The sequence below is a fragment of the Janibacter limosus NBRC 16128 genome, assembly GCF_001570985.1.
Classification (GTDB): domain Bacteria; phylum Actinomycetota; class Actinomycetes; order Actinomycetales; family Dermatophilaceae; genus Janibacter; species Janibacter limosus.
Window position 1 is genome coordinate 114,416 of record NZ_BCSS01000001.1, and the last position, 57,671, is coordinate 172,086.

The 57,671-nt window shown below is 70.9% G+C and carries 52 protein-coding genes (2 of these 52 running past the window's edge); 11 read left to right on the top strand and 41 right to left on the bottom strand.

The window, feature by feature from the left end:
• From JLI01S_RS00505 to pyrR, 16 genes are all read right to left on the bottom strand, one after another.
• A protein-coding gene (locus tag JLI01S_RS00505) for an RsmB/NOP family class I SAM-dependent RNA methyltransferase (RefSeq protein ID WP_068258476.1) crosses the window boundary here: on the bottom strand, positions 1-877 show its 5' portion. The gene continues 608 nt to the left of window position 1, outside the view; only the first 877 of its 1,485 coding nucleotides appear in the window; the start codon lies at positions 875-877; its stop codon lies off the left edge, out of view.
• Positions 874-1,806: a methionyl-tRNA formyltransferase gene (fmt, locus tag JLI01S_RS00510; protein ID WP_068258478.1), complete on the bottom strand. Its 933-nt coding sequence runs from the start codon at positions 1,804-1,806 to the stop codon at positions 874-876. Before fmt ends, JLI01S_RS00505 begins: the two co-directional genes overlap by 4 nt.
• 116 nt (positions 1,807-1,922) lie before the next feature.
• Positions 1,923-3,914, bottom strand: coding sequence for a primosomal protein N' family DNA-binding protein (locus tag JLI01S_RS00515; protein WP_068258480.1), 1,992 nt, complete (start codon positions 3,912-3,914; stop codon positions 1,923-1,925).
• 60 nt (positions 3,915-3,974) lie between these two features.
• The gene (gene metK, locus JLI01S_RS00520) at positions 3,975-5,198 is read right to left on the bottom strand and encodes a methionine adenosyltransferase (protein WP_068258482.1); all 1,224 of its coding nucleotides are present in this window, start codon (positions 5,196-5,198) and stop codon (positions 3,975-3,977) included.
• A gap of 75 nt (positions 5,199-5,273) precedes the next feature.
• Positions 5,274-6,506 carry a bifunctional phosphopantothenoylcysteine decarboxylase/phosphopantothenate--cysteine ligase CoaBC gene (coaBC, locus tag JLI01S_RS00525; protein ID WP_068258488.1) on the bottom strand — a complete coding sequence of 411 codons (1,233 nt, stop codon included), beginning with the start codon at positions 6,504-6,506 and terminating at the stop codon, positions 5,274-5,276.
• Between the two features lie 13 nt (positions 6,507-6,519).
• Positions 6,520-6,825: a DNA-directed RNA polymerase subunit omega gene (gene rpoZ / locus JLI01S_RS00530; protein ID WP_068258490.1), complete on the bottom strand. Its 306-nt coding sequence runs from the start codon at positions 6,823-6,825 to the stop codon at positions 6,520-6,522.
• Positions 6,826-6,850: 25 nt separating this feature from the next.
• Positions 6,851-7,408 carry a guanylate kinase gene (gene gmk / locus JLI01S_RS00535; RefSeq protein WP_068258492.1) on the bottom strand — a complete coding sequence of 186 codons (558 nt, stop codon included), beginning with the start codon at positions 7,406-7,408 and terminating at the stop codon, positions 6,851-6,853.
• On the bottom strand, positions 7,405-7,728 hold the full coding sequence (gene mihF / locus JLI01S_RS00540; RefSeq protein WP_245634473.1) for an integration host factor, actinobacterial type: 324 nt from the start codon (positions 7,726-7,728) through the stop codon (positions 7,405-7,407). The genes gmk and mihF overlap by 4 nt, the downstream gene beginning before the upstream one ends.
• 43 nt (positions 7,729-7,771) lie before the next feature.
• Positions 7,772-8,638: an orotidine-5'-phosphate decarboxylase gene (pyrF, locus tag JLI01S_RS00545; RefSeq protein ID WP_068258501.1), complete on the bottom strand. Its 867-nt coding sequence runs from the start codon at positions 8,636-8,638 to the stop codon at positions 7,772-7,774.
• Positions 8,635-9,615, bottom strand: coding sequence for a dihydroorotate dehydrogenase (locus JLI01S_RS00550; RefSeq protein WP_068258502.1), 981 nt, complete (start codon positions 9,613-9,615; stop codon positions 8,635-8,637). Before JLI01S_RS00550 ends, pyrF begins: the two co-directional genes overlap by 4 nt.
• Positions 9,615-10,514 (bottom strand): dihydroorotate dehydrogenase electron transfer subunit, encoded by a 900-nt coding sequence (locus JLI01S_RS00555; protein ID WP_218005436.1) that lies wholly within the window; start codon positions 10,512-10,514, stop codon positions 9,615-9,617. Before JLI01S_RS00555 ends, JLI01S_RS00550 begins: the two co-directional genes overlap by 1 nt.
• Positions 10,511-13,861, bottom strand: a complete 3,351-nt coding sequence (gene carB / locus JLI01S_RS00560) for a carbamoyl-phosphate synthase large subunit (protein WP_068258504.1) — start codon at positions 13,859-13,861, stop codon at positions 10,511-10,513. Before carB ends, JLI01S_RS00555 begins: the two co-directional genes overlap by 4 nt.
• Positions 13,861-15,018 carry a glutamine-hydrolyzing carbamoyl-phosphate synthase small subunit gene (gene carA, locus JLI01S_RS00565; protein WP_068258505.1) on the bottom strand — a complete coding sequence of 386 codons (1,158 nt, stop codon included), beginning with the start codon at positions 15,016-15,018 and terminating at the stop codon, positions 13,861-13,863. The genes carB and carA overlap by 1 nt, the downstream gene beginning before the upstream one ends.
• A complete protein-coding gene (locus JLI01S_RS00570) occupies positions 15,015-16,316 on the bottom strand; it encodes a dihydroorotase (RefSeq protein WP_068258506.1) in 1,302 nt (433 codons plus the stop codon). Before JLI01S_RS00570 ends, carA begins: the two co-directional genes overlap by 4 nt.
• Positions 16,313-17,287 carry an aspartate carbamoyltransferase catalytic subunit gene (locus tag JLI01S_RS00575; RefSeq protein WP_068258507.1) on the bottom strand — a complete coding sequence of 325 codons (975 nt, stop codon included), beginning with the start codon at positions 17,285-17,287 and terminating at the stop codon, positions 16,313-16,315. Before JLI01S_RS00575 ends, JLI01S_RS00570 begins: the two co-directional genes overlap by 4 nt.
• A complete protein-coding gene (gene pyrR / locus JLI01S_RS00580; protein ID WP_084349074.1) occupies positions 17,284-17,865 on the bottom strand; it encodes a bifunctional pyr operon transcriptional regulator/uracil phosphoribosyltransferase PyrR in 582 nt (193 codons plus the stop codon). Before pyrR ends, JLI01S_RS00575 begins: the two co-directional genes overlap by 4 nt.
• Before the next feature lie 162 nt (positions 17,866-18,027).
• Here pyrR and JLI01S_RS00585 point away from each other — a divergent pair, with 162 nt between their 5' ends.
• Genes JLI01S_RS00585 through JLI01S_RS00595 form a run of 3 tightly spaced genes read left to right on the top strand, consistent with a single transcriptional unit; the run spans position 18,028 to position 20,629 of the window.
• Positions 18,028-19,041, top strand: coding sequence for a methionine ABC transporter ATP-binding protein (locus JLI01S_RS00585; protein WP_084349075.1), 1,014 nt, complete (start codon positions 18,028-18,030; stop codon positions 19,039-19,041).
• A complete protein-coding gene (locus tag JLI01S_RS00590) occupies positions 19,038-19,733 on the top strand; it encodes a methionine ABC transporter permease (RefSeq protein WP_068258511.1) in 696 nt (231 codons plus the stop codon). The genes JLI01S_RS00585 and JLI01S_RS00590 overlap by 4 nt, the downstream gene beginning before the upstream one ends.
• A gap of 47 nt (positions 19,734-19,780) precedes the next feature.
• Complete coding sequence (locus JLI01S_RS00595) at positions 19,781-20,629, top strand: MetQ/NlpA family ABC transporter substrate-binding protein (RefSeq protein WP_068258512.1); 849 nt, start codon at positions 19,781-19,783, stop codon at positions 20,627-20,629.
• A gap of 18 nt (positions 20,630-20,647) precedes the next feature.
• Here the strand turns inward: JLI01S_RS00595 and JLI01S_RS00600 are convergent, their stop codons facing one another.
• The 5 genes from JLI01S_RS00600 to JLI01S_RS00620 all read right to left on the bottom strand — a co-directional run bounded on the left by JLI01S_RS00600 (position 20,648) and on the right by JLI01S_RS00620 (position 24,808).
• Complete coding sequence (locus JLI01S_RS00600) at positions 20,648-21,292, bottom strand: NUDIX hydrolase (protein ID WP_157074767.1); 645 nt, start codon at positions 21,290-21,292, stop codon at positions 20,648-20,650.
• A complete protein-coding gene (locus JLI01S_RS00605; protein ID WP_068258513.1) occupies positions 21,289-22,476 on the bottom strand; it encodes an AI-2E family transporter in 1,188 nt (395 codons plus the stop codon). The genes JLI01S_RS00600 and JLI01S_RS00605 overlap by 4 nt, the downstream gene beginning before the upstream one ends.
• Before the next feature lie 8 nt (positions 22,477-22,484).
• Positions 22,485-22,898, bottom strand: coding sequence for a transcription antitermination factor NusB (gene nusB / locus JLI01S_RS00610; protein WP_068258514.1), 414 nt, complete (start codon positions 22,896-22,898; stop codon positions 22,485-22,487).
• A complete protein-coding gene (efp, locus tag JLI01S_RS00615; RefSeq protein WP_068258518.1) occupies positions 22,899-23,459 on the bottom strand; it encodes an elongation factor P in 561 nt (186 codons plus the stop codon).
• A 77-nt stretch (positions 23,460-23,536) separates the two neighbouring features.
• Positions 23,537-24,808 carry a lipase family protein gene (locus tag JLI01S_RS00620; RefSeq protein ID WP_169797263.1) on the bottom strand — a complete coding sequence of 424 codons (1,272 nt, stop codon included), beginning with the start codon at positions 24,806-24,808 and terminating at the stop codon, positions 23,537-23,539.
• Positions 24,809-24,856: 48 nt separating this feature from the next.
• On the opposite strand from JLI01S_RS00620, the gene JLI01S_RS00625 reads away from it, so the two are divergent.
• Positions 24,857-26,419, top strand: a complete 1,563-nt coding sequence (locus tag JLI01S_RS00625) for an FMN-binding glutamate synthase family protein (RefSeq protein ID WP_068258597.1) — start codon at positions 24,857-24,859, stop codon at positions 26,417-26,419.
• Here the strand turns inward: JLI01S_RS00625 and JLI01S_RS00630 are convergent.
• The gene (locus JLI01S_RS00630; protein WP_068258521.1) at positions 26,412-27,215 is read right to left on the bottom strand and encodes an ABC transporter permease; all 804 of its coding nucleotides are present in this window, start codon (positions 27,213-27,215) and stop codon (positions 26,412-26,414) included. The genes JLI01S_RS00625 and JLI01S_RS00630 overlap by 8 nt on opposite strands.
• Positions 27,212-28,108 carry an ABC transporter ATP-binding protein gene (locus tag JLI01S_RS00635; protein ID WP_084349077.1) on the bottom strand — a complete coding sequence of 299 codons (897 nt, stop codon included), beginning with the start codon at positions 28,106-28,108 and terminating at the stop codon, positions 27,212-27,214. Before JLI01S_RS00635 ends, JLI01S_RS00630 begins: the two co-directional genes overlap by 4 nt.
• Before the next feature lie 142 nt (positions 28,109-28,250).
• Between JLI01S_RS00635 and JLI01S_RS00640 the strand changes: the two genes are divergently transcribed.
• Positions 28,251-29,459, top strand: a complete 1,209-nt coding sequence (locus JLI01S_RS00640) for a sensor histidine kinase (RefSeq protein WP_068258523.1) — start codon at positions 28,251-28,253, stop codon at positions 29,457-29,459.
• On the top strand, positions 29,456-30,145 hold the full coding sequence (locus tag JLI01S_RS00645) for a response regulator (RefSeq protein ID WP_084349084.1): 690 nt from the start codon (positions 29,456-29,458) through the stop codon (positions 30,143-30,145). The genes JLI01S_RS00640 and JLI01S_RS00645 overlap by 4 nt, the downstream gene beginning before the upstream one ends.
• Before the next feature lie 25 nt (positions 30,146-30,170).
• Here JLI01S_RS00645 and aroB read toward each other — a convergent pair whose 3' ends face one another.
• The 8 genes from aroB to JLI01S_RS00685 all read right to left on the bottom strand — a co-directional run bounded on the left by aroB (position 30,171) and on the right by JLI01S_RS00685 (position 39,826).
• Positions 30,171-31,253: a 3-dehydroquinate synthase gene (gene aroB / locus JLI01S_RS00650; RefSeq protein WP_068258525.1), complete on the bottom strand. Its 1,083-nt coding sequence runs from the start codon at positions 31,251-31,253 to the stop codon at positions 30,171-30,173.
• The gene (locus JLI01S_RS00655; RefSeq protein WP_068258527.1) at positions 31,250-31,762 is read right to left on the bottom strand and encodes a shikimate kinase; all 513 of its coding nucleotides are present in this window, start codon (positions 31,760-31,762) and stop codon (positions 31,250-31,252) included. The genes aroB and JLI01S_RS00655 overlap by 4 nt, the downstream gene beginning before the upstream one ends.
• On the bottom strand, positions 31,759-32,988 hold the full coding sequence (gene aroC, locus JLI01S_RS00660; RefSeq protein WP_068258532.1) for a chorismate synthase: 1,230 nt from the start codon (positions 32,986-32,988) through the stop codon (positions 31,759-31,761). The genes JLI01S_RS00655 and aroC overlap by 4 nt, the downstream gene beginning before the upstream one ends.
• 35 nt (positions 32,989-33,023) lie before the next feature.
• On the bottom strand, positions 33,024-33,845 hold the full coding sequence (locus tag JLI01S_RS00665; protein WP_245634474.1) for a shikimate dehydrogenase: 822 nt from the start codon (positions 33,843-33,845) through the stop codon (positions 33,024-33,026).
• Positions 33,846-33,849: 4 nt separating this feature from the next.
• A complete protein-coding gene (gene mltG / locus JLI01S_RS00670) occupies positions 33,850-34,995 on the bottom strand; it encodes an endolytic transglycosylase MltG (RefSeq protein ID WP_068258535.1) in 1,146 nt (381 codons plus the stop codon).
• Positions 34,992-35,504, bottom strand: a complete 513-nt coding sequence (gene ruvX, locus JLI01S_RS00675; protein ID WP_068258601.1) for a Holliday junction resolvase RuvX — start codon at positions 35,502-35,504, stop codon at positions 34,992-34,994. Before ruvX ends, mltG begins: the two co-directional genes overlap by 4 nt.
• Positions 35,505-35,517: 13 nt before the next feature.
• Positions 35,518-38,199 (bottom strand): alanine--tRNA ligase, encoded by a 2,682-nt coding sequence (gene alaS / locus JLI01S_RS00680; protein ID WP_068258536.1) that lies wholly within the window; start codon positions 38,197-38,199, stop codon positions 35,518-35,520.
• A gap of 211 nt (positions 38,200-38,410) precedes the next feature.
• Positions 38,411-39,826, bottom strand: coding sequence for a replication-associated recombination protein A (locus JLI01S_RS00685; protein WP_068258603.1), 1,416 nt, complete (start codon positions 39,824-39,826; stop codon positions 38,411-38,413).
• A gap of 18 nt (positions 39,827-39,844) precedes the next feature.
• Between JLI01S_RS00685 and JLI01S_RS00690 the strand changes: the two genes are divergently transcribed.
• The 4 genes from JLI01S_RS00690 to JLI01S_RS00705 are packed head-to-tail and all read left to right on the top strand — an operon-like array spanning position 39,845 to position 45,006.
• Positions 39,845-42,061 (top strand): MMPL family transporter, encoded by a 2,217-nt coding sequence (locus JLI01S_RS00690; RefSeq protein WP_084349078.1) that lies wholly within the window; start codon positions 39,845-39,847, stop codon positions 42,059-42,061.
• Complete coding sequence (locus JLI01S_RS00695; protein ID WP_068258537.1) at positions 42,058-42,825, top strand: GNAT family N-acetyltransferase; 768 nt, start codon at positions 42,058-42,060, stop codon at positions 42,823-42,825. Before JLI01S_RS00690 ends, JLI01S_RS00695 begins: the two co-directional genes overlap by 4 nt.
• Positions 42,825-44,531 (top strand): FUSC family protein, encoded by a 1,707-nt coding sequence (locus JLI01S_RS00700; protein WP_068258539.1) that lies wholly within the window; start codon positions 42,825-42,827, stop codon positions 44,529-44,531. The genes JLI01S_RS00695 and JLI01S_RS00700 overlap by 1 nt, the downstream gene beginning before the upstream one ends.
• 4 nt (positions 44,532-44,535) lie before the next feature.
• Positions 44,536-45,006, top strand: a complete 471-nt coding sequence (locus JLI01S_RS00705; protein ID WP_068258541.1) for an NUDIX domain-containing protein — start codon at positions 44,536-44,538, stop codon at positions 45,004-45,006.
• Positions 45,007-45,043: 37 nt separating this feature from the next.
• On the opposite strand, the gene JLI01S_RS00710 is transcribed toward JLI01S_RS00705, so the two are convergent.
• From JLI01S_RS00710 to JLI01S_RS00720, 3 genes are all read right to left on the bottom strand, one after another.
• Complete coding sequence (locus JLI01S_RS00710) at positions 45,044-45,679, bottom strand: HAD family hydrolase (protein WP_068258544.1); 636 nt, start codon at positions 45,677-45,679, stop codon at positions 45,044-45,046.
• Positions 45,680-45,683: 4 nt separating this feature from the next.
• Positions 45,684-47,489, bottom strand: a complete 1,806-nt coding sequence (gene aspS / locus JLI01S_RS00715; RefSeq protein WP_068258545.1) for an aspartate--tRNA ligase — start codon at positions 47,487-47,489, stop codon at positions 45,684-45,686.
• Positions 47,490-47,614: 125 nt separating this feature from the next.
• On the bottom strand, positions 47,615-48,262 hold the full coding sequence (locus JLI01S_RS00720) for an NUDIX domain-containing protein (RefSeq protein WP_068258605.1): 648 nt from the start codon (positions 48,260-48,262) through the stop codon (positions 47,615-47,617).
• An 85-nt stretch (positions 48,263-48,347) separates the two neighbouring features.
• Here JLI01S_RS00720 and JLI01S_RS00725 point away from each other — a divergent pair, with 85 nt between their 5' ends.
• Entirely contained in the window at positions 48,348-49,856 is a 1,509-nt protein-coding gene (locus tag JLI01S_RS00725) for a hypothetical protein (protein ID WP_084349085.1), read from the top strand.
• 15 nt (positions 49,857-49,871) lie between these two features.
• Here the strand turns inward: JLI01S_RS00725 and pyrG are convergent, their stop codons facing one another.
• The 7 genes in view from pyrG to recN are tightly spaced (at most 31 nt apart) and all read right to left on the bottom strand, a layout consistent with a single transcriptional unit that may run on beyond the window.
• On the bottom strand, positions 49,872-51,593 hold the full coding sequence (gene pyrG, locus JLI01S_RS00730; RefSeq protein WP_068258547.1) for a CTP synthase: 1,722 nt from the start codon (positions 51,591-51,593) through the stop codon (positions 49,872-49,874).
• Positions 51,594-51,609: 16 nt separating this feature from the next.
• A complete protein-coding gene (locus JLI01S_RS00735) occupies positions 51,610-52,641 on the bottom strand; it encodes a glycosyltransferase family 4 protein (protein WP_068258548.1) in 1,032 nt (343 codons plus the stop codon).
• A 7-nt stretch (positions 52,642-52,648) separates the two neighbouring features.
• Positions 52,649-54,256, bottom strand: a complete 1,608-nt coding sequence (gene murJ, locus JLI01S_RS00740; RefSeq protein ID WP_169797264.1) for a murein biosynthesis integral membrane protein MurJ — start codon at positions 54,254-54,256, stop codon at positions 52,649-52,651.
• Positions 54,253-55,104 (bottom strand): hypothetical protein, encoded by an 852-nt coding sequence (locus tag JLI01S_RS00745; protein ID WP_084349079.1) that lies wholly within the window; start codon positions 55,102-55,104, stop codon positions 54,253-54,255. Before JLI01S_RS00745 ends, murJ begins: the two co-directional genes overlap by 4 nt.
• Positions 55,105-55,109: 5 nt before the next feature.
• Complete coding sequence (locus JLI01S_RS00750; protein ID WP_068258560.1) at positions 55,110-56,087, bottom strand: copper transporter; 978 nt, start codon at positions 56,085-56,087, stop codon at positions 55,110-55,112.
• Complete coding sequence (gene steA, locus JLI01S_RS00755; RefSeq protein ID WP_068258562.1) at positions 56,084-57,268, bottom strand: putative cytokinetic ring protein SteA; 1,185 nt, start codon at positions 57,266-57,268, stop codon at positions 56,084-56,086. The genes JLI01S_RS00750 and steA overlap by 4 nt, the downstream gene beginning before the upstream one ends.
• A gap of 31 nt (positions 57,269-57,299) precedes the next feature.
• On the bottom strand, positions 57,300-57,671 hold the end of the coding sequence (gene recN, locus JLI01S_RS00760) for a DNA repair protein RecN (protein WP_068258564.1). The gene runs 1,362 nt beyond the window's last position; 372 of the gene's 1,734 nt are visible here — the last part of the coding sequence; its start codon lies beyond the right edge, outside the window; the stop codon is at positions 57,300-57,302.

The window sequence follows — 57,671 nt, forward strand, 5'->3', positions numbered from 1 at the left end:
AGCGCTCGGGGGCCCCGTTGGCATGCTCGGCGACCGGAACAGCGGCCAGAGCGAGAGCCAGCAGCTGGCTCCCTTCGTCCTGGACCGCAGCGCGGCCCTCGCGGACCGCGTCGATGCTGCCGGGGTCACCGCTCTCGAGCTCGGCGGCGAAGGGGGACCACCGTCCGGGCTGTGCGCCGGCGGCAAGCAGCTCGTCGACCTCGCACAGGCCGGGACGGGCGATGAGCGAGACCTCGGCCGGGATGTTGTGCGCCTCGAGCACCTGGTCGAGGACGTCGTCCGCGTCGTCCTTGGTCGCGACGCCGTGGCCGATCAGTGCCTGACGCAGCGCCTTGATGACCCACACGGGGTGGGAGCGGGAGACGGCGAGTCGCTCGACGACCGGCTCGGTCGGGGTGACGAGCTCGAGCCACTCCTCCCGGCTGCGCTCGCCGATGCGGCGCATGACGGCGTTGACCAGGCCAGCGGCGCCCTGGCCTGCGGCAGAGCGCGCGAGGGCGACGGACTGGTCGGCGGCTGCGTGCTCGGGGACGCGCATGCCGAGGACCTGGTGGGCACCCATCCGCAGGACGTCGAGGACTCCCCCGTCGAGCTGCCCGACGGGTCGTTGCGAGGCGTGGGCGATGACCGCGTCGTAGAGGCCCTGCATGCGCAGGGTGCCGTAAGTCAGCTCGGTGGCGAAGGCGGCGTCGCGCCCACTCAGGCGTGCCCGGCGTAACGCCTTGGGCAGCTCCAGGTTGGCGTAGGCGCCGTCCGTGGAGACGGCTCGCAGCACCTGCTGGGCGGTCGAGCGAGGCAGGTCTGCCCGGCGCGCTCGCGCGGAGGGCGCCGTCCGCGACTTCTGGCGCGGTCCCCTGTGGTGGTTCTCGGATGTCATGCCGTCTCCTCTCCGAGGTGGTCCCCGGACTCGATGCGCACCCCGCGGGCCCAGTCGGCGGCCGCCATCGGCTTCTTGCCCACGGGGGTCACCTCGCCCAAGCGCACGGCGCGGTCGGCCGTGCCGACGAGGACCTCACGCTTGCGGGCATCGATGGACCCGATGGGCAGCTGCTCGTCGGTGATGGTGACGGGTCCGACCTTGAGGCGCTCCCCGCGGAAGGTCGTCCACGCGCCCGGCTCGGGGGTGCATCCGCGGATGCGCCGGTCGACGGCCAGGGCGGGGTGCGTCAGGTCGATGTGCGCGTCCTCGACGCTCAGCTTGGCCGCGTGGCTGATGCCCTCACTCGGCTGCGCCTGTGGCTCGAGGTCGCCCGTGGCGATCCCGTCCATCGTCGCCAGCAGCAGCGGAGCCCCCGCATCGGCAAGCCGATCGAGCAGGGTGCCCGAGGTGTCGTCGGGACGGATCCGCTCGGTCATCGTGCCGAAGACCGGCCCGGTGTCGAGCCCGGTCTCGATGAGGAAGGTGCTGGCACCGGTGATCTCGTCGCCGGACATCAGGGCGCGTTGGGCCGGGGCGGCTCCGCGCCAGGCAGGCAGCAGGGAGAAGTGCAGGTTGACCCACCCGTGCGCGGGGATGTCCAGGGCCTCGGCGGGCAGCAGGGCTCCGTAGGCGACGACCGGGCAGCAGTCGGGCGCCAGCTCACGCAGGCGCGCGAGGAACTGCGGGTCCCTGGGGCTGCCCGGGGTGAGGACCTCGAGACCGGCCTCCTGCGCGACCACCTTGATCGGCGAGGGCTCGAGCTTGCGGCCGCGGCCCACCCTGGCATCGGGTCGGGTGACGACGGCGACCACCTCGTGGTCGGAGTCGAGCAGGGCACGAAGGGAGGGGACGGCGACCTGAGGGGTCCCGGCAAAGATCAGTCGCACGGGGCCGAGTCTAGGTGGCCCGCCGTGGCGCCGGCATCCGCGGCCGGCCGGGCGCCGACCACTCCTGCGCATGTCGGGCCACAGGTGCCTCGAACCTGAGCCCGACTCCGACGACCTCAGCCCGTCGTGAGGTGTCCGACCTTGACCGAGGTCAGGTCGGAGGTCTTGCGCGCGCTCTCCCCTGCGCGCACGTCCTTGAGGGCGGCGGCGACGAGCGGCCCGTCGGCGAAGGGGGCGGTGACGACCACTCGACGCCGACGGTCGGATCCGGGGACGGGCAGCGGGCCCAGGAGCGCGGCTGCCGACGAGACGCCCCGCACGGACTGCTCGATCGACTCGATCCGCTGACGGTCGGTGACGATCTCGGCGCTCCACGTCGTGGGCGGGAGCGACAGCTCCGCTCGCTCCGCGAGCTCACGGGCTGCGAACCACTCGGGGTCCCACCGCACGAGTGCCTCCACGGCAGGGATCGTCACGTGCGAGGGCGCCCCGCAGAGCACCACCACTCCCCCGTCCACCCATGACCGGGCCAGCCCGGACGCGGCGAACCATCGGCGCACGGCCTCCTCCGAGGCCCTCAGGTCGGGGCGGTCGAGGCTGGCCCAGGCATCCAGGAGCAGGACTGCGGCATAGCCTCCGGTCGCCACCGGCTCGGCCCCCGGCGTCGCGACGACGATCGCCGGCTCTGCGCCGACGACCTCGCGCACCTCGCCGGCGCCCGAGGTGATGACCTTGGTGCCGGGGAATGACCGACCGATCTCCTCCGCGGTGCGGCGAGCCCCGATGATCCCGGCTCGGAGCCGGTCACCGTCGCAGTGGGGACAGAGGAAGCCGCGCGGGGATCGTCCGCACCACCCGCACTCGGGCGGGCGGTCTGGTGCAGGCAGCGCGAGGGGGCCCTGGCACTCCGGGCATCGGGCCGGTGCCCGGCAGGTGGCGCAGGACATCGCGGGCAGGTATCCCCGCCGAGGCACCTGGATCAGGACCGGCCCGCTCGCCAGTCCTGCTGCTGCGGCCCGGTGCGCCGATGACGGGATGTGCGCACGAGCACCCGGCCCATCCCGCTCCTCGTCGACCCCCTCGCCCGCGATGAGGACCCGCGGCGCCTCACGTCGCGGGGTCGATCCTCCGACGAGGTGGACGCGCCCGGCGTCGACGAGCGCCGCGACATCGGTCGACATCGCCAGACCGGCAGCGAGGAGCGCGCAGCCCTCGACATCGGCACGGGTCATCAGCACGTCGCGGACGTGCGTGTAGGGGGATCGGGGTTCCTGGTGCAGGTCGTCGCCGTCGTCCCACCACGCGACGAGCCCGAGGTCCTGCACGGGTGCGTAGGCGGCGGCGCGGGTCCCGACGACGATGCGCACGTGGCCGCGCAGCACCTTGAGCCATGCCGTGTAACGAGCCTGCGGCCCCTGGTCCGCTGTCAGGCGGACGTGCTGACCGGCGCCCAGCAGCTCGGTCAGCGCAGCGTCGACCCGGGCGAGGTCACGCTGGTCAGGGACGACGATGACGCTCCCCCGGTCGGACAGCAGGGCACCGCGAGCGGCCTCGGCCAAGGCCATCGGCCAGTCCGTCTCCGGTGGGCGCGACGGACCGGCGACCCAGGCCGCCCGCGGCGACTCGCCAGCAGCGACCCGCGACCACCACGCCGACCCTGCTCGGTAGCCGGCCCACACCTCTGGTGCCGCAATGGGCTGGGGGGTGTCATCCCCTTCGACCGGCTCCCTCACCGTCGCGGGGCGGGGCTCCGGCGGCTCCAGCGGCAGGGCCTTCTCCGCACGCGCGTGACGCGGAGGGATGGCCAGGCGCAGGACATCCATGACGGTGCCGGCCTGGTGGCGGGAGACGCGACGGGCCAGCTCAAGCACCTGCGGGGTGAGGACCTGCTCCGGGGAGACGACCGTGCGGATCGGGGCGAGACGGCCCGTGTGCTCGGCGACATCGGTGCGCTCGACGACATACCCCGCGAGATCACGTCCGGCGAAGCGCGCCTTGACGCGTACCCCCGGCGCAGCCGCCTCGTCGAGCTCTTCGGGCACCAGGTACTCGAAGGGCCGGTCCAGATGGACCAGCCCTGAGTCGATGAGTACCTGGGCGATGCGCACGGGGACAAACGTATCCGGGCGGGGTGTCAACGACACCCCGCCCGGTCAGTTGGCTGTGGATCAGGCGCGGGCTGCGGCCTGCAGCGCCTCGACCTTGTTGATCTGCTCCCACGGGAAGGCATTGTCGTACCCGGCGGCCTCGGTGCGACCGAAGTGGCCGTACGCGGCGGTCGGCGCGTAGATCGGGCGGAGCAGGTCCAGCTCCTCGACGATGGCCAGGGGCCGCAGGTCGAAGACGGCGTCGACCGCCGCCTGGATCTTGTCGACGGCGACCTTTTCGGTGCCGAAGGTCTCGATGTACAGGCCCACCGGCTGGGCGGCGCCGATCGCGTACGCGACCTGGACCTCGCAGCGCCCGGCGAGGTCGGCGGCGACGACATTCTTGGCGACCCAGCGCATGGCGTAGGCGGCGGAGCGGTCGACCTTGGAGGGGTCCTTGCCGGAGAAGGCACCGCCACCGTGACGGGCCATGCCGCCGTAGGTGTCCACGATGATCTTGCGGCCGGTCAGACCCGCGTCGCCCATGGGGCCCCCGATGACGAACTTGCCGGTGGGATTGATCAGGCTGCGGTAGTCGGAGGTGTCGAGCTCGACGCCGGAGTCCTTGAGCGCAGCCATGACCGGCTCGAAGACGTGCTTCTGGATGTCCTGCGGCAGCTGGCGCTCGTGGTCGATCTCGGCGGCGTGCTGGGTCGAGAGCACGACGGTGTCCAGGCGCACGGCCCGGTCACCGTCGTAGTCGATGGTCACCTGGGTCTTGCCGTCAGGCCGCAGGTAGTCCAGCTCGCCGGACTTGCGCACCTCGGTCAGCCGCTGGGAGAGCCGGTGTGCCAGGAAGATCGGCAACGGCATCAGCTCTGGGGTGTCCTCGCAGGCGTAGCCGAACATCAGGCCCTGGTCGCCGGCGCCCTGCTTGTCCTTGGGGTCGACGCCACCCGTGCGGTTTTCGTACGCGGTGTCGACGCCCTGGGCGATGTCCGGGCTCTGCTGACCGATGGAGATCGAGACGCCGCAGGTGCGTCCGTCGAAGCCCTTGTCGGAGGAGTCGTAGCCGACGCCGTCAGCGATGACCTTGCGCACGAGCTTGGGGATCTCGACATAGGACTCGGTGGTGACCTCGCCGGCGACGTGCACCAGACCGGTCGTCACCATCGTCTCCACGGCGACCCGGCTGCGCGGGTCCTGCTCGAGCATGGCGTCGAGGATCGAGTCGGAGATCTGGTCACAGATCTTGTCGGGGTGACCCTCGGTCACCGACTCGGAGGTGAAGAGACGTCCGGACACGCAGAACTCCCAGGCTCGTGGATGGACGGTCGACGTGACCGTCCGGTAGGGCTGGCCCAGTCTAAGCACCCGCGGTCAGTGCGCGGCCAATGATCCCACGACGACGTCCCAGATTCCCTGCGAGACCTGCGACTTGCTGGCCGGTCCGAGGTCGACGACAGCGTCACTGCCGCGGGTGAGGACGTGCACGCTCGTCTCGTCCTGACCGAAGGTCTTGTCGACGCCCACCTCGTTGACCACGAGCAGGTCGCAGCCCTTGCGGGCGAGCTTGGCCCGGCCCAGGTCGAGCACCGATCCCGTGGCATCACCGGTCTCGGCGGCAAAGCCGACGATCACCGGGCTCGAGGCGGAGCCCCGGTCGGCCACGATCCCGGCCAGGATGTCCGGGTTGCGCACCAGCCGGATCGTCGGGGCCGCGTCGGGATCCGCCGGGTCGTGCGTCTTCTTGATCTTGCTGTCGGTGTACTCGGCCGGCCGGAAGTCAGCGACAGCGGCCACCATCACGACGACGTCGTGCGCAGCGGATCGCGAGCGGACCTCCTCCTGGAGCTCCAGCGCGGTCTGGACGGGGACGACCTCGATGCCCTCGGGCACGGGCAGCTCGAGGTTGGCCGCGACCAGGGTGACGCTCGCACCGCGTGCGGCGGCGGTCTGCGCCAGCGCCAGCCCCTGCTTGCCGGAGGAGCGGTTGCCGAGGTAGCGCACGGGGTCGAGCGGTTCGCGGGTACCACCGGTGCTGATGAGCACTCGTCGGCCCGTCAAGTCAGCCGGCGCGTCCGCGCCCCCGGCAAGGGCAGCCAGAGCGGCCTCATGGATGGCCTCGGGCTCGGGGAGGCGACCGGGGCCGGTGTCGGCGCCCGTCAGGCGCCCGGAGTCGGGCTCGATGACCGTGACGCCGCGCTCGCGCAGGGTCGCGACATTGGCCCGGGTGGCTGCGTGGTCCCACATCTCGGTGTGCATCGCAGGTGCCAGCACGACCGGGCAGCGGGCGGTCAGCAGCACATTGGTCAGGAGGTCACCGGCGAGGCCGTGGGCGGCCTTGGCCAGCAGGTCCGCGGTCGTCGGTGCGACGACGACGAGATCTGCCTCCTGCCCGATGCGCACGTGCGGCACATCGGTGATGTTGCTCCAGACATCGGTCTGGACGGGATGACCCGAGAGGGCCTCCCACGTCGGGGCGCCGACGAACTTCAGCGCAGCCTCGGTCGGGACGACCGTGACCTCGTGACCGCCCTCGGTGAACAGGCGCAGCAGGAGGGCAGCCTTGTAGGCGGCGATGCCGCCACCGACACCGAGGACGATGCGCACGCAGGGGGCTCCGTCAGGCCTGGTCGCCGGTGGCGGCCGGCGCAGTGACGTCGTCCTCGGGGGCGCTGGCTTCCTTGGTCAGCAGGCCCTCGTTGATCTCGCGCAGGGCGATCGACAGCGGCTTGTCGTGGACCTGGGCGTCGACGAGCGGGCCGATGTACTCGAGCAGGCCCTCCTGCAGCTGCGAGTAGTAGGCGTTGATCTGACGAGCGCGCTTGGCGCCGAAGATGACCAGCGCGTACTTGCTGTCGGCCTTGGTCAGGAGGTCATCGATCGGCGGGTTGGTGATGCCGATGGGGTTTGCCTTGGTGCCGGACACGTCGAGGTGGTCCTTGTCGTCGAGGTCAGTGGGATTTCATCAATGATACGAGTTCTTCGGCCGCACGACGAATGTCGTCGTTGACGACCACCCGGTCGAACTCGTTTTGGGCGGCCAGCTCGACCTTGGCGGTCTCGAGCCGCACGGCCCGCTCCTCCGCCGTCTCGGTGCCGCGGCCCACCAGCCGGTCGACCAGCTCGTCCCACGACGGCGGCGCCAGGAAGACGAAGCAGGCCTGTGGCATCGAGGCGCGCACCTGTCGCGCCCCCTGCAGGTCGATCTCGAGCAGCGGCAGCTTGCCGGCGGCCAGTGCCTCCTCGACCGGTCGACGCGGGGTGCCGTAGGAGGCACGGCCGTGGACGACGGCCCACTCGAGCATCTCCCCCGTGGCCACCTTGTCGGCGAACTCGTCGCCGGACATGAAGTGGTAGTGCACGCCGTCCTCCTCACCGGGGCGCGGCGGGCGCGTCGTCGCGGAGACGGAGAGCCAGACCTCCGGATGGTGCTGACGGACCCAGGCGGCCACCGTGCCCTTGCCCACGGCGGTGGGACCGGCCAGCACGGTCAGACGGGGTGAGCTCATACCCGGGTGAACCTCTCGAGGAGTGCGGTGCGTTGGTGCGGACCCAGCCCGCGGATGCGGCGGGACGCCGCGATCCCCAACTCTTGCATGATGCGTACTGCGGTCGCCGGGCCCACGCCCGGCATCGACTCCACCACCGTCGTCACCCGCATGCGGGCGACGACAGGGTCGGTGCGACCAGCCTCCAGGACCTCCGCCAGACCGATGGCGCGGCTCTTGAGCCCCTGGCGCAGCTCGGCCCGTGCCCGGCGCGCCGCGGTCGCCCGAGCCAGCGCGTCGGTCCGCTGCTGCGGGCTGAGCGTCGGAACGGGCGCAACCAAGGAGTCCTCCGGGTGAACGGGTGGCGGGTATCCGCCCACCATCTCACGAGGCGGTGATGCCAGCGACCTCCGTCGCCACCTCACGCGCACGAGCGCGCAGGGCGGCCACGTCCGGACCTGCACGCAGGACATCGCGGCTGCTGCTGGCCAGGACCTGGGGCAGGGCCCCGGCAAAGACCGAGCGCACGTCGGCCGCAGTGGCACCCTGCGCACCCAGACCGGGCGCCAGGACCGGGCCGGCCATGGCGGGCAGGTCGACACCGAGGTCCCGCACCGCCGAGCCCACCGTCGCACCGACCACCAGGCCGACGCTGCCGAGCTCGCCGCGCCCGAGGGCCTCCGCATTGTCGGCAGCGGCGTCATCGGCGATCGCTCCCGCGACGGAGCGGCCGTCGGACAGGCGCGCGTGCTGGACCTGCGCCCCCTCGGGGTTGGAGGTCAGGGCCAGGACGAAGACCCCACGACCGGTCGCGTGCGCCAGGTCGATGGCCGGACGCAGCGAGCCGTACCCGAGATAGGGGCTGAGCGTGATGGCGTCCGCGGCCGCAGGCGCGTCCTTGCCGAGGAAGGCTTCGCCATAGGCCTCGACGGTCGTGCCGATGTCGCCGCGCTTGACGTCGAGCACCGTGAGCGTGCCGGCGTCGCGCAGGTCGGTGAGGGCCCGCTCGAGGAGGGCCACCCCCTTCGCCCCGAAGACCTCGAAGAAGGCCGACTGTGGCTTCACCGCGGCGACGACCCCGCCGAAGGCCTCGACGCAGGTCATCGTGAAGCGCTCGACGCCGGCGAGGTCGTAGGTCAGGCCCCACGACTCGACGAGCCCGCGGTGCGGGTCGATGCCGGCGCAGAGCGGACCGTGCTGCACCATGGCGGTCTGCAGTCGTGCACCGAAGGGAGCGGTGTCGGTGCTCATGGGGTGAACCTCTCGTGGGCGATGCCGACGACATCGGACAGTCGGGTGAAACCGCGCTCGGCGATGAGCTGCTCGAGCTCACGACCGACCCGCTCGGGTGCCGTCGGGTCGTTGAAGGCAGCGGTCCCGACCTGGATCGCGCTCGCTCCGGCAGCGACCAGCTCGAGGGCATCGCGGCCGTGCCGCACTCCCCCGACGCCGACGATGGGCACGGTCTTGATCCGGCCGGCACGCATCGCTCCGGCGACCTGCCACACCGCGCGCACGGCCATCGGACGGATCGCCGGACCGGACAGGCCACCGGTCGCGGCGATGAGGTGCGGACGCAGTCGGTCGATGTCGATCGCCACGCCCAGCGTGGTGTTGATCATCGTCAGCCCGTGGGCTCCGGCCTTGAGGACGGTGTCGGCGATCCCGACGATGTCGGTGACATCAGGGCTGAGCTTGGCGAGCATCGGGATCCCCCGCGGGACCTCTTCGCGCACGAGCGTCATGACCTTGTGCGAGCTCGCCGGGTCGCAGGCGAAGACGAGCCCGCGATTGGCGACATTGGGGCAGGAGATGTTGACCTCGATGGCCGCCACGGCGCTCGCGTACCGGCTGCGCACGATCGCCTTGGCGACATTGGCGAACTCCGACGCGGTGCTGCCCGCGATGGACACGATGACGCGGGCACCGATCGAGTGCAGCCACGCGAGGTCCTCCTCGACGAAGGCCTGGACTCCCGGACTCTGCAGGCCGATCGAGTTGAGCATCCCGGACGGGGTCTCGGCCATGCGCGGCGTGCCCCGGCCGGACACCGGCTGGGACTTCACCGACTTGGTGACGAAGGCTCCCAGCTGGGTGATGTCGATGAATCGGTGCATCTCGCGGCCGTTGGCCGCGCATCCGCTCGCCGTCATCATCGGGTTGGGCAGGCGGACGCCGGCCAGGTCGAGCGACATGTCCACGGCCGAAGGGGGTGACACAGCAGTCATCAGCGCGCCTCCTTGGGGGCACCGACGGCGTCGGCCGGAACCCGGCACAGTCCGTCGTCGAAGGCCTCCCAGCGCACCCGGTCGCCCCGGAAGACCGGGCCTTCCAAGCAGCTGCGGACCATCTTGGTGGTGCCGTGCTGGTCGGTGACCGGCATGACGCAGGTCATGCAGATGCCGACACCGCAGGCCATGGCCTCCTCGACCGCGACCTGGGCGACGATGCCGTGGTCGGCGGCGATCGCGCTCATCGAGCGCAGCATGCCCATCGGTCCGCACCCGTAGAGCACCCCGGCGCCGGTGCGGGCGATGAGGTCGGGCAGGACATCCGAGACCCAGCCTTGGGTGCCGGCGGATCCGTCATCGGTCGTCACGGTGACGCCGTCAGCGACCCGGCGCGCCTCGACGACCCCGAAGAGCCGATCAGCCGAGGCCGCACCGAGCACGATCTCGACGGGGCACCCGCGCTCGCGCAGCTGCTCGGCGAGCCAGAAGAGCGGAGCGGAGCCGTAGCCACCGCCGACGAGGATGCACGGGACCGGCTGCGACGGCAGGGGGAAGCCCTTGCCAAGGGGCCCGATGACGCTGACGCTCTGCCCCGGCTCGAGCCGGGTGATCTCCTGGGTGCCCGGTCCGGCCGCGGCGACGACCACCTCGGTCGTCGCCCCGTAGGTCCCGGCAGGGCTGACCCGGTGGATGGAGAAGCTGCGACGCAGGAGCATCGAGCTCGTGCCGTCGCCGACCGCCAGGGCCACGAACTGACCGGGACGGGCGATCTCCGCGAGCCCGGGCGTCACGAGCGTCAGGTGCCGGTAGGCCCCCACCGCCGTGTTGCCGAGGACCTCGGCGTCGACCTGGACGACTCCCGCACCCTCACGTGCCGCGATGGTGCGTGCCGTCACCGGCCCACCCCGTACAGGTCGAGGTCGCGCGCGTGCTCCTGCAGGGGCTTGACCCGCAGCTCGCCGTTGATGCGTGCCTCGATCGACTGCACCGCTGCACCGAGCTGCTGGACCGTGGTGACGATCGGCTTGTCCATGGCGGTCGTCGCGGCCCGGATGGCGTAACCGTCGGCCCGGGCGTTCTGCCCGGACGGGGTGTTGAAGACGACGTCGATCTCGCCGGCGAGGATCCGGTCGACGACGCTTTCCTCGCCTTCGACCCGCTCCGAGTGCTTGGTGACGACCTCGCACTCGATCGCGTTGCGGCGCAGGACATCGGCGGTGCCTTGCGTGGCGAGGATGGTGAAACCGAGGTCGGCCAGACGCTTGATCGGGAAGATCATCGCGCGCTTGTCCCGGTTGGCGACCGAGACGAAGACCCGCCCCGTCGTCGGCAGGCCGCTCGAGAGGGACCCGAGCTGGCTCTTGGCGAAGGCGGCGCCGAAGTCGGCGTCGATACCCATGACCTCCCCGGTGGAGCGCATCTCGGGACCGAGCAGGGAGTCGACGACATCGCCCTCCTTGGTGCGGAAGCGCTTGAAGGGCAGCACGGCCTCCTTGACGGACATCGGCGCGTGGGCCGGCATCGAACCACCGTCGGCGTGACGCGGCAGCATGCCCTCGTCCTTGAGCTCGGCGATGCTCGTGCCGAGCATGACCCGGGCCGCGGCCTTGGCCAGGGGGACGCCCGTGGCCTTGGCGACGAAGGGGACGGTGCGCGAGGCGCGCGGGTTGGCCTCGAGGACGTAGAGGACGTCCTGGGCGAGTGCGAACTGGACATTCATCAGGCCGCGGACCCCGATGCCCTCGGCGAGGGCGAGCGTCGCCTCGCGCACCCGCTGCAGCTCCGAGGTACCGAGCGTTGCCGGCGGCAGGGTGCAGCTCGAGTCGCCGGAGTGGATCCCGGCCTCCTCGATGTGCTCCATGATCCCGCCGAGGTACATCTCCTTGCCGTCGTACAGCGCGTCGACGTCGATCTCGATGGCGTCGTCGAGGAAGCGGTCGACGAGGATCGGGTGCTCGGGGCTGGCGATGGCCGCACGCGTCACGTACTCGGAGAGGGTGGAGTCGTCGTAGACGATCTCCATGCCCCGCCCACCGAGGACATAGGACGGGCGGACGAGGACCGGGTAGCCGATCTCGCGGGCGATCTCGACGGCCTCCTCCGCGCTGAAGGCGGTGCCGTGCTTGGGCGCGTTGAGCCCGGCCTCGTGGAGCACCCGGCCGAAGTGGCCGCGGTCCTCGGCGAGGTCGATGGCCTCGGGCGAGGTGCCGACGATCGGCACTCCGGCCGCCTTGAGCGCAGCCGCCAGGCCGAGCGGGGTCTGCCCGCCGAGCTGGACGATGACGCCCGCGATCGGGCCGGCCTGAGTCTCGGCGTGGATGACCTCGAGGGTGTCCTCGAGGGTCAGCGGCTCGAAGTACAACCGGCTGCTGGTGTCGTAGTCCGTCGAGACGGTCTCGGGGTTGCAGTTGACCATCACGGTGTCGTACCCGGCGTCGCGCAGGGCGAAGCTGGCGTGGACGCACGAATAGTCGAACTCGACGCCCTGCCCGATCCGGTTGGGCCCGGAGCCGAGGATGATGACGGCCGGACGCTCGCGCGGCGCGACCTCGCTCTCCTCGTCGTAGGAGCTGTAGTGGTAGGGCGTGCGTGCGGCGAACTCCGCTGCGCAGGTGTCGACCGTCTTGTAGACCGGGCGCACACCGAGGGCGTGGCGCACACCGCGCACGACGGCCTCGTCCATCCGCCGCAGACGGGCGATCTGGGCGTCGGAGAAGCCGTGCCGCTTGGCCAGGCGCAGCACCTGCGGGTTGAGCTCGTCGGCGTCGTGCACCTCCTGCGCGACGGAGTTGATGAGCTCCATCTGGTCGAGGTACCAGGGGTCGATCTTGGTGGCCTCGAAGACCTCCTCGACCGAGAGACCGGCACGCATGGCCTGCTGCACCTGCACGATGCGGCCGTCTGTGGGGGTGCGCGCGGCCGCGAGGAGCGCGCGTCCCTCCTCGGGCGTGGGCTGGTCGCCGTCCCAGTGGAAGGTGGCGTCCTTGCGCTCCGCGGAGCGCAGCGCCTTCTGCAGGGCCTCGGTGAAGTTGCGACCGATGGCCATCGCCTCGCCGACGGACTTCATCGTCGTCGTGAGCGTCGGGTCGGCTGCCGGGAACTTCTCGAAGGCGAACCGCGGCACCTTGACGACGACATAGTCCAGGCTCGGCTCGAAGGCGGCCGGCGTCTCCTGGGTGATGTCGTTGGGCACCTCGTCGAGGGTGTACCCGATGGCCATCTTGGCCGCGATCTTGGCGATCGGGAAGCCGGTGGCCTTCGACGCCAGCGCCGACGAGCGCGACACGCGGGGGTTCATCTCGATGACGATCATCCGACCGTCGACGGGGTCGATGGCGAACTGGATGTTGCAGCCGCCGGTCTCGACGCCGACCTCGCGGATGACGGCGATGCCGACATCACGCATCTTCTGGTACTCGCGGTCGGTGAGGGTGAGCGCGGGCGCGACGGTGATGGAGTCACCGGTGTGGACACCGACGGGATCGAAGTTCTCGATCGAGCAGACGACGACGACGTTGTCGGCCGTGTCGCGCATGACCTCGAGCTCGTACTCCTTCCAGCCCAGGATCGACTCCTCGAGGAGCACCTCGGTCGTCGGGCTGGCCTGGAGGCCGGCGCCGGCCATGCGACGCAGGTCGTCCTCGTCGTAGGCGAAGCCGGAGCCGAGGCCACCCATGGTGAAGGAGGGGCGCACGACGACCGGGTAGCCGAGCTCCTGCGCCGCGGCGAGGGTCTTGTCCAACGCAAACCGGACCTGCTCGCCCGGCGTCGACCCGGCGGGGGCCTCGTTGGCATTGCAGATGATCGACTTCGCCGACTTCGCACCACAGCGCTCGACGACGCCCTTGAAGCGCTGACGGTCCTCACCGAGCTCGATGGCCTCGACGCTGGCGCCGATGAGCGGGCAGTTGTACTTCTCGAGGATCCCGGCCTCGTGCAGCGCGATGGCCGCGTTGAGCGCGGTCTGCCCGCCGAGGGTGGCCAGCACCGCGTCGGGGCGCTCGCGCTCGATGATCTTCTCGATCACCTCGGGGGTGATCGGCTCGATGTAGGTGGCGTCCGCGAACTCGGGGTCGGTCATGATCGTCGCGGGGTTGGAGTTGACCAGGATGACCCGGATCCCCTCCTCGCGCAGGACGCGGCAGGCCTGGGTGCCGGAGTAGTCGAACTCGCAGGCCTGTCCGATGACGATCGGCCCGGAGCCGATGACGAGAACGCTCTTGATGTCGTCGCGCTTGGGCATCAGGCCTGGGTCTCCTTGGTGCCGGCAGCCGCCAGCAGATCGATGAAGCGGTCGAAGAGGTAGGCGGCGTCGTGCGGACCGGCCGCCGCCTCCGGGTGGTACTGGACGGAGAAGGCGCGCAGGCGCCCGCTGTCGTCGTGGAGCTCCAGTCCCTCGACGACATCGTCGTTGAGGCAGACGTGGCTCACGCTCGCCGTGCCGAAGGGGGTCTGCGTCGCCTCGTCGAGAGGGGCGTCCACGGCGAAGCCGTGGTTGTGCGCGGTCACCTCGACCTTGTTGGTCGTCCGGTCGAAGACCGGCTGGTTGATGCCACGGTGGCCGTACTTCAGCTTGTAGGTGCCGAAGCCGAGCGCCCGACCGAAGAGCTGGTTGCCGAAGCAGATGCCGAAGTAGGGCAGACCGGCGCGCAGCGCCTCCTGCAGCAGGGCCACCTGGTCCCCGGCCGTCGCCGGGTCCCCGGGTCCGTTGGAGAAGAAGAGACCGTCGGGAGCGACCGCCATGACCTCCTCGAGCGTCGCGGTGGCGGGCAGGACGTGCACCTCGATGCCGCGCTCGGCCAGCCGGGTGGGGGTCATCGTCTTGATCCCCAGGTCGATCGCGGCGACGGTGAAGCGCTTGTCCCCCTGGGCCTCGACGACATAGGCCTCGGTGGTGCTCACCTGGGCCGCGAGCGCGGAGCCGGCCATCTCGGGTGCGGCCTGCACCCGCTGCAGGAGGGTCGCCTCGTCGACGAGGGCGTCCCCGGAGAAGATGCCGACGCGCATCGCGCCGCGCTCGCGCAGGTGGCGGGTGAGGGCCCGGGTGTCGATCCCGGCGATGCTGACGACGCCCTGCGTGGTCAGCTCCTCCTCGAGAGGGCGGCGCGATCGCCAGTTGCTCGGGCGGATCGCGGGGTCGCGCAGGACATATCCGGCGACGTGGATGCGGGAGGACTCGTCGTCCTCGTCGTTCCACCCGGTGTTGCCGACGTGCGGGGCAGTCATGACGACGACCTGGCCGCGGTAGCTGGGGTCGGTGAGCGTCTCCTGGTACCCGGTCATGCCGGTGGAGAAGACCGCCTCGCCGACGGTCTCACCGACGGCGCCGTAGGCCGTGCCGGTGAAGGTCCGGCCGTCCTCGAGGACCAGGACCGCTGGGCTGGTGCTGTGCTGACTCAATTGATGACCTCTCCATCGGTGGCCGTGACGCGGCCGCGCAGGATCGTCGTACGGACAGCCCCGGTGAGGGTGTGCCCGGCGAAGGGGGTGTTGCGGGACAGTGACTGCGAGGCGGACGGATCGACGGTGACCCGGGCGCTGGTGTCGACGAGGACGAGGTTGGCGGGAGTGCCGACCTCGATCGCCCGTCCGTGATCGGTGAGCCCGGCGATGCGGGCCGGGGCGTGGGACATCCGCTCGGCGAGCGTGGCCAGATCGGTGCGCCCCGACGTGACCATGACGTCGTGGACGACGGCAAAGGCCGTCTCCAGCCCGAGCATGCCGAAGGCCGCATCGGGGAAGGCATGCTCCTTGTCGTGACGGGCGTGCGGCGCGTGGTCGGTGGCGACCGCATCGATCGTGCCGTCGGCCAGGGCCTCGCGCAGCGCCTCGACGTCCTCGGCGGGACGCAGCGGCGGGTTGACCTTGTAGACCGGGTCGTAGCCGGTGAGCAGGTCGGTCGTGAGCACGAGGTGGTGCGGGGTGACCTCGGCGGTGATCCGGGCTCCGCGTCGCTTGGCCCAGCGCACGGCCTCGACGCCTTCGGCGGTCGAGACATGGGCGACGTGCACGCGCGAGCCGGTGTGCAGTGCCAGCTCGGCGTCACGGGCGATGATGCTCGACTCGGCCACGGCCGGCCAGCCGGTCAGACCCAGTCGGCCGCTCATCTCACCCTCGTGGCAGCAGGCCGACGGCCCGGCGAGAGCCGGGTCCTGGCTGTGCTGGGAGATGACCCCGTCGAAGGCGCGCACGTACTCCAGCGCCCGTCGCATGACGCGGGCGTCGTGTACGCAGCGCCCGTCGTCGGAGAAGACGCGCACCCGTGCCCGCGAGCGGTGCATCAGGCCGAGCTCGGCGAGCTCGGCACCCTCGAGCGCCTTGGTCACCGAGCCGATCGGCTGGACATCGCAGTGTGCCGCAGCGACCCCGAGGTCGAGGACGCGCTCGGCGGCCTCAGCGGTGTCGGTGACCGGGCTCGTGTTGGCCATGGCGAGCACGGCGGTGAACCCGCCGGCCGCAGCCGCGGCGGACCCGGTGCGCACCGTCTCCGCGTCCTCACGGCCGGGCTCGCGCAGGTGCGTGTGCAGGTCGACGAGGCCCGGGAGCAGGACCAGTCCCTCGGCATCGAGCCGCGCGACATCCGTCGGTGCATCGCCGGCCGCGTCAGCGCCCAGCGCGGCGATGACGCCGTCTCGCACGAGGACGTCGGTGGTCGGGCCACCCAGCGGCGAGGCGCCGGTGATCAACAGGTCGCTCATGCGGCGCCCCCTTCGTCGGTCAGGCCGGAGGCCAGCAGGTGGTACAGGACGCTCATCCGCACGGCGACACCGGCGCTCACCTGGTCCAGGACCAGGCTGCCGGCCGCATCGGCCGCGTCGGCGGCGATCTCGAGGCCGCGGTTCATCGGGCCGGGGTGGCAGATGACCGCCTCGGGGTTGACCGCGGTGAGTGCGGCCAGCCGATCGCGGGTCAGCCCGTAGCCGACCGTGTACTCGCGGGCCGTGGGGAAGAACCCACCGGCCATCCGCTCGCGCTGCACCCGCAGCATCATCAGGGCGTCCACACCGGAGTCGATGACCTCGTCGAGGTCGTCGCTCAGCGTGAAGCCGTCCGTCTCCGCCCAGCGCGTGGAGCCGCTCGGCATGAGGGTCGGCGGCGCGACCACGGTGACCTCGGCCCCCAGGCGCGGCAGCGACAGGACATTGGAGCGGAAGACCCGACTGTGCGTCACGTCCCCGACGATCGCGATCCGCTTGCCCTCGAGGGTTCCGAGCCGACGCTCCAGCGTGTAGGCGTCGAGCAGGGCCTGGGTGGGGTGCTCGTGCGTGCCGTCACCGGCGTTGACCACGGCGGCGCGCACGCCCGACTCGTCGAACCAGCGCGCGACCTGGTGAGCAGCACCGGAGGCCTGGTGACGCATGACGATCGCGTCCACGCCCATGGCCGCGATGGTGCGCACGGTGTCACGGAGGGACTCTCCCTTGGACGTGGAGGATCCCTTGCCGGTGATGTTGATCGTGTCCGCGCTCATCCACTTGCCCGCGATCTCGAAGGAGCTGCGGGTGCGGGTGGAGTCCTCGAAGAAGAGGTTGATGATCGTGCGGCCGCGCAGGGTCGGCAGCTTCTTGACCTCGCGGTGCTGCACCTCGTGCATCTCGGCAGCGGTGTCGAGCACTGCGCGCAGGTCGGCGTCGGTGAGGTCGGCGACGGAGAGCAGGTGACGGTTCATCGAGGGTCACCTCCCGAGATCGTGACGGAGTCAGCGACGTCGTCGTAACCGGTGAGGCGCACGGTGACCCGCTCCGCCTGCGAGGTCGGCAGGTTCTTGCCCACGTGGTCGGCGCGGATCGGCAGCTCGCGGTGGCCGCGGTCGACGAGGACCGCGAGGCGGACGGCGCGGGGGCGGCCGTAGTCGGACAACGCGTCCAGCGCGGCCCGGACGGTGCGACCGGAGTACAGGACGTCGTCGACGAGGACGACGATCCGGTCATCGACGCCAGCGGGCGGGAAGGTCGTCTGGGCGGGCGCACGGGTCGGGCGACCGCGCAGGTCGTCGCGGTACATCGTCACGTCCAGCGAGCCGACGGGCACGGATGCCCCCTCGATCTCGCTGATCAGGGTGGCGAGGCGTTGGGCGAGCTCGACGCCGCGACTGGGGATGCCGAGCAGGACGACGTCCTGGGCTCCCTTGTTGCGCTCGACGATCTCGTGGGCGATGCGGCGCAGTGCGCGCGCGACATCAGAGGCGCTCATGACCTCGCGGGCGGGTGGCTGGGGCGGGCCCTCAGCGGATGTCTCCGGACACATGGGTGTCTCAAGACCTCCTTCTCTGCCTCACAGGACAGCGGTTAAAGGATGTCGGTCGGGGCGACTCTACCGCTGGTCGCCCCGCGACTCGAACCCGTCCCACCGATCTGGACCGCAATAAGCACACAATCGTTTTGCTTATGGGAGACATAACTTCCTATTATCTACCTCGTGACCGAGACACCACCCCTGCTCCGCCTCAGCGGCCTGCGCAAGGAGTTCCCCTCCCCGCGCGGACCCGTCGTCGCCCTCGAGGACATCACCCTGTCCATCGCGCGCGGCTCCATCCACGGCATCGTCGGACGCTCCGGCGCCGGCAAGTCGACGCTCATCCGCTGCCTGACCGGCCTCGAGCAGCCCACGGCCGGCACCGTCGACCTCGACGGGACCGACATCCCGGCGCTCACCGGCGATGCCCTGCGCGCCGTCCGTCGACGCTTCGGCATGGTCTTCCAGCACGCCAACCTGCTGGACTCGCGCTCCGCCGCGGACAACATCGCCCTGCCCCTGGAGATCGCCGGCTGGACCACCGCCGAGCGACGCGCCCGGGTCGCCGAGCTGCTCGACCTCGTCGGCCTCACCGACCGCGCCGACAACCACCCAGGCCAGCTCTCCGGCGGCCAGCAGCAGCGTGTCGGCATCGCCCGCGCCCTGGCGACAGGGCCCGACATCCTGCTGTGCGACGAGCCGACCTCGGCCCTCGACGCCGGCACGACCCGCCAGATCCTCGGCCTCCTGCGCGACCTGCGCGAGCGCCTCGGGATCACCGTCGTGATCATCACCCACGAGCCCTCCGTCGTCCGCGAGGTGTGCGACACCGTGACCCTGCTGGCGGACGGCAAGGTCCTCGAGACCGGCGCCATCAGCGATGTCGTCGCCGACGCCAGCGGTCAGCTCCACCGCGACCTCGTCCCCCTGCCGCCCCTGCCGCTGGAGCACGACGGCGGGTACGTCGAGGTCGCCCTCGGCGACGCCCGCTCCGCAGCCGCGAGCGTGGACGCAGTCCTGGCGCTCCTGCGCGAAGGGGGTGTGCCCGCCGAGGTCGCTGCGGCCACCCTCGAGACCATCGCCGGACGTCGTGTCGGACGCATCCAGCTCGAGGTCGACCCGGCCCGCACCCAGGACGCGGTCCACCTCCTCGAGGCTGCACACCTCTCCCCGGAGGTGGCGGCATGATCGCCCTCGCCACCCTCACGACAGAGGGACGGTGGCTCGACAACCCGATCATCCAGCAGGCGGTGCCGACCGCGATCTGGGAGACCCTCGCGATGACGGCCGTCGCCGGCGTCCTCACGGCGCTCCTCGGGATCCCCCTCGGCGTGCTGCTCTTCACGACCTCCCCCGGAGGGACCGCGCCCAACGCCTTCCTCAACCGCGTCGTCGGGGCCGTGGTCAACATCGGCCGCTCGCTGCCCTTCCTCATCCTGATGATCTCGATCATCCCGTTCACCCGCCTCGTCGTGGGCACCTCCATCGGCTGGCAGGCCGCGGTCGTCCCCCTGACCGTCGGCGCGATCCCCTTCTACGCGCGGCTCGTCGAGACCTCGCTGCGAGAGGTCACCGCCGGCAAGGTCGAGGCCGTGACGATGATGGGCGCCAGCCGGGGAGAGATCACCCGCAAGGTCCTGCTGCCCGAGGCCCGGTCCGGGCTCGTCGCCGGCCTGACCACGACCGTCATCGCCCTCATCGGCTACACGGCCATGGCCGGCGCCGTCGGAGGCGGCGGTCTCGGCGCCGTGGCGATGAGCTATGGCTACAACCGCTTCGAGTCCGACGTGATGATCGTCTGCGTCGTGCTGCTCGTCGTCATCGTCACTGTGGTCCAGGTCGTCGGCGATCTCGTCGCCCGCCGCCTCGACCGCCGCTGATCACCCACCCCTCCCACGCCACCGCACCACGACTCGAAAGGACACCCATGTCCCCCTTCCGCACCACGACCCGCGCTGCCGCGGTCATCATCGTCACCTCCCTCGGCCTCTCGGCCTGCGGGCTGGCCAAGGGTGACTCCGAGGGCCCCGCGGCCGACGACAAGGGCGTCACCACCATCACCGTCGGGGCCTCCCCGACCCCGCACGCCAAGATCCTGGAGTTCGTCGACAAGGAGCTGGCGCCGGAGGCGAAGCTCGACCTCGACATCAAGACCTTCGACGACTACATCCAGCCCAATGTCCAGCTCTCCGAGGGCACGCTCGACGCCAACTACTACCAGCACCTCCCCTACTACGAGGAGCAGGTCACGGACCGCGGGTACGACTTCGCGCACTACTCGGGCATCCACCTCGAGCCCTTCGCGCTCTACTCGGACACCGTCAAGGACGTCAAGGACCTGAAGTCCGGCGCCCAGATCGGGGTCAACAACGACCCGTCCAACCAGGGCCGGGCCCTGCAGCTGCTCGCCGACAACGACGTCATCACGCTCAAGGACGGCAAGGACGCGACCAATGCCACGATCTTCGACGTCGCGGACAACCCGAAGAAGCTGAAGTTCAAGGAGACCGACCCGGCCCAGCTGGCTCGCTCCCTGCAGGACCTGGACGCGGCCGTCATCAACGGCAACTACGCCATCGAGGCGAACCTGTCGACCAAGGACGCGATCCTCGTCGAGGACGGCAAGGACAGCCCCTACGCCAACTTCCTCGCCGTGCAGAAGGCCAACGAGGACAACCCCGGCCTGAAGAAGCTCGACGAGCTGCTCCACTCCCCCGAGGTCAAGGCCTACATCGAGAAGACCTGGCCCGACGGCGAGGTCCAGCCGGCCTTCTGATCCCCACCCGGCGGACGGTCACTGGGTGGCGCGTGGCCGCCCGCCGGCTCGGTCGTCACGCACACCGGTGATCACCGGGCGCAGCGCGAGGACGGTCGCGACATCGCCGAGGGCCTGCAGCTCCTCCAGGAGCACCCGGGTCGGCGTCATCAGTCGCGTCCGCCCCGCCGCGTGATCGGTCAGGAGGGCGGTGATGCCCTCCCAGCGCGAGTCCACGGCTTCGGTGGTCTGGTGGCGCGGCTGCGGCCCATCGGGTCCGATCGCCAGGACGAAGAAGGCCACATCGAAGCGCTTGGGCGAACCCTCGGGCGTCACCCAGCAGTCCCAGGGAAGCAGATCGCCCGGCCCGGCCTCGTAGCCCGTCTCCTCGGCGAGCTCCCGCAGCCCCGTGGCGATCCGGGTGCGGGCCCGGCCCGTCGCGTCCGCCACCGGGCCGTCCAGGTCGGACCACCGCCGCACGTGCTCGCTCTCGAGCTCCTGCGAGAGGGGCAGGTCCGCCCCCTTCGCCTCGTCGCCGGGGTCGCACCGACCGCCGGGGAAGACCGCCACTCCGGCGGCGAAGTCCATCGTGTGCTGGCGGTGCTGGACGAAGACCTCCAGGCCCTCGCGTCCGTCACGCACGGGGATGACGCTGACGGCCGGCCGCACGACGACCGCGGTCACTCCGCGACCGGTGCTTCCTCCTCGACGGCCTCGGCGATCTCCTCGCCCTCGTCGGACTCCGGCTCGACGTCGTCAGCCGTGACGATGCCCGCCTTGAGGTTGACCTGCTCGCTGAGGTAGCGAAGCACGACCGCCGCCACCGCCGCCACAGGCACCGCGAGGAAGGCGCCGACGATGCCGAAGATCGTGCTGCCGACCGCGACGGACAGCAGGACGACGCCCGCGTGCAGCTGCATCGACCGGCCCTGCAGCATCGGCGAGAGCACATTGCCCTCGAGCTGCTGGACCGCGATGATGAGGATCAGGACGAAGAGCGCGGTCATCGGGCCCTGCGCGACGAGTGCCACGAGGACGGACAGGAAGCCGACGGCGAAGGCACCGACGATCGGGATGAAGCCACCGAAGAAGGTGAGGATGGCCAACGCAAAAGCCAGGGGCACTCCGAGGAGGAACAACCCGCTGCCGATGAGGACCGCGTCGACCGCGGAGACGAGCGCCTGGGTGCGGATGAACCCGCCGAGCGTGTTCCACGAGCGGGTGGCGACCTCGGTGAGGTGGGCACCGGCCCGCTCGCCCGAGAGCCGACGGACGAAGGGGAGGAACTGCGGCCCGTCCTTGATGAAGAAGAAGACGAGCACCAGCACCAGGACGAGGGTCACGATGCCCGAGCCGACGGCCGAGGCACCGGCCAGTGCTCCGGAGGCGATCTGACCGCTCTGGTCCTGCAGCCACGTCGTGGCTGACGTCACGGCGTCGTTGATCGTCGAGCTGTCGATGTTGAAGGGCGGCCGGGCAGCGCGATCCTGCAGCTCGGTCAGTCCCTTGCTGGCCTGGCTGGCCAGGTCACCCGACTGGCTGACGAGCGACGGCGTGATCGCACCGAGCACGCCGAAGAAGACCACCAGGGCACCGACGATCACCAGGGCCGCGGCCAACGCCGCGGGCACACCCTTGCTGCGCAGCCACCGGGTCGGGGGCCACAGGACGGTGGCGGCGATCAGCGCGAGCAGGACGGGGAAGACCCCGACCCACAGCGTGGACAGCAGCCACCAGATGATGAAGGCGCCCGCCGCGACGAGCAGCAGCCGCATCGACCACCGCGCCAGCCACGAGATGCCGTCGCCGATGACGGCGCCGCGGTCGGCGGGCTCCGTGCGGATGTCACTCTCGTGCAGCGTGCTCATGTGTCTCCTCAGACGAGGGTGGGCTTGACCTCGACGATGCGGGCCAGCAGGCCGTTGATGAACTTCGGGGACTCGTCGGTGCTCAGCTCGGTCGCCAGGACCACGGCCTCGCTGACCGCGACCTCGTCGGGCACATCGTCGCTGAAGAGGATCTCCCAGGTGCCCAGCCGCAGGATCGCACGGTCGACATCGGGCATCCGGTCCAGGGTCCAGCCCTGGCTGTACGTCGTCAGGGCGTCGTTGATGTCGTTCCAGTGCCCGACCACGCCCTGGACGGCGGTGATCGTGTACTCGTTGAGCGGCGCCGGAGTCACCGGCGTCTGGGCGCGCTCGCTGGCCAGATCACCGGCGTTGAGACCACGCGACTCCGCCTCGAAGAGGAGGTCGACGGCCCGCCGACGCGCCTTGGTGCGTGCTCCCACTCAGCTCACTCGACCGAGGTAGGAGCCGTCACGGGTGTCGACCTTGACCTTGGTGCCCTGCTCGAGGAAGAGCGGCACGGAGATCTCCGCGCCGGTCTCGAGCGTGGCCGGCTTGGTGCCACCGGTGGAGCGGTCACCCTGCAGGCCGGGCTCGGTGTAGGTGATCTCCAGGACGACCGAGGCGGGCAGCTCGACGTACAGGACGGTGCCCTCGTGACGGGCGATGACGGCTTCCTGGTTCTCGAGCATGTACTTGCTCGCGTCGCCGACGACCTCCGGGGGGACCGGGATCTGGTCGTAGGTGTCGCTGTCCATGAAGACGTAGTCGGTGCCGTCGTTGTAGAGGTACTGCATGGTGCGCTTGTCCACATTGGACGTCTCGACCTTGGTGCCGGCGTTGAAGGTCTTGTCGACGGTCTTGCCGCTGGTGACATTCTTGAGCTTGGTCCGCACGAAGGCCGGGCCCTTGCCGGGCTTGACGTGCTGGAACTCCACGACGCTCCAGAGCTGGCCATCGATGTTGAGGACCATGCCGTTCTTGAGGTCATTCGTCGTTGCCACGTGTAGCTCGCCTTCGCGTCGTCGTCTCTGAGGTCTCCCGCTGCTGCGCCATGGGCACGCGCGGGCCGCCAAGCATCCTAACCGGCTTCGACGAAGGCAGCCGACACCCATTCCTGCACCCGGGGCCGCGAGGCCTCGAGCACGGAGATGTGGTCCGCTCCGGACACCCGGACGTACTCGACATCGGCCCCCTGCTGCTCGTACTGCTCCGAGAGCCGGTCGCTGAGGAGCGGCGGCACGGTCGTGTCCTTGGTTCCGTGGACGATCAGGACGGGGGCGTGCGGGTGCAGCTCGGCGGCGTCGTTGGTGCCGACGGTGCGCCGGATCCGGCTCAGGTCGGCGTCCTCGCGCAAGAAGTCCTCCAGGCGCATGCCACCGAAGGAGTCCTCGCGGAAGAGCTCGGCGATGCACCGGTCCTCGAGCTGGGGCAGCAGCCGCTGACCCGCGGGCGTCACGACGTCCTTGACGTCCACGCCCGTGACCCGGGCCGCTGCGACGACCAGCGGGCCGAGGAATCCGGCCCCCGACGCCGAGTCGGTCGCGGCCGCCTGCTCTTCCTCGGTCGTCCCCGCCGGAGCCTGCCCACCAGCCATCTCCACCACCACGCCGAGCTGGCTCGGCGGAGCGAGCGCGACGATGCCGGCGAGGTCCAGCCCGGGCGCGTAGGCGTCGGTGAACCTGCTGGTGAAGAGGGCCGCCTGCCCGCCCTGCGAGTGCCCCATCGCGACCCAGCGTGGGGACAGGTCCGGGGAGAGCTCGTGTGCGGCGAGGACGATGTCGGTCATCGACGCACCTGCGGACTGACCCATGAGGTACGGGTGCGGCCCCGGCGTGCCGAGTCCCTCGTAGTCGGTCCGCACGACGGCATACCCGTCCCCGACGAGGTCGGTCGTCGTCTGGTCCATCGAGGCGGTGTAGATGCCGGTCTGCTGGTCGACGAGCGAACGCGACGGGGCGCAGTCGTCGGCCATCCCCGTCGTACCGTGCCCCCAGCTGATGACCGGCCACCCACCCTCGGGCGGCTCACCCGACGGGATGGAGACCACCCCGGACACGGCGACGGGCTCCCCCTTCGCACTCATCGATCGGTACATCACGAGGTGGGTGGTCCCACCGATCGTCGGACCGTCGACCACGCGGCGCGACCAGATGAGCGTGCCGTGGCGGTCCGTGGCCAGCTGTTGCGGGCTCACCTCGTAAAAGGCCGCTCCCGCCGGGCCGGTCGCCACCTGTCGTCCGTCGTCTCCCTCGCGCACCCGCCACACGACCACCGTCACGACCAGGGCGATGACGAGCAGGCACGCCACGAGGAGGCCGCGGCGTGGATGAGGAGTCGAGGAGGCGTTCACCTGCCGCATCTTCCCATCAGGCGTGCCACAGGGGGCAGTATGGCGGGCATGAAGTCCACGTCTGCCCTTCTCCTGATCGCCGCCGGTACCGCTGGGGTCGCCGCCCGAGACCTTCTGCAGAAGCAGCATTCGCTCAAGCGCAACTTCCCGGTCGTCGCCAATGCCCGCTACCTCCTCGAGAAGATCGGGCCCGAGCTGCGGCAGTACATCGTGACGAGCAATGACGAGGAGCGGCCCTTCAGCCGCGACCAGCGCTCGTGGGTCTATGCCTCGTCCAAGATGGAGAACAACTACGTGGGCTTCGGCACGGACAACGACGTCGAGCAGGCCGAGGGCTACCCGATCTTCAAGCACCGCACCTTCTCCGATGTCTCTGCCTCCACCCAGACCCACGACGGCGAGGACAGCCCCCTCCCCTGCGCCAAGGTGCTGGGTGCGGCCCGGGGCAGGCGTCACGCCTTCCGACCGGAGTCGGTCGTCAACATCTCCTCGATGAGCTTCGGCTCCCTCTCGGGCAACGCTGTCCACGCCCTCAACGAGGGTGCGCGGCTCGCCGGGTGCATGCAGCTCACGGGTGAGGGATCGCTGTCGCCCTACCACCGTCAGGGCGGCGACCTCATCTTCCAGATCGGCACCGCCTACTTCGGCTGCCGCGACGACGAGGGCCGGTTCGACCTGGCCAAGCTCAAGGCCGTCGTCGAGTCCGCTCCGGTCAAGGCGATCGAGATCAAGCTGAGCCAGGGCGCCAAGCCCGGGCTGGGTGGCATGCTGCCCGCAGCGAAGATCTCCCCCGAGATCGCCGAGACCCGCGGCATCCCGCAGGGCGAGGACTGCGCCAGCCCCTCCCGCCACACGGAGTTCGACGACATCGACTCCATGCTGGACTTCGTCGAGCGGCTCGCCGACGAGACCGGCCTGCCGATCGGCATCAAGTCCGCGGTCGGCGACCTGAGCTTCTGGGAGGACCTGGCGGACGCCATGGCCGACGGCTCCCGCGGGGTCGACTACATCGCGATCGACGGCGGCGAAGGGGGAACCGGCGCGGCTCCCCTCGTCTTCAGCGACGCGGTGGCACTGCCCTTCCGGCTCGGCTTCGCCCGCGTGTACGGCATCTTCGCCCGGGCCGGGCTGACCGATCGCGTCGTCTGGGTGGGCTCGGGCAAGCTCGGCCTGCCCGAAAATGCGCTCGTCGCCTTCGCCATGGGCGTCGACATGGTGCACGTTGCCCGCGAGGCGATGCTGGCCATCGGGTGCATCCAGGCGCAGAAGTGCCACACCGACCACTGCCCCACGGGGGTGGCCACGCAGAACCAGTGGCTCTCCCGCGGCCTTGACCCCACCCTCAAGGCGCAGCGCGTCCACAACTACATCCGCACCCTGCGCCGCGACCTGCTCAAGGTGTCGGAGGCCTGCGGCGTCTGGCACCCGGGCCTGCTCACGGTCGACGACGTCGACCTGCTCCTGGGCGCCCGCAAGGCCACTCCTCTTGGCGAGGTCTACGGCTACGAGCCCGGGTGGGGCAGGCTCGGCGACGAGGACGCGGCCGCGATCATCGCGGTGATGTCGCAGACCGCGCCCTCGGGCGAGGACGAAGAGGTTCCGGCTACTTGATCTCGCGGGTGAGGATCCGGTAGCTGCCGATCACCAGCGGCAGGCCGACCCACAGCGCGGAGCCCGTGGCCAGCTGTGCCCAGTTCTCCCCGGTCATTGTCCCCTCCGTGAGCGGGCCGGTGACGAGGTTGAGGTCGAGCCAGGTCGCGACATCCGACATCCACGAGATCATCGCGCCGAGGATCGTCCACACCGTCGGCAGTGCGAGGCTCGCCACGATGGCGATCGGGGTGTTGAGGAAGGCCGCGCCGAATGCGACGCCCTGCAGGGTGAAGATCAGTGCGGTGAGGACCACGCCGGCGAGCGAGATGCCGGTCAGGGTGAACTCCCCACCGGAGACGAGGGTCGCCAGCGCAGCGGCACCGGCGCCGGCAGCCAGGAGGACGAGGCACAGGACGAGTGCGGCCGCGACCTTGGCGCCGATGACCCGTCCTCTCCGGGGCACGAGCGTGAAGGTCGCGAGGCCGGTGCGCTGGCTCCACTCCTGGGTCGCGGACATGATGCCCATGATCGGCAGCAGCATCATCAGGGGCATCGTGATGAAGCCGAGGAAGGTCGGGTACCGGTGGTCCTGCTCCTGGCCCCAGACGACCAGACCGCCGGCGACCAGGAAGCCGATCCCGGCCATGGTGATGAGCATCCACAGCCCGGCGCGGGTGTCCACCATCTTGCGTACCTCGATGGTGACGAGCCTGACGAAGGGGACCCGGTCGTCGGACACGTCGACGGGCGGCCTTGCGGTGCTCGACGACATGGGCTGCGGTGCGGACTGCGTGGGTGCGGTGGCGGTGCTCATGCGGCAATCCCCTCTCGGGACTCGTTGGCGGTCAGGGTGAGGAAGAGCTCCTCGAGGCCACCGGCGGAACCGGAGGCGAGGTCGGTGAGGACGATGCGGGCGTCGAGCGCGACGCGGCCGACCGCCTCGCTGCTCGTCTGCGCGAGCAGCCCGGCGGGGCTCGAGGTGACCTCGACGCCGGCTCGGGTCAGTGCGTCGGCGAGCGCAGCATCATCGGTGGATCGCACGCGGGTGCCCTGCTGCTGGAGCAGATCCTCGACCGTGCCCTCGGCGACGATGCGGCCGTTGCCGATGATGACCAGCTCGTCGGCGACGATCTGCACCTCGGAGAGCAGGTGCGAGGACAGCAGCACCGTGCCGCCGCGGTCGGCGAAGCCGCGCAGCAGCCCGCGCATCCAGTGGATGCCCTGCGGGTCCAGCCCGTTGGCCGGCTCGTCGAGGATCAGCACCTCGGGATCACCGATGAGGGCAGCGGCCAGACCGAGACGCTGACGCATGCCGAGCGAGTAGTTGCGCACCCGCCGGCCGGCCTCCTTGTCGGTGAGGCCGACGGTGGCCAGCCCGTGGGCCACCGCGGTCGGCCCGACGCCGATGGTCCTGGCGGCGAGGGTCAGGACCTCCTTGCCGGTGCGTCCGGGGTGCTGGGCGGAGGCGTCCAGCATGACGCCGACATGGCGCCCGGGGTTGGGCAGCTCCCGGTAGCGGCGGCCGAGGACGAGCGCCTCACCGGAGGTCGGCGGCGTCAGGCCGGTCATCATCCGCATCGCGGTGGACTTGCCGGCGCCGTTGGGACCGAGGAACCCGGTGACGCTGCCCGGGCGGGCCGTGAAGGAGATGTCGTGGACGGCGGTGAAGTCGCCGTACCGCTTGGTGAGGTTGGTGGCCGTGATCATGCTCCAACGATGCGTCGTGGGAGGCGAGTGCGGCATCGCCCGCAGGTCGTGAACCCACCCACGACTTTGGGAGGGGGTCGCTCCCCCAGGGCACGACCTGTGGCGGATACCGGTTCCTTCCCCCGCCACCTACGGTGGGGGCGTGACCTCCACCCCAGCTCTCGACGAGCGGCTCCCGGACCGTCTGACGTGGTGGGACACCACGTGGCGGCTCGGCGTGGCCCTCCTGCTGGGCCTGGTGTTCTGGACCTTCACCGCGGCGCTCCTCTTCCCCGACCCCGACAATGAGCCCGAGACCTTGCGTGGTCTCTGGCTCATCCTCGTCGACCCGCTCCTGGGGCTGATCGCCACAGGGGGCCTGCTGCTCCGCCGACGGTGGCCCGTCACCATCACGGCTGTCATGACGGTGATGACCGCTCTCTCGACGGTGGCCGCCGGCGCGCAGACCATCGCCCTGGCGTCACTGGCCACGCGTCAGCGCTGGCGCGAGTTCCTCCCGGTGGGCGGGCTCACCGTGGCGGCCGGCCTCTTCTCCGCGCGCATCATCTACCCGGAACCCGGGCCCGGCTCGCTGCCGGTCTGGGTCGAGGCCCTGGTCAACGTGCTCGTCGTGGGCGTCATCGTCGCCGTCGGGTACTCCATCGGCTCGCGCCGTGCCCTCGTGCGTTCCTGGGTGGAGCGGGCCCAGACGGCTGAGTCGGAGCAGCGCGCCCGGGTGGCCCAGGCACAGACGGCCGAACGCAGCCGCATCGCCCGGGAGATGCACGATGTCCTCGCCCACCGCATCTCGCTGGTGACCATGCACTCCGGTCTCCTCAGCTATCGACAGGACCTCCCAGAGGACGAGCGCCGAGCGGCCATCACGGCGATCGACACCAATGCCCGGGCGGCCCTGACGGACCTGCGTGAGGTGCTCGGAGTCCTGCGCGAGGACGCGGAGGGCTCCCCCCTTCGCCCGCAGAGCACTCTCGCCGACCTGCCGGAGCTGCTCGACGACGCCCGGTCCGCGGGCACCCGGGTCAGCCTCACCGAGGGTGGGCCCGACCTGACGACGCTCCCTGAGACGACGAGCCGGACGGCCTATCGCGTCATCCAGGAGGGCCTGACCAATGCCCGCAAGCATGCACCGGGCGCCATGGTGTCCATCCACCTCGCCGGCCGGTCCGGTGGCGAGCTGGAGGTGTCGGTCACCAACCCGCGCTCCCTGCACCGAGATGCGCGCCCCGTCCCCGGTGCGGGGGTCGGGCTGCTCGGTCTCTCCGAGCGCGTGACCCTGGCAGGTGGGCGGATGGAGCACGGATGGCGTGAGGACCACCACCGGCTGGTGGTGTGGCTACCGTGGGCCTCGTGAGCACCCCGAGCAGCGACCCGATCTCCGTCGTCCTCGTCGATGATGATCCGATGGTGCGCACCGCGCTGTCGATGATCCTCGGGGGTGCACCCGAGATCACCGTCGTCGCGCAGGCGCACGATGGTCGAGCAGGCCTGGCGGTCATCGCCGAGCACTCCCCCGATGTCGTCCTCATGGACATCCGGATGCCGCGGATGGACGGGCTGGCCGCCACCGACGCGCTGGTCCGCAGCGGGTCGTCGAGCAAGGTCATCATCCTCACGACCTTCGACGCCGACGACGATGTGATGCGGGCACTGCAGCACGGCGCAGACGGATTCCTGCTCAAGGACACTCCTCCGGACCGCCTGGTCGAGGCGGTCCGTCTCGTGGCGGCCGGGCAGTCGATCCTCTCCCCGGGCGTCACCGCGTCGGTGCTCAGCTCCGTGCGAGCGAGCGGAGGCTCCGGTTCAGGCACATCGCGCGATGATGCCCGGGCCAAGCTGGCCGCGCTCACCGATCGAGAGCTGGAGGTCGCGCGAGCCGTCGGCTCGGGCCTGTCCAACGCGGACATCTCCCGCCAGCTCTTCCTCAGCGTCGCGACGGTCAAGGCGCACGTCGGGCGCATCCTCGACAAGCTGGGCGCGGACAACCGGGTGCAGGTGGCGATCACCGTGCACGAGGCCGAGCTGGACGCTCCTGCCTGAACCCGCGGTCAGGCCAGGGCGGCGATCAGGCCAGGGCGGCGTAGGCCTCGCGGAGCAGCGACTCGTCGGGGCCCTCGAGCCGAGCGGGCTCGGCGAGCCCGTCGAGGACGACGAAGCGCAGGGTCGCCCCGCGGGTCTTCTTGTCCCGGCGCAGCGCGACCAGCAGCTCGTCGAAGCTCGCGGCCGAGTAGGTCGTCGGCAGACCGAGCAGGCCGAGCACGTAGCGGTGACGCTCGAGCAGGTCGGCATCGATCCGACCGGTCCGGTGAGCGATCTCGGCGGCGTAGACCATGCCGATCGACACGGCCTCGCCATGCCGCATCCGGTAGTGCTCGTGGTGCTCGATGGCGTGCCCGAGCGTGTGGCCGTAGTTGAGGATCTCGCGCAGGTGCGACTCCCGCAGGTCCGCAGCGACCACCGAGGCCTTGATCGCGATCTTGCGCTCGATGACCTCCCGCAGGGCCGAGGACCCGGGGTCCTGGACGGCGGACTCGTGCACCTCGACGATCTCGAGGATGCGCGGATCGGCGATGAAGCCACCCTTGACGACCTCGGCCAGCCCCGCAGACAGGTCTGCCGGCGGCAGCGTGCTCAGGTGGTCCAGGTCGCACAGGACGGCGGCCGGGGTGTGGAAGGCTCCGACGAGGTTCTTGCCCTCGGCCGTGTTGATCCCGGTCTTGCCACCCACGGCGGCATCGACCATGCCGAGCACGGTCGTCGGCACGTGGACGACGGCCACTCCGCGCAACCATGCCGCAGCGGCCCAGCCGCCCAGGTCGGTGACGCTGCCACCGCCGACGGCGACCACGGCATCGCTGCGGGTGAACCCGGCCTGCCCCATGGTCGCCCACAGCCCGGCGGCGACGGTGACGGTCTTGGCTGCCTCGGCGTCCGGGACCGGGGCGACGTGGACCTCGAGGCCCGCATCACGCAGTGCCGTGACCACCGGGGCCGCGAGAGAGGCCAGGGGCTCGCCGTGGACGACGAGGACCCGGGCCACGCCTGCTGGCAGCACCTCGGCCACGCGGGCGGAGACCCCGTGACCGACGAGCACGTCGTAGTCCTCCCCGACAGGGATGGTCGTCACATCGTTGGTCACGCCGCTCATGCGTCCTCCAGCCGGGTCAGTGCCTCGGCGACGACCTCGTCGGCCCCGCGCCCTGCGGTGTCCACCCGGTGGGTGGCCAGCGACTCGTAGGTCGGGCGGCGAGCCTCCATGGTCTTGATCCAGCTCTGTCGCGGGTTGACCGACAGCAGCGGCCGGCTCTTGTCGAAGCCGATCCGCTTGGCGGCGTCAGCGATGCCCACGTCGAGGAAGAGCACCGTGTGCCCGACCAGCGCCCGGGTGACGTCAGGGATCATCGGCGCCCCGCCGCCGAGCGCGAGCACGATGCCGTCCTCCCCCAGCGAGTCGAGCACCGCCTCTCGCTCCGCTGCGCGGAAGTGGTCCTCGCCAGACTCGACGAAGACGTCGGAGATGCTGCGCCCCTCCCGTTCCTCGACGAGAGCGTCGGTGTCGACGAGGCGTCGGCCGAGGCGCTCGGCCAGCCCTCGGGCGACCGTCGACTTGCCCACTCCGGGAGGTCCGATGACGACGACGAAGGGAGCCCCGCTCACGCCTCCCACGTCCGCATCAGCTCGGGGATCGACTCGAGGTAGGACCGGTGGTTGCGGGCGGTCTCAGCGACCGAGTCCCCGCCGAACTTCTCCACGCAGGCCTCGGCCAGCACGAGGGCGACCATCGCCTGCGCGACGACCCCGGCAGCCGGGACCGCGCACACGTCGGACCGCTGGTGGATGGCCGTCGCCGGGTCGGTGCCGGCCACGTCGATGGTCTCCAGGGCGCGGGGGACGGTGCTGATCGGCTTCATCGCCGCGCGCACGCGCAGCACGTCACCGGTGCTCATGCCGCCCTCGGTCCCACCGGCACGGCCGGTGCGGCGGTGGATGACGCCCTCGGCGTCACGCTCCATCTCGTCGTGGGCCGCGGACCCGCGGCGGCGTGCGGTGGTGAAGCCGTCACCGACCTCGACCCCCTTGATCGCCTGGATGCCCATGAGGGCGCCGGCCAGACGCGCATCGAGCCGCCGGTCCCAGTGGACGTGGCTGCCCAGCCCCGGCGGCAGGTCATAGGCCAGCACCTCGACGACGCCGCCGAGGGTGTCACCGTCCTTCTTCGCCGCCTCGATCTCGGCGACCATCGCGTCGGTACCCTCGCGGGTCATCGCCCGCACGGGGTTGGCATCGAGCGCGTCGACATCATCGGGTGTGGGCAGCGGTCCGTCCGCGGGCGCCTCGCCCTCACCGATGGCGACGGTGTGCGCGACGAGGCGGATGCCGTAGGCCTGCTCGAGGAAACGCTCGGCGATCTCGCCGAGGGCGACGCGCGCCGCGGTCTCGCGCGCGGAGGCGCGCTCGAGGATCGGGCGGGCCTCGTCGAAGCCGTACTTCTGCATGCCCACGAGGTCGGCGTGCCCCGGACGCGGGCGGGTCAGCGGACGGTTGCGGGCGATCTCCTTGTCAGCACCGATGTCGTCGGCGGCGGCCAGGGCATCGCTCTCGACCGGGTCGGCACCCATGACCGTCTCCCACTTGGGCCACTCGGTGTTGCCGATCATGACGGCCAGCGGCGAGCCGAGGGTGCTCCCGTGCCGGACACCGCCGAGGAAGGTCACCTGGTCCTGCTCGAACTTCATCCGGGCGCCACGGCCGTACCCGAGGCGGCGCCGGGCGAGGGCAGCAGCCACGTCCGAGGTCCTCACCTCGACCCCGGCGGGCAGCCCTTCGAGGGTCGCCACGAGGGCTTGGCCGTGCGACTCACCAGCGGTCAACCAACGCAACATGGGCGCAATCCTCGCACTTCGATCGTGGGGCGCCGTCAGGCGTCCGGGGTGTGGCCGAGCGCCGCGCGCCCTGCCGCCTGCATCGCCTCGACCGGCGCGGGCGTCCCGGTGAACAGCTCGAACTGCCGCGCGGCCTGGTGGACGAGCATCTCGAGCCCGGAGACGATCGTCGCGCCGTGCTCGCGCGCGGCCCTCGCCAGCGGCGTCGGCCAGTCCGCATAGACGACATCGAGGAGGGTCACCCCGTCGAGGGCTCCGGTCAGGTGCCCGGCTGCCGCTGCGTTGGCCGGTCCTCCCGGCACGGTGGAGACGATCGCCGCGTCGCCCGTTAGGGACCAGTCGGCCAGGGGCACGATCCGCAGGTCGACATCAGCGACATCGCGCAGCTCTTCGGCTCGCTCCGGCGTGCGGGCGGCGACCGTGATGCGCGTGGCTCCGAGCCCCACGAGGCCGAGCAGGGCGGAGCGTGCCGTGGCTCCTGACCCGACGATCGTCGCCGACGCGATGTCCGTGGCGCCCGCATCCGCCAGCGCCCGAGTCACCCCGTGCACGTCGGTGTTGTCCCCGCGCCAGCCGGCATCGGTGCGCACGAGCGTGTTGATCGCCCCCGCTCGGTGCGCGAGGTCACTCACCTCGTCGGCCACGTCGAAGGCCGTGACCTTGAGCGGCATCGTCAGGCTGAGCCCGCGCCAGGTCCCGTCCAGCCCCGCGACGAAGGGGGCGAGTCCCCCTTCGTCGATCTCGTGAGCGGTGTAGCCCCAGTCCGCGAGACCCGCTGCCGCGTAGCCGGCGCGGTGGAGCGTCGGAGACAGCGAGTGGGCGATCGGTGAGCCGAGGACGCCGGCGCGCGAGGCCACGACGTCAGTTCTCGCAGCTACCGGTGTTGCGGCAGAACTCGTCGACATTGCGCTGGTGCTCGGACTCGTCGGCGGTGAACCTCGTCTCGCCCGTGTCCGGGTCGACGGTGACGAAGAAGAGCCAGTCGCCGTCGTCAGGGTTGCCCGCAGCCTCGATGGCCTTGGCGCCGGGGTTGTTGATCGGACCGGGAGGCAGGCCCTTGTTCTTGTAGGTGTTGTACGGGTTCTCGGTGTCGCGTTCCTTGTCAGAGGTCGTGATCGTCCCCCGCTTCTGCAGCATGTAGTGGATCGTCGAGTCCATCTGGAGCATCCCGACGGTGGGGCCGGTGACGTCCTCGAGCCGGTTCTCGATCACGCGAGCGACCTTTCCGCGGTCAGCCGCCCCGGACTCGCCCTCGACGATGGAGGACACGATGAGCGTGCGCTCCCAGTCCTTCTTGGCGACACCGGCCTCGGTGAGGTGGTCAGTCGTCAGGGCGATCATCGCGTTCAGCTGCGCGACGGCGCTGGTGCCCTCGTCGAACTCGTAGGTCGAGGGGAAGAGCCACCCCTCGACGTCACCGCCGGCCTGCTCGGGCAGCTTGAGCTTGGCGGACTTCTCCGCCTTCTCGTACTCGGCGACGGGGGTGCCAGTGCCCTCGGAGAGCCTCGTGTAGATCTCCGAGCGCCACAGTCCCTCGGGGATCGTGATGCCCTTGGCCACCCGGTTGGCCGGGTCGAGGAGGCGGTCGAAGGCGTCGGAGGCCTTCATCTCCTTGAGCATGGCGTAGGTGCCCGGCTGGATCGAGGCAGCCTTGTCCGGCTGCGCGGTCGCGACCTGGGTGAAGCTGCTCGTCGACTTCACGACGCCAGCCTCCACGAGGGTCTCGCCGATCTCGGAGCCGGCCATCCCGGACGTGACCGCGACCTCGACCGAGCCGTGGCCCGGCCCGTCGAAGTCCTTCGCCTCGGAGGAGCCCGGCAGGAGGGAGCGAAGGGAGCCGAAGGCGAAGAAGACCGCGACCAGCACGACGGCTGCGGCCAGGAGCATCGCCAGACAACCGACCCCGCCACGTCGAGACGTCCGCGTCTCCTTGGCCCGTCGATGACGACGGGTGTGCCGTGCGTCTGCCGGCTCCTCGTCGAAGATGTCCTCGTGCAGCTCGCTCATGCGTCCTTGCCCTTCAGCGGTGTGCGTCGGCGCGGCCGACCGACCCGTTCGCCGGGGGGTCTACCGGTTGCGCGTTCCGTGTCCAGCGCAGTCTGCAGGATGAGGACGGCTGCTGCCTGATCAACGACCTGCCGATGGCGGCGCCCGTCCAGTCCGCTCTCCCGCAGGCCACGATGAGCATCCACCGTGGTGAGCCTCTCGTCCACGAGCCGGATCGGCGTGTTGCCGATCGGTGCCTCGGCGAGGACCGACCGCAGGCGCTTGGCCCACGATCTCGCCTTGTCCGCGGCCGGCCCCTCGCTCCCGTCGAGGGAGCGCGGCAGGCCGATCACGAACTCCATGGCGCCCAGCTCCGTGGCGATCTGCACGACCCGGTCGACGTCACTGTCGTGCTCGAGGTCACGGGGCACCGTCTCGACCGGCGTCGCGAGGAGGCCCGAGGGGTCGCTCGACGCGACCCCGACCCGGGCATCCCCCACGTCGACACCGATCCGCACTCCGTGGCGCATGACGTCGACCGCCTCAGGCACCGAGCTCCCGCTCGATCGCCGACAGTGCGTCCTCGACCTTGGTGACGTCCTGACCGCCTCCCTGGGCGAGGTCATCCTTGCCGCCACCGCCGCCGCCGAGGACCTGGGCCGCGACCCGCACGAGCGCGCCGGCCTTGACCCCCTTCGTCCTCGCGGACTCGTTGGTGGCGATGACGATCACCGGCTTGCCGGGGCCGTCGCCGGTGAGGGCCACGACGCTCGGCCGCTCCTCGCCCAACCGGGCCCTGGCATCCGTGACCATCTGGCGCAGGTCGTCGGGTGAGCCGCCGGCGATGTGCTGACCGATGAAGGTCACGCCAGCGACCTCGCGGGCCTGGTCGGTGAGCGAGCCGGCAGAGGCCGCGACCTGCTCCCGACGCACCGTGTCCAGCTCCTTCTCCACCTCGCGCAGGCGGGCCACGAGCTCGCTCACCCGCTCGGGCAGATCGGCGGACGGAACCTTGACGATGGCGGACAGCTCGGCGACCAGCGCGCGCTCGGTCGCCAGGTGCGCCAGGGCGTTCATCCCGACGAAGGCCTCGAGGCGGCGCACGCCGGAGCCGACCGAGGACTCACCGGTGAGGGTGAGTGCTCCGATCTGACTGGAGTGACGCACGTGGGTGCCACCGCAGAGCTCGCGCGACCACTCGCCGCCGATCTCGACGACCCGGACCTGCTCGCCGTAGGTCTCACCGAAGAGCGCGAGCGCACCGCGGTCACGGGCCTCGGGCAGGGTCATCCAGTCCGCGGAGACCGACAGGTCGTCACGGACGGCGAGGTTGGCGACGTGCTCGATCTCCGCACGCGTGTCGGCGGACAGCCCCTGGTTCCACGCGAAGTCGAGCCGCAGGTAACCGGGCTTGTTGTACGAGCCGGACTGCAGCGCGGACGGGCCGAGCACCTGGCGCAGGGCGGCGTGGACGACGTGGGTGCCGGAGTGCGCCTGGCAGGCGTCGATGCGCCACTGCGGGTCGACCTCGGCGGACGCGTCCGTCCCGACGCGGACGGGACCGTCGGCCACCTCGACGGTGTGGACGACGAGGCCCTTGACCGGGCGCTGCACATCGCGCACCAGCAGTCGGGCCCCGTCGACGACGATGACTCCGGAGTCGGCGATCTGACCACCGGACTCGGCGTAGAAGCTCGTGCGGTCGAGGACGACCTCGCCGGTCTGCCCGGGCTCGAGCTCCTCGACACGGGCGCCATCGCGCACCAGACCAACGACCGATCCCGTGGTCGTCAGCTCGTCGTAGGCGCGCCAGTCTGTGGCACCGAGCGAGCGCAGATCCTTCCAGACCTCGGTGTTGGCGTGCCCGCCCTTCTTGGCCTTGGCGTCGGCCTTGGCCCGCTGACGTTGCTCGTCCATGAGCCGCACGAAGCCGTCGCGGTCGACCTTCAGGCCCTGCTCCGCCGCCATCTCCAGAGTGAGGTCGATCGGGAAGCCATAGGTGTCGTGGAGCGCGAAGGCCTGGGCGCCGGCGAGGGTGTCGCCGCCGCCCTGCTTGGTCTTGCTCACCGCGGTGTCGAGGATCGTCGTGCCCGACGCCAGGGTGCGGCGGAAGGCCTGCTCCTCGGCGTAGGCGATCTGCGCGATCCGGTCGAAGCCGGTGCGCAGCTCCGGGTAGGACGCGCTCATCCGCTCCATCGACACGGGCATGAGGTGGGGCAGTGCCGGCTCGTCGTACCCGAGCAGACGCATTGCGCGCACCGCGCGCCGCAGCATCCGGCGCAGGACGTAGCCACGACCCTCGTTGCCCGGGGTGACGCCGTCACCGATGAGCATCAGGGAGGAGCGGATGTGGTCCGCGACGACGCGCAGGTGCACGTCATCGGGGTGGGAGTCGCCGGCGGTCTGCCCGGAAGAGGCACCGTAGTTGCGACCGGTCATCTCCGCGGCCTTCTCCAGGACCGGGTAGACCTCGTCGATCTCGTACATGTTGTCGACGCCCTGGAGGATGCTGGCCATGCGCTCCAGGCCCATGCCGGTGTCCACGCTCTTCGCCGGCAGCGGTCCCGCGATGTCGAAGTCGGTCTTGGACCGGACCTGCGACAGCTCGTACTGCATGAAGACGAGGTTCCAGATCTCCATGAACCGGTCCTCGTCGACCGCGGGACCTCCGTCGACGCCGTACTCCTCGCCGCGGTCGTAGAAGATCTCGCTGCAGGGGCCACCCGGTCCCGGCACGCCCATGTGCCAGTAGTTGTCGGCCTTGCCGCGACGCACGATGCGCTCGGCCGGGATCGAGGTGATCTCCAGCCACAGCTGCTCGGCCTCGTCGTCGTCCTCGTAGACGGTGGCCCACAGGCGCTCGGGATCCAGTCCGTAGCCGCCTTCGGGCTGGGGGGTGGTGAGCAGCTGCCAGGCGAAGGTGATCGCCTCGCGCTTGAAGTAGTCGCCGAAGGAGAAGTTGCCGTTCATCTGGAAGAAGGTGCCGTGGCGCGAGGTCTTGCCGACCTCGTCGATGTCACCCGTGCGCACGCACTTCTGCACGCTCGTGGCGCGGTCGAAGGGGGCCGTCTCCTGCCCGGAGAAGTAGGGCTTGAAGGGGACCATGCCGGCGTTGACGAAGAGGAGTGTGGGGTCCTCGTGGATCAGCGGGGCCGAGGGGACGACCGTGTGTCCCTTGGCCTGGAAGAAGGTGAGCCAGCGGCGCCGGATCTCGGCAGTTTCCATGGGTGTCTCGTGTCCAATCAGTGCTCGCGCAAGAGCACGGTGCGGGGATGTCTCGGGCAGGAGCGAAGGGGGCGACCGGCGCGTCAGGCGCGGGCCGACCCCGAGATAGCTCGCCGCGCGGTGGTCCGGCGCGGCCGTCCGAGAGGCACGGTCATGCCCCTACCTTACCCACCGGTCGTGGCCGACCCGTGATCCGTCACGGGGCCGGCCATCAGTGACCGCGCAGCCGTCCTCGCAGCCAGGACCAGCGCTCCTGGAGCCGCGCCTCGAAGCCCCGGTCCGTCGGCCGGTAGTACGAGCGGTCGGTTAGCTCGGCGTGCAGGTCGTCCGGGAGGTACTGCTGCGCGGCCACGCCATCGGGCTGGTCATGGGCATAGACATAGCCCTCGACCTTGGCTCCCCCGCTCGCACCGGCAGCACGGTCAGAGGCCTGGGTGTACCCGCTGCCCCGCAGGTGCGGCGGCACCGCCTGCACCTTGCCCGCGCGCACATCGGCCACGGCCTCGTTGATGCCGGTGTAGGCCGCGTTGGACTTGGGCGCGAGCGTGTTGTGCACGACGGCCTGGGCGAGGATGATCCGCGCCTCCGGCATGCCGATCTGCGCGACCGCGTGCATCGCGGCGACCGCGGTCTGCAGCGCCGTCGGATCGCCGAGGCCGACGTCCTCGGACGCCGAGATGACGATGCGTCGGGCGATGAACCGCGGGTCTTCTCCTGCCTCCAGCTGGCGGGCCAGGTAGTGCAGCGCGGCGTCGACATCGGACCCGCGCATCGACTTGATGAAGGCGGAGGCGACGTCGTAGTGCTGGTCACCGGTGCGGTCGTAGCGCACCGCGGCCCGCGCCACCGCCTGCTCGACGTGCGCCAGGGTCAGCGGCACTCCTGCGTCGGGGACCTCACGACCGAAGGGGAAGTCCTCGCCCGCGACGCCGGCGGCTGCCTCCAGCGAGGTCAGCGCCCGCCGCGCGTCGCCCCCGGCGACGTCCACGAGGTGATCGCGCGCCTCGCTCGCGAGGTCGTAGCCCCCGGCGAGACCGCGGTCATCGGTCAGCGCCGAGTCGATGACCTCCCCGACCTCCTCACGCGTGAGGGACTCGAGCGTGACGAGGATCGAGCGGGAGAGCAGTGGCGAGATGACCGCGAAGGAGGGGTTCTCGGTCGTCGCGGCGACGAGCACGACCTCACGATTTTCGACGCCGGGCAGCAAGGCGTCCTGCTGGGCCTTGCTGAAGCGATGGATCTCGTCGAGGAAGAGCACTGTCTGGCGCCCGTACATCGAGCGGCTCGTCGCGGCCCGCTCCAGGACGGCACGCACGTCCTTGACCCCGGCCGTCACCGCCGACAGCTGCACGAACTCGCGCTCGGCCGCCGTCGCCACGAGATGCGCCAGCGTCGTCTTGCCGGTGCCGGGCGGGCCCCAGAGGATCGCTGACATCGGACCGGCCACGGCGTTGACGCTGCCCTCGACGAGCCGACGCAGCGGCGAGCCGGGACGCAGCACCTCGCGCTGGCCGCGGACCTCGTCGAGGCTGCGCGGACGCATCCGCACCGCGAGGGGTGCATTGAGGTCCGCCCCAGCGTGTGGTGCGTCACTGGCGGCGGAGGCGAAGAGGTCGTCCGAATCCACAAGTGGCACGCTATCCCGGTGAGCAGACAACCCGCTTCCAGGACGTCGCTGCTGCACCGTCTCGGCACCTGCACGGGGCGCCACCCCAAGGCCGTCGTCGCCACCTGGATCGCCCTCGTCGTCGCCTTCTTCACGCTCGCCCTCGGCGGGGTCACCGGCACCGGGCTCTTCGACCAGCTGCACAGCGGCGACATGACCACCCCCGGCGAGGCGCAGGACGCCCGCGAGCTCATCAGCGACGCCGGTGGCGGGGACCTCGACTCCGACACCCTGATGGTCTCGGGATCACCCGCCACGGACCCCTTCGTCCGCAAGGGCGTGGCCGAGGCCGTCGAGCGGATCCACGAGATGGACGGCGTCGAGAGCGTCGTCAACCCGCTCGTGCTCAAGGACGGCGTCAAGGACCCCAAGGGGGCCCCCCTCGTCCTCGACCAGCCCGGGGATCGCCGCTACGGGTTCCTCACCGTCGTCGAGTACGAGCACGGCCTGGGCGAGGAGGAGCTGCAGCAGGTGCGCCGCGACGTGGACGTCCAGTTCACCCAGATCGTCACGGCATCCCAGGCGACCGACAGCCAGCGCGGCAGCCTCAAGCGGCTCATCGACGAGGTCGTCGGTCAGGTGGCGGGCGACATGAAGGTCGGTGAGGGTCTCGCGCTGCCGATCTCCTTCGCCGTCATGGTCCTCGTCTTTGGAGGATTCCTCGCCGCAGGGATCCCCATCATCGGTGCCATCGCCTCCATCGGCGGCGCGCTCGCGTCGCTCTGGGGTTTCTCCCACGTGCTCGACCTCGACGCGACCGTCGTCAACATCGTCAGCGTGCTCGGGCTGGGTCTGTGCATCGACTACGGACTGCTCGTCGTCTCCCGGTTCCGGGAGGAGATGCGTGACCTGCTCGACGGGGCGCCGCTGGGCGAGGACTCGCGTGAGCTCGTCATCGAGGCCACGGGCCGCACCGTCGACCGGGCCGGGCGCACCGTCGTCTTCTCCGCCGTGACGGTCGCCATCGCGCTGTCGGGCCTGCTCTTCTTCCCGTCCGTCTTCATGCGTGCCGCTGGCGCTGCCGGGGTGTCCGTCGTCATCCTGTGCCTCGTGGTCGCCACCACCGTGATCCCGGCGCTGTGCGCGCTCTCCGCCCGGCGCCTCCTGCGGGGCAGGACCGAGCGCACCCCGGACACCGGCGTCTTCGCCACGCTCGCCGCGACGGTCCAGAAGGCCCCCTGGGTCGTCATGGCCCTCGTCCTCGCGGCCCTCGTGGTCATGGCGCTGCCGGCCACCCGGATGCACGTCACCTCGTCAGGGGTGGAGCTGCTGCCGACCAGCAGCGAGCAACGCCAGTTCTTCGAGGACCTGGCCGACGACTATCCCCTGCTCGCCGCCCCGGACGTCCGGGTCGTCACCACCGCGGACGCGACGGAGGTGCGTGCCTGGACCACGGAGGCCACGACGCTTCCCGGCGTCGAGTCCGCCGAGGTCACCACCGTCGGCACGCTCGACGGCGAGAGCGTCCGCAGCGTCGACCTGCGGACCTCCGACGGTCCGCTCGGCAACGAGACCAGAGACCTCGTGACGCAGCTGCGGTCGCAGGGGCCCCCCTTCGACGCCAAGGTCGGTGGTCAGGCGGCGGACCTTGCGGACTTCACTGGATCCATCGCCGACAACGCGCCGCTGGCCATCGGCACCGTCATCCTCGCCACCTTCACCCTGCTCTTCCTCATGACCGGGTCGGTCGTCGTCCCGATCAAGGCACTGCTGATGAATGTCGTGTCCCTCGGCGCCTCGCTCGGGGTCCTCGTCTGGGTCTTCCAGGACGGCCACCTCGAGGGCCTGCTCGGGTACTCCTCCGTCGGCGCCGTCGAGGTGTCCATCCCCGTCCTCGTGCTCGCCTTCGGTTTCGGCCTGTCGATGGACTACGAGGTCTTCCTGCTCTCACGGATCGTCGAGCTGCACGAGCGGGGTCACTCGACCAATGACGCGGTGCGCCTGGGGCTGCAGCGCTCCGGCAAGATCATCACGAGCGCGGCGCTGCTGATGATCATCGTCTTCTCCGGCTTCGTCCTGGCCAAGGTGCTCGCGGTCAAGGAGACGGGTGTCGCGCTCGTCCTGGCCATCGCGATCGACGCGACCCTCGTGCGGATGCTGCTCGTCCCGGCGACCATGTCGGTCCTCGGCGAGTGGAACTGGTGGGCCCCCAGATGGATGAAGCGCCTGCACACCCGCTTCGGGATCACCGAATGAGCATCGAGCACGTCCCCATGGACCGGCTGCTCGACTGGAGCGACGCCGACCCGGTGGTGCGGGCCGAGGCCTCCCCCACCACGGACCAGCCGGCCATCGGGCTGCGACGCGGCGACAGCCGAGCGCTCGCCTTCCTGCGCCCGACGCTCATCCACGGCATCTCGCTCATGTTTCGGGGCGAGGATGCCCTCCTCCACGAGCTCGTGGGGTCCTCCCCCTTCGGCCCGTGGGCGGAGCGCGCGCGGGCGAAGGGAGCCGACCGCGTCACGCTGCCCCGCTCCGTCGAGGATCTGGCTGGGCTCCTGCCACAGGTCCAGGGGCGCTGGGAGTTCATGTCCACGACCGAGGTGCCTGCGGTGGCTGCCCCGGAGGGTCTGGTCGAGCTCGACCAGACCCGGCAGGCCGAGCTCCAGGCACTCCTCGACGAGCACAACCCCGGGACCGACGGTCACCCCTTCGGCCGGCCCGGTCAGCGCTGGGTCGGCGTCCGCGACAGCTCCGGTGCGCTCCTGGCGGTCGGGTGCTGCGAGCTCGAGACCTCGGGCGCTCCCGTCCTGTCCGGCATCACGGTGGTGCCGCGGGCGCGTGGTCTGGCGCTGGGCCGCGGCGTCACCGCCGAGCTGACCCGGCAGGCCGTCGCCGACCACGGCTGGTGCACCTTGGGCATCTACTCCCACAACGACCGGGCCCGCGAGGTCTACCGTTCAGTGGGATATGTCGTCCATGCCGAGTGGAGCAGCGGGAGATTGGGGAGATTGGGCTGATGGTCGGTCGCGTCGAGGAGTACCTGCGTCCGTTGGTCCGGTGGAACCCCGGCCCCGACCGACGCTGGATCGCCCTGCGCGCTGCCGCGGCCGTCGCCCTGCCCCTCGTGGGGTTCACGCTGGCCGGCCACGGTCAGCAGGGGTTCCTGGCCGGCATGGGGGTCTTCGCCGTGCTCTACGGCGCGGCGGCCCCCGTGCGGCGACGCTTCGTCGTCACTCCGCTCGCCGGACTCGGGCTGCTGGCCTCGATGACGCTCGGCATCCTGCTCGCGGGTCACCCCCTGCTCGCGGTGCTCGGCATGGCCCTGGCCGCGACGATCGCGGCCGTGCTCTCCTATGCCCTGCAGGTCGGACCTCCGGGCGCCTTCTTCTTCGCCCTCGTCACGGGTATCGCCAACATCGCAGCCAGCCACGGCGCCGACCCGATGACGATCCTCGGCTTCGCCGCCGTCGGCGTCCTGTCGGCAGTGCTCGTCGGCACCTCCGACGTCTGGTTCGGCGGGCACGGCATCGAGGACGCTGCCGTCGGGCACGCCGAGGTCGTCGTCGAGCAGTACCTCTCCGAGACCAGGGGCGCGGTGCCCGCCGCCCGGCGCGCAGCCGCGCAGGCACTCAACACCGCGTGGACCGCGGTCACCGATGGCGGCTCGGACCGCTTCGACGGTCGTCTCCAGCGGGTCCACAGCCGCTACGCCAGCGCCGTCTCGCGCGCCATCGGCGGTCCGGACGAGGACATCACCGCTGAGCTGGCACTGCACGAAGCCGCCCGGGTGCGTCAGGTCTCCTTGGGCCGCCCGCGCCCCGGCTGGTCTCTGCGCCAGGCCCTGCGCTGGCCGAGCGAGGACCTGCTCGTCGGCGTCCGGGTCGCGGCCGCCGCGATCATCGCCGGATCCGTGGCCCTGCTGCTCGACAACGCGCATGCGTACTGGGCGGCGGCCTTCGCGGTCCTCATCGTCCACGTCGGGGGCACCCGCAGCTCGCAGCTGCACCGAGCCTTCCAGCGGACCGTCGGCACCGCTCTGGGCCTGCTCGCCTTCACCCTGCTGCTGCGCCTCGACCTCTCCCACTGGTGGACCGTCGCGGTGGTCATCGGGCTGCAGTTCGTCGTCGAGATGCTCATCACCCGCAACTACGCGCTCGCCGTCGTCTTCCTCACGCCTCTGGCCCTCGTCATCTCCGAGGCGGTGACCGGCATGGACACGACGATGATCCTGCTGGACCGCGGCATCGACACCGTCATCGGCGTCGGCGCGGCGGTGCTCGTGCTCGTCGTCTCCAGCCGGCTGGGCCGGCCCGAGCTGCTGCTGCGGGCCCATGCGCGCCGGGTCGTCCTCGCCCTCGACGACGTCCTGACCGACCTCGCCGAGCGTCGTACCCGCACCGACGAGGGGATGGCTGCTCACCTCGAGCACTGCCGACAGCTGTACGTCGAGCTCCTCGCCTCCGACCAGGTGGCCCGTCGTGCCCTCGCCGATGCGCCGGAGGCCGTGGGTCCCTACCGGCACATGGAGGAGCTGCTCGCATCCATCGGCTATCTCGTCCTCGGCGCGACGTGGAACCCGCGAGTGCGCGGCCAGAGCGAGCTGATGGGTCAGGCCCGCGAGGCACTCGCGGACCTCACCCAGCACCCCGTCACCCGGCGTCGTCCTGCAGAGGCGATCACCGACGACCTGCGTCGCGTCCGCGCGATCCTCACCGAGGCCTGAGGCGATGGCCCGCACGAGCGCGGGGCTGCTCCCCTTCGTCCTCGAGAGCGGGGACATCCGGGTCTTCCTCGGTCACATGGGAGGGCCGCTGTGGAGCCGCCGCCCACGCGGCTGGACGGTGATCAAGGGTGAGGTCGAGCCCGGCGAGGAGCTCCTCGCCGCTGCCGAGCGGGAGTTCGCCGAGGAGACGGGCGTGCCGCCGCCGCTCGGACCACGGGTCCCTCTGGGAGAGATCCGTCAGTCCGCAGGCAAGGTCGTGCACGTCTGGGCGGTGCGGGTGGCCGATCCGGAGAGCGTGCGTCTCGTGTGCGGCGGCAGCTTCGAGATGGAGTGGCCACCCCGATCCGGTCGGCGACAGTCCTTCCCCGAGCTGGACCGGGCGCAGTGGCACGACCTCGACGCGGCTCGCGAGCTCGTCGTGGCCGCCCAGGCAGCCTTCTTCGACCGGTTGGACGCGCACGTGGACGGGGACTAGGCACGAGGCTGTCCCCTCCCGCCCCCTGCGTCGGCTCTCAGGCGCCGCGCAGGCGCGCCAGCTGCGGCACGAGTGGTGTCAGGACCTTGACCAGACCCATCGCACCGGACTCCGGGTCGTGGCGAACCGCCCGGATCCCCACGGACTGCGCCGCAGTGACATTGCTCTGGAGATCATCGACGAAGCCGACCTGCTCGGGCGGCAGGTCCAGGTCCTCGAGGATGTGCTCGAAGAACGCCGGATCGGGCTTCATGGCACCGATCTCGCTGGAGTAGTACGAGCCGTCGACCAAGTCGTCGTAGCCGCGCACCTCACGCATGTGCTGCACCCGGTGGTCCTGCTGGTTGGTCGCCAGCATGCAGGGCACGCCGAGCTCGCGCACCGCGGTGAGCACGGCCACCGCCTCCGGGTCGAGGTCGAACTGCTCCCAGATGTCGAGCAGGTCCTCGACGGTGACCGGCACGTGGCCGCCGCCCTCTCCCTCCACGTGGAGCAGCTCCTCGAGCACGTCCCGCAGAGGTCTCTCCCCCCGCAGTGCCGGCAGCTCGGCCTCGAAAACCCGGCGAGCGAAGCCCGGCCGGACGGCACCGTCGAGGCGAGCACGCCAGTCGAAGCGTCCGTGCTGCAGGACCCCGTCGCAGTCCCACAGCAGCGTCTCGACCGGCGTGCTCATCGGGTCAGGATCCCGCCTGCTCCGCGTCCTCGTCCCGGCGCGGCTTCGAGTCGATGCCGGCCTCCTTGCGCTGCTCCGGGGTGATCGGGGCGGGCGCGTCGGTCAGGGCGTCGTACCCGCCGCCGGACTTGGGGAAGGCGATGACATCGCGGATCGAGTCAGCCCCGAGGAGCAGCATGCAGATGCGGTCCCAACCGAAGGCGATGCCGCCGTGCGGCGGAGCGCCGAACTTGAAGGCCTCGAGGAGGAAGCCGAACTTCTCCTGCGCGGACTGCTCGTCCAGACCCATCACCGCGAAGACCCGCTCCTGCACGTCCTTGCGGTGGATACGGATCGACCCTCCGCCGATCTCGTTGCCATTGCAGACGAGGTCGTAGGCGTAGGCCAGTGCCGGCCCGGGGTCGGTGTCGAAGCTGTCGAGGAACTCGGGCTTGGGGCTGGTGAAGGCGTGGTGGACCGCGGTCCACGCACCGCCACCGACGGCCACGTCGCCTGCGGCGACGGCGTCACCAGCCGGCTCGAAGAGCGGGGCGTCGACGACCCAGAGGAAGGACCAGGCACTCTCGTCGATGAGCTCGCACCGCTTGGCGATCTCCTGACGGGCGGCGCCGAGCAGGGCACGGGCGGCCTTGGGCTTGTCCGCGGCGAAGAAGATGCAGTCACCCGGCTGGGCACCGACGTGCGCGGCCAGGTCGGCCTTCTCCTCGTCGGAGATGTTCTTGGCGACGGGGCCGCCGAGCTCGCCGTCCTCGCCGACCGTGACATAGGCCAGGCCCTTGGCGCCGCGCTGCTTGGCCCACTCCTGCCAGGCGTCGAACTGGCGGCGCGGCTGGCTGGCACCACCGGGCATGACGACGGCACCGACGTAGTCGTTCTTGAAGACACGGAAGGGGGTGTCGGCGAAGTACTGCGTGCAGTCGACGAGCTCGACGCCGAAGCGCAGGTCCGGCTTGTCGGAGCCGAAGCGCTCCATCGCCTCCGCATAGGTCATCCGCTGGAAGGGAGCCTCCAGCTCGACACCGATGGTGCCCCAGACGGCCTTGGCGATCGCCTCGCCGAGCTCGATGACATCGTCCTGCTCGACGAAGGACATCTCGATGTCGAGCTGGGTGAACTCCGGCTGACGGTCGGCGCGGAAGTCCTCGTCGCGGTAGCAGCGCGCGATCTGGTAGTAGCGCTCCATGCCGGCGACCATGAGCAGCTGCTTGAAGAGCTGCGGGCTCTGCGGCAGGGCGTACCACTCACCCGGCGCCAGTCGCGCGGGCACGAGGAAGTCACGCGCGCCCTCGGGCGTGGAGCGCGTGAGGGTCGGCGTCTCGATCTCGACGAAGTCGCGGTCCGCGAGCACGGAGCGGGCGGCGGCGTTGACCTTGCTGCGCAGGCGCAGGCCGGCGCCGGCGCTGGTGGCGCCCGGGCGGCGCAGGTCGAGGTAGCGGTGCTTCAGTCGCGCCTCCTCGCCGACGCTGACACGCTCGTCGATCTGGAAGGGCAGCGGGTCGGCCGTGCTCAACACCTCGATGGTGGTGGCGACGACGTCGATCTCACCGGTCGGCAGCTCGGGGTTGATGTCCTTGGGGTCGCGCGGGGTGACCTCACCGATGACCTTGACGACGTACTCGTTGCGCAGGTCGTGCGCCGCGCCGGTCAGGACCTCGTCACGCGCGACGACCTGGGCCACACCGGAGGCATCGCGCAGGTCGAGGAAGGCCACGCCGCCGTGATCACGTCGGCGTCCCACCCAGCCGGTGAGGGTGACGGTCTGGCCGGAGTGCTCGGCACGCAGGGTGCCGGCTTCGTGGGTGCGGAGCACGGGGTGATCTTCCTTGTCCTTCGACAGCGCCCGGCGGGTCGCGCGGACGCCCCCATCCTACGAAGAGCGGGCCCTCTCCCGCGAACGGGTTGTGGCACCGTGAGTTGCGCTCGGCAGCGGGCGACTCACGACGAGGTCCGGCGCCCGGGGTGCGCCGGCCACGGGCTGTCCGCGGGACGCAGGGAGGACCACTCCCCTGCTCGCGCGGACCTGGCTGCCAGAGCGGCGATGATCAGGGTCGAGTTGTGCAGGTCTCCGGCCAGGACACCGGCAGCCACATCGTCGAGGGACACTCGCCGCTGCACGATGTGCGCCTCCTCCCCGTCGCGCTCGTGGCGCTCCGCATCGGGCACGGGTCGCAGTCCACGGGCCAGGTAGACCCGGATCGCCTCGTCCATGCCGCCCGGCGACGTGAAGTAGTCCACGAGCACGGCCCAGTGGTCCGCCGTGACATCCGCCTCCTCGAGGAGCTCCCGCTGCGCGGCCAGGAGCGGGTCCTCGCCCTCGATGTCGAGCAGGCCTGCCGGGATCTCCCACTCGTGGGCGGCGACAGGGTGGCGGTACTGCCGGATGAGCAGTGCATCTTCGTGCTCGTCCAGCGCGAGGACGGCGACAGCGCCCGGGTGGTCGACGACCTCCCGGACGAGGGTCTGCCCCTCGAGGTCGAAGGTGTCGCGCCGCACGTCCCAGACCGCGCCGTCGAAGACGACATCGCTCGAGGTCACAGAGGGGGTCACGAGCTCGTCGCGCAGCACATCGGGTCCTGAGGTCATGCTGACGATCGTACGGTCGAACACGCCGACGGCGTGGGCATGGTCCTGACGGGCGGGGGGCCGAGGGAGACCTATGGTCGGCAGCATGGCACGTGCAGGGGTTTCAGGAGTTGCTGGTGGCACGCCCGGACGTCGTGCCGTCCTCGTCGGAGGTGCGGCCGTCCTCGGTGTGGCGGCAGGCGCAACCTGGCTGACGACCCAGACCGGGAGCAGCGGCCCCGGTGGCGTCCGGGTCGCCCCGCCGACCGGGCCGGTCATCGCGGCCGGCGACCCTGCGGCCAGCGCGCTCGCTGTCTCTCGCGAGCTCTTCGTCTCGGCCCCTGCCGCCGTCGTCGTGACGCCGACCCTCGAGGGCGACGAGCTCGATGCAGCGGGTGCCCTCGCGACACAGGCAGGCGTGCCCTGCCTCGTCGACGGCGACGGGTTGGCCCAGGAGCTCGACCGACTCGGGTGCGAGCGTCTGATCCGTCGGGGCCCGGGCAGCGAGGAGCCGGGGTGGAGCGAGGCGGTCACCGACCGTGACGAGGTGGATGACCTCCCGGCGTCCACCGTCGCGCCGCACCCTGTCATCGTGGCGACCTCCGACCCGGCCGCCCATGCTGCAGCTGTCGCGACCGTGCGCTCGGCCCTGGGTGCGGGCGACGCGGTCGACGTCCTGCGAGCAGACGACCCGCGTGCGGACCAGGTCGTCACGGCCGTGCGCGCTGACCCGCCACGACACCTCGTGGTCGTCGGCGACTCCCCCGCCCTGCCGAGCGCGTCATTGGCTGGCGCTGCGCTGATGGCGACGACGGCGTCGGAGCTGCCGGGCGGCGGAGTCCTGCCCTTCCCCGGGAGACGGATGATCGCCCTGTACGGGCATCCCGGGGTTCCCGGGCTCGGACTGCTGGGTGAGCAGGACGTCGACGCCGCGATCGAGCGTGCCGCAGACCTCGCGCGGGAGTACGACGACCTCGTCGAGGAGAGCGTGGTGCCCGCCTTCGAGATCATCGCGACGGTCGCCGACTCCGGCGCCGGATCAGATGGTGACTACTCCAGCGAGTCGGACCCGGAGACCTTGCGTGCCTGGGTCGACGCGGCCGGCAAGGCGGGCGTCTACGTCGTCCTCGACCTCCAGCCCGGACGATCCGACTTCCTCTCACAGGCCAAGCGCTACACGAGCCTGCTCACCGAGCCCCACGTGGGTCTCGCGCTCGATCCCGAGTGGCGCATCGGGCCGGACGAGAGGCCGCTGCAGCGCATCGGGCACGTCGAGGCCGACGAGGTCAACGAGGTCGCCACCTGGTTGGCGCAGCTGACCCGCGACCACGGACTGCCGCAAAAGGTCTTCACCCTCCACCAGTTCCAGCTGCAGATGCTGCGCGATCGTGACCGGATCCGCACCGACCTTCCGGAGCTGGCCGTCGTGGTGCACGTCGACGGCCACGGCACCCCCGAGATGAAGCAGGAGACCTGGGCCGCGATCCGTCAGGACCTGCCCGAGGAGATGCGACTCGGCTGGAAGAACTTCATCGACGAGGACACCCCGACGCTCACACCTGAGGCGACGGTCCGGGATGTCGCGCCGGTCCCCTGGTTCGTCTCCTACCAGTGACCCCCTCGACGCCCGTCAGGGCGTCGAGTCGGCCTCGGCCGGCGTCGGCTCAGCCTCGGTCGGCTCGACCTCGACCAGTCGCGAGTCCTTCTGCGCCTGCACGGCCGCACCGATGAGCCCGGCGAAGAGCGGGTGGGCCTTGTCGGGGCGGGACTTGAACTCGGGGTGGGCCTGCGTGGACACGTAGAACGGGTGAACCTCGCGGGGCAGCTCCACGAACTCGACGAGACCGAGCTGGGGGTGGGTGCCGCTCACGACGAGCCCGGCCTGCTCCAGCTGGTCCCGGTAGGTGTTGTTGACCTCGTAGCGGTGACGGTGACGCTCGGTGACCTTGATGCTGCCGTACGCCTCTGCGGTGACGGAACCCTCTCGCAGATCAGCGGGGTAGGACCCCAGGCGCATCGTGCCGCCGAGGTCGCCGGCGCCGTCGACGAAGGACTTCTGCTCCTCCATGGTCGCGATGACCGGGGCCGATGACGCCGGGTCGAACTCCGTGGAGCTCGCACCCTCGATGCCGGCGACATTGCGGGCGTACTCGATGACCATGCACTGCAGGCCCAGACAGATGCCCAGGGTCGGCACCTGGCGCTCACGAGCCCAGCGCAGGGCGCCGAGCTTGCCCTCGATGCCGCGGACCCCGAAGCCTCCGGGGACGAGCACCGCGTCGACCCCGCCGAGCGCCTTGGTCGCGCCCGCATCGGTCTCGCAGTCGTCGGACGGGACCCACCGGATGCGGACCTTGGCATCGTTGTGGAAGCCACCGGCGCGCAAGGCCTCGGTGACCGACAGGTAGGCGTCGGGCAGGTCGATGTACTTGCCGACGAGCGCGACCTCGACCTCGTGACGAGGCTGGTGGACCCGCCGCAGCAGGGTGTCCCAGCTGCCCCAGTCGACATCGGTGAAGTTCAGACCGAGACGGCGGATGACAAAGGTGTCGAGGTGCTCGCGGTGCAGCACCTTGGGGATGTCGTAGATGCTCGGGGCGTCGACACAGGCGGCGACGCCGTCCTGCTCGACATCGCAGGACATCGAGATCTTGCGCTTGATGTCATCGCTGATCTCACGGTCCGCGCGCAGCACGAGGGCATCGGGCTGGATGCCCACCTGGCGCAGCGCGGCGACGGAGTGCTGGGTCGGCTTGGTCTTCATCTCGCCACTCGGCGCGATGTAGGGCACGAGCGAGACGTGGAGGAAGAAGCAGTTGTCACGGCCGAGCTCGTGGCGCACCTGACGCGCGGCCTCGAGGAAGGGCAGCGACTCGATGTCACCGACGGTGCCACCGATCTCGGTGATGATGATGTCCGGCGCGTCCGCGTCCTGGATCCCGGGGCTTCCGGCGGCGGGCGCCCGCATCCGCGAGGTGATCTCGTTGGTGATGTGCGGGATGACCTGGACGGTGTCGCCGAGGTACTCGCCCTTGCGCTCGCGAGCGATGACCCGGCTGTAGACCTGGCCGGTCGTCACATTGGCAGAGCCGTTGTGGTTGGTGTCGAGGAAGCGCTCGTAGTGACCGATGTCGAGGTCGGTCTCCGCTCCGTCCTCCGTGACGAAGACCTCACCGTGCTGGAAGGGGTTCATCGTCCCCGGATCCACGTTGAGGTAGGGATCCAGCTTCTGCATCGTGACCGAGAGGCCACGCGCTCGAAGCAGGTGCCCGAGGCTCGAAGCCGTCAGTCCCTTGCCGAGAGAGGAGACAACTCCTCCGGTCACGAAGATGTGTTTCGTCAGTGCCACCACGGGATTCCAATCTACGTCACGTTTGCACGGCTGAGTACCGCAGGGTCCATCGAGTGGCGTTCTCGTCGAGTCCGTCCCAGCCCCGAGCCCGCTCCCGGGCCCGCTCTGCGGCCTCTGCCGCACGTCGCGGATGCTCGAGCGTCGCCGCCACAGCGCGGGCGATCGGCCCCGCTGCCTCCGCCTGGGGACCGTCGACGAGCAGCCCCACGCCGTCCACGAGGTCGGGCAGTCCTCCGACGCGTCGGGCGACGACCGGGGTACCGGCAGCCATCGCCTCCTGGACCACGAGTGCTCTGGCCTCCCACTCGCTGGGGACGACGAGGACGTCCGCCGCAAGGAGCCACGGCCGCACGTCGCGGCTCTCCCCGACGAGGTGCAGCGCTCCCCGCTGCGACAGGTGGTCCTGCCCCGGCCCCACGAGGACCCACTGGCCGCGGGCCTGCTCGGCAGCCGCGGCGAGGACATCGATGCCCTTCTGCGGAGCGACCCGGGCGATCGTGAGCACGACGGGTTGGGCAGGTTCGAGGCCGTGCGCTGTCAGCACGTCGGTCCGCTGGGCACGCCGCCACGCGACCCGGTCCGTGGCGAGCAGGCCGGGCACCCGGGGCGAGGGCACCGGCGCCAGCTCGGCCCGACGTGCCCCGAGGGCCCGTGCATCGTCGACGAGGTCGCTGCTGGCTCCCGTGACGAGGTCCGCACGGCGGATGACCGCGCGTGCAGCCACCTCCCCGGCGAGGCGTCGCGGAGAGGCTCCCCGGCCACGGATGGGGTTGTGCAGGCTGATGACGAGGGCGGGCCCGCCCACCACCGTGGCGGCGACGAGCCCGGCCCGGAAGCCATGCGCGTGGACGACATCAGCACCCCGGGCCAGGTCCTTGACCGCCCCAACGGTGAGCGGGGCCTCCCCCGGCAGGCCGAAGCGCGCCCGCGTGTCGGGGTCGGTCGCCACCTGCACCTCGTGGCCCGCTCGTGACAGCGATGCAGCGAGGTCGGCCACATGGGTGCCGATACCGCCAGCCGCACTGGCCAGGCAGAGCAGGATCCTCATGACCTCATCATCTCGCTCCCGCGGAGCGTCGCAGTCCGGGGACCCGGCCGCGCAGCGCGGGATCGAGGCGCAGTCCGACGAACAGCACGAGCACGGCGAGCACGAGCGCGACGAGGGCACCGACCGCGGTCGCAGGCACCGCCGACTCCGGCCAGTGGCCGCGCCCGAGAGCATGGACCGCAAGCCCCAGAGCCACCCCGGCGGCAGCGAGGAGCCCGACGCCTGGCACTCCGGACAGGGCTCCGCGTCCCCAGTCGGCCCGGACCCGCATCAGCAGACCGAGTGCGCCGATCGTCATGCCGACGGTCGACGCGAGACCGAGGGTGACGAGCGTGCGGCGCGCCCCCGCCTCGTCCCCGAGCGCGAGGAGCGGGATGGCGGCCGCCACCAACCATCCGACGGCCATGTGTGCCCCGGCCAGCAGTGGACGCCCGCGGGCGTAGAGCGCTCGCAGAGCGACGGCGCTCACACCGAAGGCGACCAGCCCGGGGGCCATCGCGATGAGGGCGACCGGCATGGCCTCCAGCGCACGCGCGCCCTCGCCGCCCCGGTCGATCTCGGCGAAGACCGCACCGATGGGTCCGGCCGCGGCCACGAGACCCGTGACGGCCGCGGCACAGAGGACGACGACGGCTCGCAGGGAGGCGGCCAGGGTCGATGCCGCCGCGTCCTGCTCGCGGCCGTCACCGGTGGCGCTGGCGGCGAGCACGGGAAAGACCGCCGTGGCCACCGGCACGGCGAGCACGGCGTAGGGCAGGAGGTAGAGGGCCTGGACGTAGTTCTGCACGACGAGGGCGCCGTCGCCGCCTGAGCGGTTGGCCACGGCGAGCGTGACGAGCACCGTCACCTGCTGCGCGAGGAGCGCCAGGACGCCGGCGCCGGCCAGCGACCGGGCTCGTGCCCCGATCTCCGGTGACAGGCGCCAGCGGGGACGCAGGCGGATCCCCGCCGCCGCAGCCACGACGAGGAGCGGCACCGACATGGCGATGACTCCCAGGGTCGTGCCGCCGCCGAGGAGCAGCCACTCTCGGGTGCCGACCTGCTCAGGCGCGGTGCCGGCAGGCACGGTGAGGGCCCAGATGATGTACGTGGCGATGACGACGAGGCTGGACAGCAGGGGCGCGAGCGCGGCGGCGACGAAGCGGCGGTGGGCCTGCAGCACCCCGGAGACGACGATGCCGACCCCGTAGAGGACCACCTGTGGGCTGAAGAGGATCAGGAGGCGTGTGCCGAGGTCCACGGCGCCGTCGACCTGGGCGTCGAGGTCACCGAGCAGCGCCCGACTGATGAGCGGGGCCGCGAGCGCGACGAGGCAGGCCAGGGGCACGAGCACGGCCAGGGCTCGGGTGAGCAGCGCTGAGGCGACCTCGTCGGGGCCCTCCGCGGCACGGGTGGCGATCCGGCTCGCCACGAGCGGGACGACGACCGCGGCGAGGATCCCCCCGGCTGCGATCTCGTACACGATGTTGGGCACGGTGTTGACGCTCTGGTAGACCGTGCCGACGCCTTGGGCGCCGACGGCCCACGCAAAGACGATCCAGCGCAGGAAGCCGATGATGCGCGCGGCCACGGTGATCGCGGCGACGGTCCCCGCGTCGCGGGCGACGCGACTCACTGGGGCCGACCCCATGCATCGATCTCACGCAGCACGGGAGTGGACTCGATGACGCGGGTGAAGCTCACCCGCTCCGAGACCAGGGTCAGTCCGGTGACGACCCCGGCCGCGACGAGGCGACCGCGCGGGTCCGTACCGCGCACCAAGGCCAGACCCAGGAGGGCCCCGAGGGCGTTGGCCCCGCAGTCGCCGAGCATCGACTCCCCCGCCAGGTCCTCCGGCAGGACACCGGCGGCACCGACGAGCGCCGCGGCGACGGGTCGGGAGCCGGCCGGTACGAGCAGCACGGCCCCCACCGCGGTGGTGACCTTGAGCGCCCGTCCGGGACGCAGGTCCAGGAGGTTGATGAGGTTGGCGCTCCCGGCGATGAGCACGGAGTCCACCACAGCCTGCCGAAGGCGCCGTCCTGAGGTGCGAGGAGCTCCAGCGACGAGCCACGAGGGGGGGCTCCCCTCCCCCTTCGTCGTCGATGCCGACTCCATGAGCGCGGCGACCATCGCCACCGCACCGAGCCCGCCGACCTTGAGCGCACCGGTCGTGATGCGGCCCGAGCGCAGCGCACCCAGGTGACCACGCAGTCCCTTGGTCGTCGAGTCCCCGGCGAGGTCGTCGACGCCGCCGAGGACGCCCGGCGCGAGGGTCACGAGCACCGCGGTGCTGCGAGGGGCTGGCCCGGCGAGCACCCCTGCGAGGGCGGCGCCCACCACGACGGGTCCCTCGAGGAGCGTGACCGGGCGACCGGCGTGGTTGGTGCGGGCCCATGGACGACTCAGGCCGTCCGGCAGGGCCCGGACGAGGGTGGTGAGTCCCCGCGCCGTGGCCAGCGTGATCGTGAGTGCCCTGGCCACGTCACTCACTTCAGGACGGGAACCGGGCCGTCAGCGCTCTGCCCGAGGCCATAGTGGCCGGCATCGCCGTCGAGTTGTTGAACGAGGGCGAGCACGATGGCGGCTCTGCCCATCGGGATCGAGGGGACGTCGACGGTCGAGGCACCCTCGGCAAGGCTTCCGCGGGTCCGGGCCATCGTGAGTGGGGAGGCATCCCCCGTCCCGGCCTCGGCCTCTGCTGCCGCGAGCACCGTGGCCTCCGAGTGGGTCTGCAGGAGGTGCGTCAGGGCCACCCAGAACCCTGCGGTGCGCTCAGCCTCCCGGTCGATGCTGTCGCTCGGGCCGGACGACTCGGAGGGCACCGGTCCCCCGACCACGACCAGCAGGTCCGCGCTGGGCGGCGCCTCCTGCGGCCCCTCGATCAGCCCGGCCTCCCGCAGGTCCGTCCAGGCCTGGGTGCGCTGCGACGCGGACACGCTGCCGCCCTCCGGTGCGCCCTGGCCGGTGAGGATGATCGCGAGGGCCTGGTCCACGCGCTGCGCTCCGTCGGGCACGGCCGGGTCCACCCCGAGCTCCCGCAGCGCCGACTCGCCGGCCCCGCTGCGGGTGCTCGTGGCTGCATCACCGGTACGGGACCACTCGTCGGTCACCTCGACGGTGTCCCCCACGGTGGCACCCGCCTGCTCGAGCGTGTCGCGGATCGACGTCACGTCCTCGCCGTCGGCCTGTGGCAGTGACACCACGGTGACGCGACGGTCCGTGAGCCGACCGCCGACGACCGCGGCCAGGGTCTCCTCGTCGTAGGCGTCACGGCCCTCGATCTGGCGGCGTTGGTCGGTGCCCTCGGCGCGCAGGGCCTCCTTTTCCTGCCGGAGCTTGTTGACCTCGCCCGACAGCGTGCTGCCGATGTTGTCGTTGAGCGGTCCCGCACCGAGCACGATCCCGATCGACAGGGCGATGAGCACCGCTGCGAGGGAGACGAGGTGGTACCTGAAGTCGATCACGTGACGAATCCTTCGACGAGCGCCCAGAGGTCATCCCAGCGGGCACCGAGCAGTTGGAGGGTGGCTTGCCCGGTCGGCGTCGACCAGAGGGCGACAAAGAGGGAGAGCAGGCAGACGACGGCCAGGCCGACGAGCGACCACGACGAGATCCGGGTGCGGTAGAGACGGCTGACGCCCTTGGCGTCGATGAGCTTGCTGCCGACCCGCAGTCGGGTGAGGAAGGTGCTCGACATCCCCGCCCGCCCCTTGTCCAGGAACTCGACGAGCGTGGCGTGGGTGCCGACCGCCACGATGAGCATCGCCCCCTTGTCGTCGGCGAGGAGCATCGCGATGTCCTCGCTGGTGCCCATCGCCGGGAAGACCACCGGGGTGCCCCCCAGCGCTTCGACCCGGGCGACCCCGGGCGCCCGACCGTCGCGGTAGGCGTGCACGACGACCTCTGCCCCACTGGTCAGCACAGCATCGGACACCGAGTCCATGTCGCCCACGATGATGTCCGGCCGGTGCCCGGCCTCGACGAGTGCGTCTGCACCCCCGTCGACACCGATGAGGATCGGCTTGTACTCACGGATGTAGTGGCGAAGGGCGGCCAGGTCCTCCTTGTAGTGGTACCCCCGCACCACGATGAGGACGTGCCGATCGAGCATGTCCGTCGCGATCTCGGGCACGCCGACACCGTCGAAGAGCAGGTCGCGCTCCTGGTTGATGTACTCCATGGTGTTGGCGGCGAAGGCCTCGAGCTGCTGGCTCAGACCGGCCCGCGCAGAGTCCATCGTCTCCTTCAGCGCGTCCAACTCCCACCTCTGGCCGACGAAGGACTCACCGTTGGCGAGGTGCAGCACATCCCCGTCGACGCTCGCCGGGACACCGTCCTTGAGCCGGTCCATGAGCGTGTCGTCGTCGACATCGATGAGCGGGATGTCGGCATCCAGGAGGATCTGTGGACCGACATTGGGGTACCTGCCGCTGATGGAGCGGCCGGCGTTGACCACGGCCGCAGGGCGGCGCGCGACGAGCGCCTCACCGCTCACGCGGTCGATGTCGGTGTGATCGATGACCGCGATGTCGCCCTGCCGCAGACGCTTGGTCAGGTCCTTGGTCCGTCGGTCGACCCTCACGGGACCGCTGAGACCGGGCAGGGCCGGCTCACGGGACGTGTCACGGGTCAGTCGAATGGCCATCCGGTGCATCGTCCCACGAAGCCGTGGACAATCAGCGACGACACTGCTGGAGCAGCTCCTCCGCATGCCGCAGACCGACGCTGGTGTCGTCCCCACCCATCATCCGGGAGAGCTCGGCGAGACGCTCGTCACCGTCGACCTGTCGCACCCCGCTGGAGGTGACCTGGTCACCGTGGGCCTTGTGCACCACGAGGTGTCGGTCCGCGTGTGCGGCCACCTGCGCCAGGTGCGTCACGACGATGACCTGGCTGGTGCGGGCCAACGCGGCCAGACGTGCGCCCACGTCGAGCGCGGCCCTGCCCCCGACGCCGGCGTCGACCTCGTCGAAGACGAAGGTGGGGACCTGGCTGCCCGTCGTGCCAGCCGTGGCGACCTCGATGGCCAGCATGATCCGGCTGAGCTC

What these genes read in the sequence shown, in the direction of transcription:
- aroB (WP_068258525.1), bottom strand. Translation starts at nt 31,253, where the DNA reads ATGAGCGGCGTGACCAACGATGTGACGACCATCCCTGTCGGGGAGGAC.
- pyrF (WP_068258501.1), bottom strand. Translation starts at nt 8,638, where the DNA reads ATGAGCACCGACACCGCTCCCTTCGGTGCACGACTGCAGACCGCCATG.
- alaS (WP_068258536.1), bottom strand. Translation starts at nt 38,199, where the DNA reads ATGGAAACTGCCGAGATCCGGCGCCGCTGGCTCACCTTCTTCCAGGCC.
- JLI01S_RS00710 (WP_068258544.1), bottom strand. Translation starts at nt 45,679, where the DNA reads ATGAGCACGCCGGTCGAGACGCTGCTGTGGGACTGCGACGGGGTCCTG.
- JLI01S_RS00705 (WP_068258541.1), top strand. Translation starts at nt 44,536, where the DNA reads ATGGCCCGCACGAGCGCGGGGCTGCTCCCCTTCGTCCTCGAGAGCGGG.
- JLI01S_RS00630 (WP_068258521.1), bottom strand. Translation starts at nt 27,215, where the DNA reads ATGAGCACCGCCACCGCACCCACGCAGTCCGCACCGCAGCCCATGTCG.
- JLI01S_RS00635 (WP_084349077.1), bottom strand. Translation starts at nt 28,108, where the DNA reads ATGATCACGGCCACCAACCTCACCAAGCGGTACGGCGACTTCACCGCC.
- JLI01S_RS00700 (WP_068258539.1), top strand. Translation starts at nt 42,825, where the DNA reads ATGGTCGGTCGCGTCGAGGAGTACCTGCGTCCGTTGGTCCGGTGGAAC.
- JLI01S_RS00625 (WP_068258597.1), top strand. Translation starts at nt 24,857, where the DNA reads ATGAAGTCCACGTCTGCCCTTCTCCTGATCGCCGCCGGTACCGCTGGG.
- JLI01S_RS00695 (WP_068258537.1), top strand. Translation starts at nt 42,058, where the DNA reads ATGAGCATCGAGCACGTCCCCATGGACCGGCTGCTCGACTGGAGCGAC.
- JLI01S_RS00570 (WP_068258506.1), bottom strand. Translation starts at nt 16,316, where the DNA reads ATGAGCGACCTGTTGATCACCGGCGCCTCGCCGCTGGGTGGCCCGACC.
- JLI01S_RS00550 (WP_068258502.1), bottom strand. Translation starts at nt 9,615, where the DNA reads ATGACTGCTGTGTCACCCCCTTCGGCCGTGGACATGTCGCTCGACCTG.
- mltG (WP_068258535.1), bottom strand. Translation starts at nt 34,995, where the DNA reads ATGAGCGAGCTGCACGAGGACATCTTCGACGAGGAGCCGGCAGACGCA.
- JLI01S_RS00605 (WP_068258513.1), bottom strand. Translation starts at nt 22,476, where the DNA reads ATGAGCACGCTGCACGAGAGTGACATCCGCACGGAGCCCGCCGACCGC.
- gmk (WP_068258492.1), bottom strand. Translation starts at nt 7,408, where the DNA reads ATGAGCTCACCCCGTCTGACCGTGCTGGCCGGTCCCACCGCCGTGGGC.
- JLI01S_RS00590 (WP_068258511.1), top strand. Translation starts at nt 19,038, where the DNA reads ATGATCGCCCTCGCCACCCTCACGACAGAGGGACGGTGGCTCGACAAC.
- ruvX (WP_068258601.1), bottom strand. Translation starts at nt 35,504, where the DNA reads ATGCGCCACGGAGTGCGGATCGGTGTCGACGTGGGGGATGCCCGGGTC.
- JLI01S_RS00595 (WP_068258512.1), top strand. Translation starts at nt 19,781, where the DNA reads ATGTCCCCCTTCCGCACCACGACCCGCGCTGCCGCGGTCATCATCGTC.
- JLI01S_RS00725 (WP_084349085.1), top strand. Translation starts at nt 48,348, where the DNA reads ATGGCACGTGCAGGGGTTTCAGGAGTTGCTGGTGGCACGCCCGGACGT.
- pyrR (WP_084349074.1), bottom strand. Translation starts at nt 17,865, where the DNA reads ATGTGTCCGGAGACATCCGCTGAGGGCCCGCCCCAGCCACCCGCCCGC.
- carB (WP_068258504.1), bottom strand. Translation starts at nt 13,861, where the DNA reads ATGCCCAAGCGCGACGACATCAAGAGCGTTCTCGTCATCGGCTCCGGG.
- JLI01S_RS00735 (WP_068258548.1), bottom strand. Translation starts at nt 52,641, where the DNA reads ATGAGGATCCTGCTCTGCCTGGCCAGTGCGGCTGGCGGTATCGGCACC.
- steA (WP_068258562.1), bottom strand. Translation starts at nt 57,268, where the DNA reads ATGGCCATTCGACTGACCCGTGACACGTCCCGTGAGCCGGCCCTGCCC.
- JLI01S_RS00575 (WP_068258507.1), bottom strand. Translation starts at nt 17,287, where the DNA reads ATGAACCGTCACCTGCTCTCCGTCGCCGACCTCACCGACGCCGACCTG.
- JLI01S_RS00720 (WP_068258605.1), bottom strand. Translation starts at nt 48,262, where the DNA reads ATGACCTCAGGACCCGATGTGCTGCGCGACGAGCTCGTGACCCCCTCT.
- aroC (WP_068258532.1), bottom strand. Translation starts at nt 32,988, where the DNA reads ATGTTGCGTTGGTTGACCGCTGGTGAGTCGCACGGCCAAGCCCTCGTG.